Source organism: Paraburkholderia strydomiana (genome assembly GCF_031456815.1).
In the GTDB taxonomy this organism is placed as follows: domain Bacteria; phylum Pseudomonadota; class Gammaproteobacteria; order Burkholderiales; family Burkholderiaceae; genus Paraburkholderia; species Paraburkholderia caledonica.
The window spans coordinates 684,823-740,571 of the sequence record NZ_JAVDVL010000002.1 but is presented as its reverse complement, the minus strand read 5'-3'; the positions used below and the strand labels follow the sequence as shown (position 1 = coordinate 740,571).

Here is a 55,749-nt window from a genome sequence, read left to right as displayed (position 1 = left end):
TAGCAAGGGAATAGCGTAGGCAGGATGAACGAAGGCATCGAGTAGCGCGAGAAACAGCGCGACGTCGAGCCCGGATGCACGATATGCAGGCAACTCGCCTGCGGGTCGTCCGCGGCAATGACTTTGCGGCCTGCTTCGACCACGGGCCGGATAAAACTCTCGTCGTCGCATAGGTCGATATCGTCGAAGGCGGACACCGCAGCCAGCGCCTTTTCGTACACGTATGAGAAGCCATAGAACAGCACGAAGTCCGCGCCTATCTGCATTTTTTCGTGGAACTCCACATGATTGACCGACTGGCCGCTCAGTTCGTAATGCAGGCCAACTTTCGCGTTGAGGTCCATATAGCCGAAGAATCGCGTGTGCGGCGCATACATGAAAAAGCCCGACAGCTTGACGAGATCGGCGCGGTTTTCACGCATCGTCGAGACCATATGGGCGAGGTAATGCGGCGCATAGTGGTCGTCGTCGTCGAAATGGGCGATCACCGTACCGCGCGCTTCGCCGATCAGAAAGTTACGCTTCGAGCCGATCGACATTCGCGCCGGCGAATGAAAATAGCGAACGCGTGCGTCCTGCGAAGCCAGCGCCAGCAGATAGGCGCTCGGCACGGCGCTGTCATCAAGAATCAGCCATTCCCAGTCGACTCGTTGGCGCAACACGCAGCGCGTGATGGCAGGCAGCAGGTGCTCGCGATTGGCGGTCGGCGTGATGATCGAAACGAGTGGCGGCATGGGCGAGGCCGCGTTGCGCGGCAAGGTGAGTAGATGGTCCGACCGATGTGTGCCGGCCGTGTCCGCGGTGGCGGTGTAGCGCGACGAGGGTTGATCGCCCGCGTCGCGCGCCGACGCAAGATAGCGATGCGCGGCGCGCGGGCCTATCGGCAAAATCCGATTTTTTGACGAAGCTGCGATAAAGCCTTCGCCGCCAACGCCGGTGCCGCTGCGACACCCACTAGAATGCTGACTTCTTCTTTCTCGCCGGCAGCAGGCTTCGCATGGAACTGAAATGGCTGGAAGACTTCGTTTCGCTCGCGGAAACGCGTAGTTTCAGCCGCTCGGCTGAGTTGCGTCATGTCACGCAGCCGGCGTTCTCGCGGCGCATTCAGGCGCTCGAGGCGTGGCTCGGCACCGAGCTGATCGACCGCTCGGTTTATCCGACGCGGCTCACGGCGGCGGGGCAGGTCTTCAACGAGCAGGCGCTCGCGATGCTCTCGCAGTTCCACGAAGCCCGGGCGCTCCTGCGCGGCCATACAGCGACGCCGCAAGCGACCATTGAGTTCGCCGTGCCGCACACGCTGTCGCTCACGTACTTCCCGCGCTGGCTGCAACGCATCGAGGCGCAAATGGGCCCGATCCATACGCGGCTGCGCGCGCTCAACGTGCACGACGCGGCGCTGTCGCTGGTGGAAGGCGGTTGCGATCTGATGATGGGTTATCACCATCCCAGTCATCCAGTCGCGCTCGATCCCGGCCGCTACGACATGCTGACGCTAGGCAACGAGCCGATCAGCCCATTCTCCGCGCCGGGGCGCGCAGGCCGGCCGCGTCATACGTTGCCGGGCACGGCCGAAGCGCCCACGCCGTATTTGTCGTACACGCCAAATGCGTATCTTGGACGCATGACCGAGGTGATTCTCGCGAACGCGCACGAACGCCTGTATCTCGACCGGCTCTACGAGACCGACATGGCGGAAGGCCTCAAGGCGATGGCGCTGGCGGGTCACGGCATCGCCTTCCTGCCGCACAGCGCGGTGGAAGACGCGGTCGCGGACGGCAAGCTGATCCGGCTCGACCGCGGTACGCGCGGCACGCCCGAAGGCCAGCTCACGCTGACCATGGAAATTCGTCTGTACCGGGACAAGCTGGCCGCGAAGAGCGACGACGCGCGGCAAATCCTCGTGCGGCAGTTGTGGGACGTGGTGTCGGAAGAACTCGCGCACGGCAGCGCTTGAAGCGACCCGTTACCAACCTGCTTGCCTACGACGCAAATTTGCGGCTTTTCGCGGGTTATGCAAAAAAAACATAATCGGATAAGGAAACGGCATTGGATTTCAAAACGGCGTTTTTCGACAATGCTGCTATTCGAACAACGCCGGAGCGTTCATGTCTTCCCAGCAGCAAGTCGCACAATCTGCCTCAACGTTGCAGTCCGTTCCCTCCTACCTGAATAGCGAAGACCTCGGCCCTTGGGGTAACTACCTGCGCCAGGTCGACCGCGTCGCGCCGTACCTCGGCTCGTTGTCCCGCTGGCTCGAAACCCTGAAGCGCCCCAAGCGCATCCTGATCGTCGACGTGCCTATCGAACTCGATAACGGCACCGTCGCGCACTTCGAGGGCTACCGCGTGCAGCACAACGTGTCGCGCGGTCCGGGCAAGGGCGGTGTGCGTTATCACCAGGACGTGACGCTGTCGGAAGTGATGGCGCTGTCCGCGTGGATGTCGGTGAAGAATGCTGCGGTGAACGTTCCTTACGGCGGCGCGAAGGGCGGCATCCGTGTCGATCCGCGCACTTTGTCGCGTGGCGAACTGGAGCGCATGACGCGTCGCTATACCAGCGAAATCGGCATCATCATCGGACCGAATACCGACATTCCCGCGCCGGACGTGAACACGAACGAGCAGATCATGGCGTGGATGATGGACACGTATTCGATGAACCAGGGCCAAACGGCGACCGGCGTCGTGACCGGCAAGCCCATCACGCTCGGCGGTTCGCTCGGACGCCGTGAAGCGACGGGGCGCGGCGTGTTCGTGGTCGGTTGCGAGGCGGCACGCCGCATCGGCTTCGACATCGAAGGAGCTCGCATTGCCGTGCAAGGTTTCGGCAACGTCGGCGGGATTGCCGCGCGTCTGTTCCAGGAAGCGGGCGCAAAGGTGGTCGCGGTGCAGGATCACACTGGATCGCTCTACAAGTCGACCGGTATCGACGCGGTTGCGTTGCTCGATCACGTCGCGAAGACGGGCGGCGTCGGTGGTTTCCCTGAAGCCGACGCGGTCACGAATGAAGAATTCTGGACCGTCGAATCCGACATCCTGATCCCGGCTGCGCTGGAAAACCAGATTACCGAAAAGAACGCCGGCAAGATCAAGACGAAGATCGTCGTGGAAGGCGCAAACGGCCCGACCACGACGGCGGCCGACGACATCCTGCACGATCGCGGCATCCTCGTCATTCCGGACGTGGTGGCCAACGCAGGTGGCGTTACGGTGTCTTACTTCGAGTGGGTGCAGGACTTCTCGAGCTTTTTCTGGACCGAAGACGAGATTAACCAGCGCCTCGAACGCGTGATGCGCGAAGCATTCGCCGCTGTGTGGCAGGTGTCGAGCGAGCAGAACGTGTCGGTGAGAACGGCGGCGTTCATCGTCGCGTGTAAGCGGATCTTGCAAGCGCGCGAAATGCGCGGCCTGTACCCCTGATCGCGGGTTGTAACTGCAGGAAACGGCGGGTCTGTTACCTTACCGATCCGTCGCGCATTTCACGTGAATGCGCATGCTCGAACGCGATCCACAAGAGCGCGTGTTTTGCCCGGCGGGCGGCATCGTTACGATGCCGCCCGCCTTTGCATATGCCGAAACCCCGGCCTACTGTGCGAAGCGCCGCCAGGCAATAGCGGCGTGCGCGCAACAACAATGGTTTATAGCCATACTTTCAGAATAATTACTTTGCTAAACTGGCGCCGGTTCTTGCCAAGGAGATCAAACATGAAGGTTAAAAAAGCTGCGCTGCTGCTCGCGACTCTCGGACTGTTTACGGTTGGCGCGCACGCGCAAGACGCCGGTACGCTGAAGAAAATCAAGGACACGGGCGTTATTTCGCTGGGTCATCGCGAATCGTCGATTCCGTTTTCGTACTATGACGACAAGCAGAACGTCATTGGCTATTCGCAGGAATTCGCACTGAAGGTGGTTGACGCAGTCAAGCAGAAGCTGAACATGCCGAACCTGAAGGTGAAACTGACGCCGGTCACGTCGCAAAACCGTATTCCGCTGGTGCAGAACGGCACCGTCGACATGGAATGCGGCTCCACCACAAATAATGCAGAGCGCCAGCAACAGGTGGCGTTCTCGAACACGATCTTCGTGATCGGCACGCGTCTGATGACCAAGAAAGATTCGGGCATTAAAGACTGGGCCGACCTGAAGGGCAAGACGGTCGTCACGACCGCCGGCACGACATCCGAGCGCCTGCTTCGCAAGATGAATCAGGACAAGAGCATGGGCATGAACATCATCAGCGCGAAGGACCACGGCGAGTCGTTCCTGACGCTGTCCACCGGTCGCGCTGCTGCCTTCATGATGGACGACGCGCTGCTCGCCGGCGAGCGCGCAAAATCGAACACGCCCAACGATTTCGTGATCGTCGGCGCGCCGCAATCGCATGAAGCTTACGGCTGCATGCTGCGCAAGAACGATCCGGAGTTCAAGAAGGTTGTCGACGACGCAATCGCGAAGGTCGAAACTTCGGGCGAAGCCGATCAGATTTACAAGAAGTGGTTCGAAACGCCGATTCCGCCGAAGGGCCTGAACCTGAACTTCCCGGAAAGCGACGACATCAAGGCGCTCTTCAAGAGCCCGAATGACAAGGCGATCGACTAAACCTTAGCTGTTTTTTTGAAACGCTGAACGAAACGGAAGGGGCCACGCGCTTCTTCCGTTTCTTTTTGCTGGAGTCTTGGTCATGTCATATCACTGGAACTGGGGCATTCTGCTGAGTCCGGTCTCCACCGGCGAGCCGACCACCTATCTGGGCTGGCTGCTGTCGGGCTTTTGGGTGACGATTACCGTGTCGCTGTCGGCATGGGTGATCGCGTTGATCGTCGGTTCGTTGTTCGGCGTGCTGCGCACGGTGCCGAACAAATGGGCGTCGGGCATCGGCACGCTCTACGTCGCTATTTTTCGCAACATCCCGCTGATCGTGCAATTCTTCATCTGGTATCTGGTGATACCCGAATTGCTGCCGGTCTCGATGGGCACCTGGTTCAAGCAACTGCCGCCTGGCGCGCAGTTCTTCTCGTCGTCGATCATCTGTCTCGGGCTCTTTACCGCCGCGCGCGTGTGCGAGCAGGTGCGCTCGGGCATCAACGCATTGCCGCGTGGCCAGCGCGCCGCGGGTCTCGCAATGGGCTTCACGCAATGGCAGACGTACCGCTATGTGCTGCTGCCCGTCGCGTATCGGATCATCGTGCCGCCGCTCACGTCGGAGTTCCTGAATATCTTCAAGAACTCGGCGGTGGCGTCCACAATCGGTCTGCTGGATCTGTCGGCTCAGGCACGCCAACTCGTCGACTACACGTCGCAGACGTATGAGTCGTTTATCGCGGTCACGCTGGCCTACGTGCTGATCAATCTGGTCGTGATGCAACTGATGCGCTGGGTCGAAGCCAAGACCCGGTTGCCCGGCTATATCGGAGGCAAGTGATGCACCACTTCGACTGGAGCGGTATTCCGGGTGCACTGCCCACGCTGTGGACCGGCGCGGTGGTCACGTTCAAGATCACGCTCATCGCGATCGTGATCGGCATTGTCTGGGGCACGGTCCTCGCCATGTTGCGGTTGTCGTCGTTTAAGCCTTTCGAGTGGTTCGCGAAGGGTTACGTGACGATTTTCCGCTCGATCCCGCTGGTGATGGTTCTGCTGTGGTTCTTCCTGATCGTGCCGCAGGTGCTGCAGAACGTGCTGGGCCTGTCGCCGGATATCGACATTCGTCTCGCGTCCGCAATGGTCGCTTTCTCGCTGTTCGAGGCGGCGTACTATTCCGAGATCATCCGCGCGGGTATTCAGTCCGTGCCGCGCGGGCAGGTCAACGCGTCGTTCGCGCTCGGCATGAACTACGCGCAGTCCATGCGTCTCGTGGTGCTGCCGCAGGCGTTCCGTGCAATGGTGCCGCTGCTGCTCACGCAAGGCATCGTGCTCTTTCAGGATACGTCGCTCGTCTACGTGATCAGCCTCGCCGACTTCTTCCGCACCGCCACGAATATTGGCGATCGTGACGGCACGAATGTCGAAATGGTACTGTTCGCGGGCGCGTGTTATTTCGTGATCTGCGTGATCGCGTCGAGCCTCGTCAAAGGTCTTCAGAAAAAGGTCGCAAGATGATCTCTATCAAGAATGTTTCGAAGTGGTACGGCCAGTTTCAGGTGCTGACGGACTGCACGACGGAAGTCAAAAAAGGTGAAGTGGTCGTGGTGTGCGGACCGTCGGGTTCCGGCAAGTCGACGCTGATCAAGACCGTCAATGGTCTCGAGCCGTTTCAGAAGGGCGAGATCGTCATCAACGGCCAATCGCTGACTGACAAGAAAACCAATCTGTCGAAGCTGCGTTCGAAGGTCGGCATGGTGTTCCAGCACTTCGAGCTGTTCCCGCATCTGTCGATCGTGCAAAACCTCACGCTCGCGCAAATCAAGGTGCTCGGCCGCTCGAAAGACGAAGCGTCGGCGAAGGGGCTGAAGCTGCTCGATCGCGTCGGTCTGCGCGCACATGCGGACAAATTTCCGGGCCAGTTGTCGGGCGGTCAGCAGCAGCGTGTGGCGATTGCGCGCGCGTTGTCGATGGATCCGATCGCGATGTTGTTCGACGAACCCACGTCGGCACTCGACCCGGAAATGATCAACGAAGTGCTCGACGTGATGGTCGAACTTGCGCAGGAAGGCATGACCATGATGTGCGTGACGCACGAAATGGGTTTTGCGAAGAAGGTCGCGCATCGCGTGATCTTCATGGACAAGGGCTTGATCGTGGAAGACGACCGCAAGGAAGACTTCTTCGCCAATCCGAAGTCCGATCGCGCAAAGGATTTTCTCGCGAAGATCCTGCACTGAGATTGCGAGTGTCGCGTCGTTTCGCACGCGACCTGCCCGCCAGGGCCGCAACAAAAAAAGCCGCTCGAAAGAGCGGCTTTTTTTATCGCTGAAGCGCGGCGGAAACGCTACTGAAACGCTGCCGATTCGGGTGTGATCAGGACTCGAACGCCGCGGCGTCGTCCGCCGCTTCGAGATCGACTTCGACTTCCACGGCGGGGGCGGCCGGCGCCGACGCCGCAATCGTGCTTGCCGAAGCGGACGCATCCAGCGCGGGATTGCGCAGCTTTTCCAGCACCGAAGCCGGCACAGGCACATTGACGCGGCCAATTACGTCGCCGTGCTGGAACATCAACAGATCGCCGGGTTCGAACGCGCTCCACACTTCGTTGTCGGTCAGCGGCTGCGTCGCGATCACTGCAACGCGGTCTTCGGGCGTGGTGTATTTGGCGAAGTCGATCGAGACGTCGGCGTCGACCAGATGCGCGGTCGAAAAAGGCCAGCGCCGCACGATGTAGTGCAGATGCGTGGAGCAATGCGCGAACAGCGCCTGGCCATTCGACATCAGAAAATTGAACACGCCGAACTGCGTAATCTCGCGCGTAAGTGTTTCGAGCGCGGCGAAGAGTTCATTGAGCGGCGGTTGCTGCGCGCCGGGAAACGCCTTGCGCAAACCTTCGAGCAATGCGCAAAAAGCAAGCTCGCTGTCCGTCGTGCCGACGGGCTGATAGACGCCCGAGAGTACCGGCGAAAAGTCTTTCAAATCACCGTTGTGCGCAAAGATCCAGTGGCGCCCCCACAGTTCGCGCATGAACGGGTGACAGTTTTCAAGCAGGATGTGCCCTTGCGTCGCCTTACGAATATGCGCGATGGTGTTCTTCGACTTGATCGGATAGCGCTTGACCATTTCGGCGATCGGCGAGGTGGCCGACGATTGATGGTCGATGAACAGGCGACATGCTTTGTCTTCGAAGAAGGCGATGCCCCAGCCGTCGGCGTGGTGGTCGGTGACGCCGCCGCGCGCCGCAAAGCCGGTGAACGAGAACGTGACGTCCGTCGGCGCGGCGCAGTTCATTCCGAGAAGTTGGCACATGTTGCGGGTAAGCCTGTGAACGGGGCGAGCCGTTACAATGATGATTGTTCAAGCATATCACCGAGCCAGAAACGCCAAATAGCAAAATAGACGTGTGTTCAGGCCGCAACAAGGCGGTTTGACCTCATTGCTGGCGCATTGCTCGCATTTTCAGCTGCCCCTGTTCCGCTCTCGCTCTCCTCTCGCCATGACCGATTCCAACGCTTCTCCTGATTCCCGCGACTCGATCACGCTCGCACGCCCGGACGACTGGCACTTGCACGTGCGCGACGGCGCAATGCTTGCAGCCGTGCTGCCGGATACAGCCCGCCAGTTCGCTCGCGCGATCATCATGCCGAATCTGAAGCCGCCGGTCACGACCACGGCGATGGCGCAGGCGTACCGCGAGCGCATCGTCGCCGCCATCCCGGCCGGCGCGAAATTCGAGCCGCTAATGACGCTGTATCTGACGGACAACACGCCGCCGGACGAAATCCGCCGCGCGCGCGACAGTGGTTTCGTGCACGGCGTGAAGCTCTACCCGGCGGGCGCTACGACCAACTCGGACGCCGGCGTGACCGACATCATGAAGTGCGCGAAAACGCTTGAAGTGATGCAGGAGACCGGCATGCCGCTGCTCGTGCATGGCGAAGTGACGGACTCGTCGATCGATCTGTTCGACCGCGAAAAGGTGTTCATCGACCGGGTCATGACGCCGTTGCGCCGCGACTTCCCCGCGCTGAAAGTGGTGTTCGAGCACATCACCACCAAAGACGCGGTCGACTACATCCGCGAAGCCGGCGTTGCGCCGAACCTGCTCGGCGCGACGATCACCGCACACCACTTGCTGTACAACCGCAACGCGATTTTCCAGGGCGGCATTCGTCCGCATTATTACTGTCTGCCCGTGCTCAAGCGCGAGACGCATCGCGTCGCGCTGGTCGAAGCGGCAATTTCGGGCAATCCACGTTTTTTCCTGGGTACCGACAGCGCGCCGCATCCGAAGGGTTTGAAGGAGCACGCTTGCGGCTGCGCCGGCTGCTATACGGCCCTGCACGCGCTGGAGCTGTACACCGAAGCCTTCGACCAGGCTGGCGCGCTCGACAGGCTCGAAGGCTTCGCGAGCTTTTTCGGCGCGGACTTTTATGGTCTGCCGCGAAACGAGGAGAAGGTTACGCTGCGTCGGGAAGAGTGGACGTTGCCTGCTGAACTGCCAGTCGGCGATACGCCTGTTGTGCCGCTGCGCGGCGGTGAGTCGATCGGTTGGCGGCTGATTTGAGGCTTTGCTAGATGCAGAGTGAAGCGGGCTCGGGTGTGGTCGACGGCGAAGGCGCTGGAGCACAGGTGGGTGCGGAACCGGTGCCGGCAGCGGGCGCCGGGGCGCGCTTCGCCGCTATCGACTGGTCAAGGCCGTGGTTCGCGCAATTCGCCGGACGCGGCCAGCGCTGGCGGCGGGCCGCGCTCACGAGCTACGCCGCGTTGCTCGCCGAAATGAATGCCGACGCCGCTAACACGTGTCAGACCACGGGCCGCGGCCAACGCCTCGCATTCATCGCGCAGGACGAACTACCGCCCGGCGCCGCCTACGAGGCGCACATCGCGTCGACCGGCCGCGTGCCGACGCGCCACAATTTGCACGACTTCTTCAACGCGTCGATGTGGTTCGCCTTTCCGCGCATCAAGGCCGCGCTCAATACACGGCAGTCGGCGGCGATCGACCTGCTCGGCGTCGGCTCGACGCGCGGCAGCGTGCGCGATGCGCTGACTCTCTTCGACGAAAACGCACTGCTGTTTGCGTGCAGCGATCCAGCGTTGAGCGCCGCGCTGCGCGGCTTCGACTGGCAGACGTTGCTGCTCCAGCGGCGCGACACATGGGGTTCGAGGTGTGAGGTGCGCTGCTTCGGCCATGCGCTGCTGGAAAAACTCATCGCGCCTTTTAAGGGCTGCACGGGGCATGCATGGATCGTCGACGTACCGTCGGCGTACTTCGCATGGGACGCCGCCGCCCGCGACGCGTGGCTGGACGAGGCCGTCAGCGCCGCGTTGCTGACCACCGACGCGCTGACGAGCCGGCTGTTTGCGCCGCTTCCGGTGCTCGGAATTCCGGGCTGGTGGCCCGACAACGAGACACCGGCCTTCTACGACGACAAGTCTGTATTCCGCTCCGGGCGGCGCGCAGATGTTAAAATTGGCGCCAGCAAAGCAGGCCAGGCAGTCGCGGCCTCAGCGGCTTCGGCCAAAGAGGGCGAGGAAAGTCCGGACTCCACAGGGCAGGGTGATGGCTAACGGCCATCCGTGGCGACACGCGGAACAGGGCAACAGAAAGCAAACCGCCGATGGCCCGGCGCAAGTCGGGATCAGGTAAGGGTGAAACGGTGCGGTAAGAGCGCACCGCGGCTGCTGCAAGGCAGACCGGCACGGTAACCTCCACCCGGAGCAATTCCAAGTAGGCAGGCGCGCATCTTCGAGATGCAGGACGGGGCCCCCGTCTCGTCTGCGGGTAGGAAGCTTGAGCGTGTCAGTAATGACTCGCCTAGAGGAATGGCTGCCACGCGCGTCGCGTCTTCGGACGTTGCGCGTGCACAGAATCCGGCTTATCGGCCTGCTTTGCCACCTCATAAAAAATGCCGGCGTCTTTTCAGAACGCCGGCATTTTCGTTTCTCCGTGCGGGGTTTCGGTCAGGACCGCCCGCGCGGCTCGTGCTTTCGCCGTGACACTGCGCTCAGTTCGCCACGATATCGAACGAGTGCGTGAGTTCGGCCGTCTTCGCGATCATGATCGACGCCGAGCAGTATTTGTCGTGCGACAGGTTGATCGCGCGCTCCACGGTAGCCGGGTTCAGATTCTTGCCGGTCACGGTGAAGTGGAAGTGGATCTTCGTGAACACTTTCGGATCTTCGCTGGCGCGCTCGGCCTTTAGCGTCACCGAGCAGCCCGCGATTTCCTGGCGGCTTTTTTTCAGGATCATCACGACGTCGTAGGCGGTGCAACCGCCCGTGCCGAGCAGAACCATTTCCATCGGACGCGGTGCGAGATTGCGGCCACCGCCCTCGGGCGCGCCGTCCATCGCAACCAGGTGGCCGCTGCCCGTCTCAGCAGCAAACGCCATCCCGTCTTGCCCCATCCAGCTCACTTTGCATTCCATGCTGTACTCCACCGCGCATCGCTATATCGAGACGGCATTGTAGCCCGGCGATCCAGCGTCTGCCCGAGGCGACTCGCGAGCCAAATATGCGAATTGACGTCTGACTTGTTGCAGCGCGGCATGTTGGGACGGGGTTAGGCAGATTGCCCCGCGTTTAGGGGATTTACTCTAGTAGCGCTGGCTTGCACCCCTCAACTGCGTATGCCTTGTCGCTGTAGCTACTTGGGCGGACGCTTCTTTCGCCATCCATAACCCGCATTATGAAATGCAATTTCACATTGCAAATGTTCTTGCGTTGCACAAGCTTGCTTCATATAATTGCTCCATCGGTTGCGGCAGTTCGCAACCTCCGCTGTCTCCTCCACCTCCTCCTTTGGTGGATTAAACCCGAACCGCTCGTTCGGGTTTTTTTTCGCCCGCGTTCTCACGCGCTCCAAGGCCCACGAGGCACATTCGGTACCAAGTCCAGCACGTTTTGACTTGACGTCGCAAATTCCTTTATAATTCAGGGCTTTTCCGCATTCGCGCCCGCGGAGGAAGAACAGGGAGAGCCTGCACGCGCCTCGATGCGCACACTACAAGCAGGAAAAAACACATTGGGCGCAGCAATTTTTTTGGATCGATCATGAAGACGTTTTCCGCAAAAGCCCATGAGGTGACGCGCGAATGGTACGTGATTGACGCGACGGATAAGGTTCTCGGGCGTGTCGCCAGCGAAGTGGCACACCGTCTTCGCGGCAAGCACAAGCCTGAATTCACTCCGCACGTCGACACCGGTGATTTCATCATCGTTATCAACGCCGGCAAGCTGAAGGTCACGGGCAACAAGGCTACTGACAAGAAGTACTATCGCCACTCGGGCTACCCGGGCGGTATCTATGAAACGACGTTCGGCAAGATGCAAGAACGCTTCCCGGGCCGTGCGCTCGAGAAAGCGGTCAAAGGCATGCTGCCGAAGGGCCCGCTCGGCTACGCGATGATCAAGAAGCTGAAGGTCTACGCTGAAGCAACGCATCCGCATTCGGCGCAACAGCCGAAAGCGCTCGAGATCTAAGGGGAGCCCACATGATCGGTAACTGGAATTACGGCACGGGCCGCCGCAAGAGCGCCGTCGCACGCGTGTTCATCAAGGCAGGCAAGGGCGAGATCATTGTGAACGGCAAGCCTATCGCCGATTACTTCTCGCGCGAAACGTCGCTGATGATCGTTCGTCAACCGCTGGAACTCACGAACCACGGCGTCACGTTCGACATCAAGGTCAATGTGAACGGTGGCGGTGAAACGGGTCAAGCCGGTGCAGTTCGCCACGGCATCACCCGCGCGCTGATGGACTACGACGCAACGCTGAAGCCGGAACTGTCGAAGGCTGGCTTCGTTACGCGTGACGCTCGTGAAGTCGAACGTAAGAAGGTCGGCTTCCACAAGGCACGTCGCAGGAAGCAATTCTCGAAGCGTTAATCGCTTCGGGTGCGCGCCGGCTCCAGGGCCGGAACGCAGCAAAAGCCGCCAACGCTGTCGCGAAGGCGGCTTTTTTTATGATTAAGGCCTCGCTTGGGGCAACGGCTCGGTCGCCGCTCCGCCCGCATCGGCGCCGATGCAGGCAGACTGCGCGCAACGGCAGTGTCGATCGAAGCGACTGTAAGAACCCATTGATTTTGTGGGCTTCGGCACGATATTGAGATCAGCCCTACAATAGCGGTTAGAAGCTTTTTGGAGAGTTCGAATGAACGCAGTCACCGACACACCCGTGACCGAGATGCCCGCCCCCTTCGTCTTTACCGACGCAGCGGCTGACAAGGTCAAGCAACTGATCGAAGAAGAAGGCAATGCGGACCTGAAACTGCGCGTTTTCGTGCAGGGCGGCGGCTGTTCCGGCTTCCAGTACGGCTTTACGTTCGACGAAGCCGTCAACGAAGACGACACCGTCATGAACAAGAGCGGCGTGCAATTGTTGATCGACTCGATGAGCTACCAGTATCTGGTCGGCGCTGAGATCGACTACAAGGACGACATCAACGGCGCGCAGTTCGTGATCAAGAACCCGAACGCGACCACGACGTGCGGTTGCGGTTCGTCGTTCTCGGTCTGACAACGGAAAGACATAGCGTTGGAAAGCAACGGGGCTTCGCGCCCCGTTTTTTATTGCCTGCGCAAGCCGACGCGACGCGCTCCCGCGCGACCTCTGCAACCGCGCTCGCTCAAAGTCCACCGCGTCAACGCGGGTAAATTGCTCCCAACACGCGTTCCGCGCTCGCGCCGGTAACAGCCGGCAAACTTCCCGGCAGGCGCGCGACACAGCGCATCGCGAGCCACGCAAAGGCCAGCGGCTCGACCTGGCTCGGCGGCACGCCGAGGGCGTCGGTCGTCATTACGGGAACGCCGCTTACGCCGCTGTCTTCCAGTGCCTGCTGCAGCGCCTTCAAAATCTCCGGATTGCGCGCACCGCCGCCGCACACGTAAACCGCTCGCGCGTCCGGCGCGTGCCGCTCGATCTCGCGCGCGACTGTCACAGCGGTCAACGCGACCAGCGTCGCTTGCACGTCGGCCGGCGCGAGTCCGCCAAACGGGCGCAGTTTGGCGTCGAGCCACTCGGCGTTGAACAGGTCGCGACCGGTACTCTTGGGCGGCTGTTGTGCAAAAAACGGCTCGTCGAGCAGCGCGTTCAGCAGTGACCGGTCCACCTGGCCGCTTGCCGCGAACTGACCGTTTTCGTCGAATGGCTTGCCGAGATGGCGCTGCGCCCATTCGTCGAGAAGCGCGTTTGCCGGCCCGCAATCGAAGCCCCGCACGCTGCCGGTCGCATTCAGAATCGTGATGTTGCTGATGCCGCCAAGATTGCACACCACGCGCGTCTCGTCTTTCGCGCCAAAGATGGTCGCATGAAACGCCGGCACGAGCGGCGCGCCCTGGCCGCCAGCGGCCACGTCCCTGCTGCGGAAGTCGGCGACCACGTCGATATGCATCATCTCGGCGAGCAGCGCCGGGTTGTTGATCTGCCGCGTGTAGCCTTTCTCCGGCCTGTGCCGCACCGTCTGCCCATGCACGCCGATCGCGCGCACTTCGGCGGCGGAAACGTGGCAACCGCGCAAGAGTTCGTGACAACACACGGTATAGCGCGTGGCGAGCGCATTGGCGGCCAGCGCTTCCCGTTCGATCTCGTTTTCGCCCGGCTGCTGCAGCGCGAACAACGCGTCGCGCAAGCCAGCCGCAAAGCCGACGAACGCCTCGGCCAGCACCACGGGCGGTTTCCCTTGCGCGAACCGGACAGCCACGCCGTCCACACCGTCCATGCTGGTGCCGGACATCAATCCAAAGTAGACGCCGTCTGCGGGGTCTTGCGCCACGTTGCTGCTCCTGATCATGGTTCGTTGCTCTTTCATTGCCGCTGCTTTGCGAAGGTTTTAGCAGATTATCGATGCAAGCGCGCTCGAATATAAAGCGCGTCCCGGGCGAACGGACCTACTGCGACGTCCAACCCGCACCGCCAGAACGCGCTCTCACCCCTGCCGGTGGGCGCGGCGGCGCGCATCTATGGGACAATCTACCTTTTCCGCGACTTCCCGTTTCCAGCATGAGCACCGAGTCCACCAAGCCTAACGCCGCCCCCGCCTTCCCGATCACCGACGAAGTCCGTCACGCGCTCGCCGTCACTAAGCGAGGCGTCGACGAATTGCTGATCGAAGAAGAATTCGCGCAAAAGCTCGCGAAGAGCGCGGCGACCGGCACGCCGCTGCGTATCAAGCTCGGGCTCGATCCGACCGCGCCGGACATCCATATCGGCCACACGGTCGTCCTGAACAAGATGCGGCAGTTGCAGGATCTCGGTCACACGGTCATTTTCCTAATTGGCGACTTCACGTCGCTCATCGGCGACCCGTCGGGCCGCAATGCCACGCGCCCGCCGCTCACGCGCGAGCAGATCGAATCGAACGCGAAAACCTATTTCGAGCAGGCCGCGCTGGTGCTCGACCGCGAGAAGACCGAGATCCGCTACAACAGCGAGTGGTCGATGCCGCTCGGCGCCGACGGCATGATCAAACTCGCGTCGCGCTACACGGTCGCGCGAATTCTCGAGCGTGAAGATTTCACCAAGCGTTTTCAGAGCGGCGTGCCGATTTCTATCCACGAATTCCTGTATCCGCTGATGCAGGGTTATGACTCGGTCGCGCTGAATGCTGACCTGGAACTCGGCGGCACCGATCAGAAGTTCAACCTGCTGGTCGGTCGCGAACTGCAGAAGCAGTACGGCCAGGAGCAGCAGTGCATTTTGACGATGCCGCTGCTCGAAGGCCTCGACGGTGTCGAGAAGATGTCGAAGTCGAAGAACAATTACATTGGCATCAGCGAAAAGCCGACAGAGATGTTCGGCAAGCTGATGAGCATTTCCGACGTGCTGATGTGGCGTTACTTCGAATTGCTCTCGTTCCGTCCAATGGACGAAATCGCAGGCTTCAAGAAAGAGATCGAGGCCGGCCGCAATCCGCGCGATTTCAAGGTCATGCTGGGCCAGGAAATCGTCGCGCGCTTTCACTCGCAGGCCGATGCCGAACGCGCGCTGGAAGACTTCAACCACCGCGCGAAGGGCGGCGTGCCGGACGATATCCCGGCGGTGACGCTGGCAGGCGCACCGCTAGCCATCGGCCAATTGCTCAAGCAGGCCAACCTCGTGCCGTCGACGAGCGAAGCGTTGCGCAACATCGAGCAGGGCGGTGTGAAGATCGACGGCGCGACTGTGTCGGACAAGGGCTTGAAGGTCGAGTCGGGCGAGTACGTCGTGCAGGTCGGCAAGCGCCGCTTTGCGCGCGTCACGCTGACTGCGTAAATGTGCGCGCAATGAACCGACCTTCGCAGCCGGAGCCGGCCCGATGATCGCGCTGATCCAGCGCGTGCTGCGCGCCGAAGTGCGTGTCGCCGACCGCGTGACGGGCGCGATCGACGCCGGCCTGCTCGCGCTCGTGTGCGCGGAGCGCGGCGACACCGAGGCGGCGGCCGACCGGCTGCTCGCCAAAGTGCTCGGCTACCGCGTGTTTAGCGACGCCGCAGGCAAGATGAACCTTTCTGTGCAGAATCTGGACGGCGCCGGCCGCGCCGGAGGTCTGCTGCTGGTTTCGCAGTTCACGCTGGCCGCGGACACCAACAGCGGCTTGCGTCCGAGCTTCACGCCGGCCGCGCCGCCAGACGAGGGCAAGCGCCTGTTCGACTACTTTGTTGCGGCGGCGCGCGCAAAGCATCCTATCGTCGAGACCGGCGAATTCGGCGCCGAGATGCAGGTGTCGCTCGTCAACGACGGGCCGCTCACGTTCTGGCTGCAGACCAACGCCTGAGTTTCGCGCAGTTCTTGCAACCGCAGCGGTTCGGCACAACCGGCCAACAGCGCCCAACTGGATCCCATGACCACGCAGATTCTGTTTATCCGGCACGGCGAGACCGACTGGAACCGCATCAAACGCATTCAAGGGCACATCGACATTCCGCTCGCGGCGGTAGGACTTGCGCAGGCGCAAAGCCTTGCACGCCGCATCGCCGATGAAGTGAAGCACGGCGCGCGGCTCGATGCGATCTATTCGAGCGACTTGCAGCGCGCGCGGCAAACCGCGCAACCCTTCGCGGACGCGCTAGGTTTGCCGGTGCATTTGCGCGAAGGTTTGCGCGAGCGCTCATACGGCGCGTTCCAGGGTCACGACAGCGATGAAATCGCCGCGCGTTTCCCGGACGAATACGCACACTGGCAGACCCGCGACCCCGGCTTTACGCCACCCGGAGGCGAGTCGCAGCGCGCGTTCTACCACCGCGTGTTGCACGCGATCGAACCGCTCGTCGCCGCGCATCCGGGTGGGCGAATTGCTTGCGTCGCGCACGGTGGCGTGCTCGATTGTGTGCGTCGCTTCGCATGCGGTTTACCGCTCGATGCGCCGCGTGACTACGCGCTGCTGAACACTAGTGTGAATGTGGTGGACTTCGACAACGGCCGTGCGACGGTGGTGTCGTGGGGCGACATCTCGCATCTCGACGCGCCTGGCGCCGACGATAGCTTGAAGAAGGGTCCGGAACCGGGGCATTGATCGCTCGCGCCGCGTCGCGTCAACTCGTGTCATGCCGTTGAGCGAATATCCGAGGCCGCGCGCCGCAGTAGCCCGCCGACGCGCGCGCTCAAACACGCCGTTCATTCCGTTAATCTGATTACTTGCCGCGACGACCCGCACGCGCGCCAGGTTGCTCAACCGGCCCAGGAATAGCCGCTCGCGCCAAGATCCGGCTTCAGGTCGCAGCCGAGTCCCACAGCCCAGGCAACGTGCTGGACGCGTCCGGCGCAGCGAGCCCGAAGTGCCGGTAAGTCAGCAGCGTGGCCACACGGCCGCGCGGCGTGCGTTGCAGGAAGCCTTGCTGGATCAGATACGGCTCGAGCACGTCTTCAATAGTGTCGCGTTCTTCGCCAATCGCCGCTGCAAGGTTGTCGACGCCGACCGGTCCGCCGTCGAACTTGTGCAAAATCGCTTCCAGCAGCTTGCGGTCCATCAGGTCGAAGCCGACCGCGTCGACGTCGAGCATTCTGAGCGCCGCGTCGGCGACTTGAGCGGTGATGTTTCCGTCGGCTTTAACCTCGGCGAAATCGCGCACGCGGCGCAGCAGCCGGTTGGCGATACGCGGCGTGCCGCGCGCGCGTTTGGCGATTTCGAACGCGCCGTCAGGATGAATCTGCGCATTCAGCAGCGAAGCCGAACGCGTAACGATGCGCGCGAGTTCCTCGGCGTTATAAAACTCCAGCCGTGCAACGATGCCGAAGCGATCGCGCAACGGATTGGTCAACATGCCCGCGCGGGTGGTCGCACCGACCAGCGTGAACGGCTGCAAGTCCAGCTTGACGCTGCGCGCGGCCGGCCCTTCGCCGATCATGATGTCGATCTGGTAATCCTCCAACGCGGGGTACAGAATTTCCTCGACGACCGGCGAAAGCCGGTGAATTTCGTCGATGAACAACACGTCGTTGGCTTCGAGGTTGGTCAGCAGCGCGGCCAGGTCGCCGGCACGCTCCAGCACCGGCCCGGAGGTTTGCCGCAGATTCACGCCCATTTCCCGCGCGATGATGTGCGCGAGCGTGGTTTTGCCCAAGCCCGGCGGCCCAAACAGCAACACGTGGTCGAGCGATTCGGAGCGGCGCTTGGCTGCCTCAATGAAGATTTCCAGCTGACCGCGCACTTTTTCCTGCCCGACATATTCTTCGAGCTGGCGCGGTCGCAACGCTCGTTCGAACGCTTCTTCGTTCGGCGAGACGGGCGTGGCCGCGATGATGCGCTCGGCGGCGAGTTTGTCGGTTTCGATCATGTGGTCATTGTACCGCGCGAGGACGGTCGGGAAACCCGGCCGAATGGCCGATGCGCGTCGACCCGACAGACGACCTCACATCACGCGGGCGTCATTGCCCGAGCACGGCGAGGCCGCCGCCAGGGCGTCAGCTTCAGGCCTTGGACAATGCCTTGAGCGCGAGCTTGATCCCTTCCGAAACGCCGGTGCCGGCCGGCACGTTCTTGATTGCCGCCAACGCTTCTTTCTCCGAGTAGCCCAATGCGAGCAGCGCGTTGAGAATGTCGGACGCGTGATCCGATGCCGACGCCGCGCCGGCCATCGCGCCGAGGTCCGCGCCAAGCTTGCCCTTCAGTTCGAGCAGCAGTCGCTCTGCCGTTTTCTTGCCGATGCCCGGTACGCGCGTGAGGCGCGCGGCGTCCTGCAGCGTGACGGTTTGCGAAAGCTCGTGCACGCTCATGCCGGACAGCACGGCTAGCGCCATGCGCGCGCCGATGCCCGAGATTTTCAACAACTCGCGGAAAGTGGAGCGTTCCTCCGTCGTGCCGAAGCCGTAGAGCAGATGCGCGTCTTCTCGCACGATCATTTGCGTGAGCAGCACCACGCGTTCGCCGGTGGACGGCAAGTTGTAGAACGTGCTCATGGGCACATCGACTTCGTAACCGACACCGTTGCAGTCGACGAGCAGATGCGGCGGGTTTTTTTCCAGCAGAACGCCGGCAATGCGACCGATCATGGCGAATTCAGAATCGAGAGAAAGGGCGAGTGTAGCGCAGGGCGTGTGCGGCGCTTAAGGCCAGTCATTGCATCAAGCGAAAAAATGACGGGCGCCGCGGCAACATCAGCCAACCAGACGCCCACGCCGCACGCGCAGTCCTTTCTTTGCAAGCGATGGCGCGATGCCACCGAGCGTGCTCAATGTCGTGCCGCCGTGCGCATGACAAATGGCCATGCCGAGCGCGTCGGCGGCGTCGGTGCTCGGCACGCCCGAAAGATTGAGCAGGCGCACGACCATCTGCTGCATCTGCTCCTTGGTCGCGCGGCCGTAACCGACTACCGCCTGCTTCAACTGCAGGGCAGTGTATTCGGCGACCGGCACGCCGCCCGCCACGAGTCCGCAGATGGCCGCGCCGCGCGCCTGGCCCAGCAGCAACGTAGATTGCGGATTGACGTTGACGAACACCTTTTCGATCGCCGATTGATCCGGCGAGTGCTGGCGAATCAGCGTCGAGATACCCTCGAAGATGGTGCCGAGCCGCGACGGCAAGTCGGCGTCCGCGGTCTTGATGATGCCGCTCGCGACATAGCTCAGTGTGTGACCGCTTTGATCGATCACGCCGAAGCCGGTCACGCGCAAGCCGGGGTCGATGCCGAGAATTCTCATGAAGTGCCGCAGATGCGGTTAAAACCAGGTGCCTGCGATACTACAACACACACGCCGCGCGGCGGTCCGCATGTGGCGGGGCAGGCGGAATAAAAACTGCTGCCGTGGACACAGGGAGGCGATCGCACATGCAGCGCTATGGGAACAGGAGCGGAAAATCGGGCGTCGTGGCTTACGAAATCGGCGATAACTTCGTTGCCGCTCGCTTCAACTCGGGCACGACCTACTGGTATTCGAAACAGAGCGTCGGCGCGAAACATGTTGCTGCGCTCAAGCGCCTCGCGAAGCAAGGCGAGGGCCTTGGCACCTACATCAGCCAGCACCCGGACGTGAGGGACGGCTACGAGCGCAAGGATCCCCCGGACTAACGACTCAGTCGGCGTTGCGCGGGCGTCCAAAACAAAACGGCCCGGCGGAAAATTCCACCGGGCCGTTCTATCGTCGCCTACTGCGGATGTTGCAATGACACGCCGCTCGTCAGACCTGAATCAATGCCGGAAATGACGCACGCCGGTCAACACCATTGCGATGTTGTGCTCGTCAGCGGCGCTCACCACCTCGTCGTCGCGCATCGAGCCGCCCGGCTGGATCACGCAGGTCGCGCCCGCTGCCACGACCACGTCGAGGCCGTCGCGGAACGGGAAGAACGCGTCCGACGCGACCGCCGAGCCGCTCAGCTTCAAACCGGCGTTCTGCGCCTTGATGCTCGCGATGCGCGCCGAGTCCACGCGGCTCATCTGGCCGGCGCCGACGCCGAGCGTCATGCCGTTGCCGCAGAACACGATTGCGTTCGACTTCACGTACTTCGCCACGCGCCATGCGAACAGCAGGTCGTCCATTTCCTTCGGCGTCGGATGACGCTTCGTGACCACGCGCAACTCGCGCGGCTGCACGTTCTTCGAATCGAGTGATTGAACCAGCAGGCCGCCGCCCACGCGCTTCAGATCGAACGCGTTATGGCCTTCGCCCAGTGCGATTTCAAGCAAGCGCACATTCTGCTTCGCCGCGAAAACCTGGCGCGCTTCGGCACTGAACGACGGCGCGATCAGCACTTCGACGAACTGCTTGGCCACCGCTTGCGCCGCCGCTTCATCCACTTCGCGATTGAACGCGATGATGCCGCCGAACGCCGACGTCGGATCGGTCTGGAATGCCTTCGAATAGGCTTCGTTCGCGTCCGCGCCGACCGCCACGCCGCACGGGTTCGCGTGCTTGACGATCACGCAGGCCGGCACGTCGAAGGTCTTCACGCATTCCCACGCCGCGTCGGAGTCGGCGATGTTGTTGTACGAGAGTTCCTTGCCTTGCAACTGGTTGTAGTTCGCGAGCGCGCCGGCCGGCACCGACAGATCGCGATAGAACGCGGCGCTCTGATGCGGGTTTTCGCCGTAGCGCAAATCCTGCACCTTGTCGAAGGCGAGGTTGAAGGTCGCCGGATAAGCGTTGCGAGACGCGTGCTGCAGTTCGTCGGTGAGACTCGTCAGATAGTTCGTGATCGCGCCGTCGTACTGCGCGGTGTGTGCGAACACCTTGGTCGCGAGACGGAAGTTCGTCTTGTACGACACCGCGTTGCTGTTCGTGCGCATTTCCTCGAGCACGACCGCGTAATCAGCCGGATCGACCACCACGGTCACGTCACGATGATTCTTCGCAGCGGAGCGCAGCATGGTCGGGCCGCCGATGTCGATGTTCTCGATCGCGTCTTCCAGCGAGCACTCTTCTTTCGACACCGTCTGCACGAACGGGTACAGGTTCACAACCAGCAGGTCGATGGTCGGAATGTCGTGCTTCTCGAGCGCTGCCATGTGTTCCGGCAGGTCGCGGCGCGCGAGAATGCCGCCGTGCACCTTCGGATGCAGCGTCTTCACGCGCCCGTCGAGCATTTCCGGGAAGCCCGTGTAGTCGGCGACTTCAGTGACGGAGAGGCCGGCGTCCGCGAGCAGTTTCGCGGTGCCGCCGGTCGACAGGATCTTGACACCGAGGTCCGACAGCGACTTGGCGAAGTCGACGATGCCGGACTTGTCGGAAACGGAGATGAGCGCTTGCTTGATCATGATGAAGACGAAAAGCCGAAGGGAAACGTGGCAGGGCGCGAGAAAACTACTTCGAGCTACAACAAACCGTGCTGTTGCAGCTTCTTGCGCAGCGTATTGCGGTTGATGCCGAGATACTCGGCGGCCAGCGACTGATTGCCGCCGGCCTGCTCGAGCACCACTTCGAGCAGGGGTTTTTCAACGCACGAAATCACCATGTCGTACACGTCGTGCGGATTCGAGCCGTCGAGATCCTGGAAGTACACGCCCAGGCTGTCGCGGACAGATTGTTCGATATTATTCTTGCTCATGCTGCTAGTCGGTCTGTGTGGTCCTCGCCCTTGTTGTCGGGCCCGGAGTTGCCGACGGTTTCGTCGACGTAGACGAGGCGGTCGGAGATCGCCTTCTGTGCGTCGAAAAACTCGTTGACGGCGAGGAGTTGTTCGCGCGTGGTGTCCAGCGTATTCATGCGATGCCGGAACACGTTGGCGCCGGAAAGGCCGCGAGTGTACCAGCCGATGTGCTTGCGCGCAGTGCGAACGCCGGTAAATTCCCCGTAGAACTCGTAGTGATCTTCCAGGTGTTCGTTCATGACCTGCTGGATTTCGTCGATGCGCGGCGGCGGCAACAACGCGCCCGTCTGCAGGAAATGTTCGATCTCGCGGAACAGCCACGGGCGCCCCTGCGCCGCGCGGCCGATCATGATGGCGTCCGCTCCCGTGACGGCAAGCACGTGGCGCGCTTTTTCCGGCGACGTTATGTCGCCGTTGGCGACCACCGGAATGCGCACCGCCGCTTTGACTGCGGCGATGGTCTCGTATTCGGCGTCGCCGTGATACAGGTCGGCGCGGGTGCGGCCGTGCACAGTCAGCATCGAAATGCCGGCGTTTTCCGCAAGGCGCGCGACGTTCAGTGCATTCCTGTTCTCGCGATCCCAGCCGGTGCGGATTTTCAGCGTGACCGGTACCGCGTCGGGACCGACGCCCACTGCGCTCACCACCGCCTCGACAATGCGCTGCACGAGCGGCTCGTTCTGCAACAGGGCCGAACCGGCCGCCACATTGCAAACCTTTTTGGCCGGACAGCCCATATTGATGTCGATGATCTGCGCGCCGTTCGCCACGTTGTAGCGGGCCGCTTCGGCCATCATGGCGGGATCGGCACCGGCGATCTGTACGGCGATCGGCTCGACCTCGCCCGCGTGATTCGCGCGGCGCATGGTCTTCTCGCTTTTCCACAACTGCGCGTTCGACGCGACCATTTCGGACACGGCATAGCCCGCGCCCAGCCGTTTGCACAACTGCCGGAACGGACGGTCGGTCACGCCGGCCATGGGCGCGACGAACAGGTTATTGCGTAAATTGTGCGAGCCGAGAGTGGGCATGACATGGACGCGCCAGCGACCGATTGCACGGTGTTGTCAATCGGAGCGTTCGCGAAATGCGAGGGAAAACCGCTATTTTAGCGTTAACGGATAGCCCGCACCGGACCTGCGAGTGCTGTAACCCATTAAATCTTCTATGAAAGTCGTCGGCGTCATAGAGTTCTGACTGCTCGCTGAACCTGGTTCGGGCGGCGCAGACGCGACGAAAGCGGAGCCGCGCGAGCCGCGCATAAACCGGCACGCGCGCCTATGCTCAGCGGCGCTGCCCGAACATCATCTGACGCGCGAGCGCGGTTTTCACGGGAGGCACGAATTCGAGCGCGGTCAGCGCGAGGCCGCGCATGATCGCGAGCGGCGCGAAGTCGACGGTGAAAAGACGCGCGAGCGTGTCGGTCGCACCAATCGTCATACGGCGGTCGAGCGCGCGGCGCTGCGCGAACGTCGCGAGCGCGAGCGGCGTGGGACCTTCCGCCGACAACGCGTCGGCGAGCGCATGCGCGTCGCGCAAGCCGAGATTGAGCCCTTGACCCGCTACCGGATGCAGCGTTTGCGCTGCGTTGCCGATTGCGACAGCACGACCCTTGACGAGCGTATCGACGGCATTCAGGCCGAGCGGGAACGACGCGCGCCCCTTGATGTGCGTGAAGCGTCCCATGCGACCGCCGAACGCGTTGCCGAGTTCGTGCAGGAAATCGTCGTCGGAGAGTTGCGCGCGACGCGCGGCTTCGTCCGGCGAGCAGCACCACACGAGCGCGTAGTCCGCGCCACGCACGCCGCCCATCGGCAGCAACGCGATCGGACCTTCCGGCGTGAAGCGTTCCCACGCGACATGCGGCTGCGGCGCCGACACGGTCACCGTGCCGACCAGCGCTGTTTGCCCGTAGTCGCGCGTGCTCTGCGTGCCCTGTTTGTCCGAGCGTTTGCCGGCATGCTCGCCCGCGTCGTTCGGCGCCGATGTGCGCGTGTGCGCTTTTGGGTCGCGCCCGTCGTCTGCTTCGGTGTCATTCTCGGTGCTTGCGCCGACCGCCGCGGCTGCGCGCCTCTTCGCGCCGCCGTGCCCGCTTTTCTGGTCGCCGAACAGGCCGCCTTCCGCATTCACAAGAATCCGTGTGCGCAGGCGGCGCGTGACGCCGGCGGTTTCGATCGGCAGCGTGACGCCGTCGTCTTCCTGAATGGGCGCGGCGGCGGAGGTCGAGCGGAACCAGTGCACGGGCGTCGCGTGCACGGCTTCGGCGAGGCCATGCACGATCGAGCCATAGCGCAGCACGTAACCGAGCGCCGGCAGGCCGTGCTCAGCGTGGTCGATCAGCGTGCGCCCGAAACGACCGCGCTGCGATACGTGGATGCGTTGGATCGCGGTGGCGTCGGCGGGCCAGCGCAACGGCTCCAGGATCATGCGGCTGCCGTGCGAGACGGCGATCGCGCGCGGATCGGCAATCGAATCTTCGGGCTCGCGGGCGTCCACGAGGCCGACTTTGAGCGCGCGCGTCGCGCTGCGGCGGGCTAGCCAACCGGCCAGCGCGAGCCCCACCGGCCCGGCGCCCACGATCGTCACGTCGAAATCGAATGCCTGATCGAGTGCGGCGGGCCTCAGGATCACCGTGGACGGAGAGACATCGTTCATTGCGGGTTACTTCCTTGTTTCAAGAGCCGCGGGCGTCGCGCATCAGCGCTTCGATCTCGTCGGCGGCGACCGGCACGTCGCGCGTCATCAGTTCGCAGCCTGCGGGCGTGACGATCGCATCGTCCTCTATGCGAATGCCGATGTTCCAGTAGCGCTCGGGCACGCCTTCAGCCGGGCGGATATACAAGCCGGGCTCGATGGTCAGCGTCATGGAAGCCTGCAACGTGCGCCAGGGCAACGCGCCGGTTTCGTCGCGCGGCGCGCCGCGCTCACGGTAGTCGCCGACATCGTGCACGTCCATGCCGAGCCAGTGGCCGGTACGGTGCATATAGAACGGCGCGTAGGCGCGTTCGGCGATCAGGTCGTCGACAGAAGCGAACTTGTTGCGCTCGACAATGCCCGTGTCCAGCAAGCCTTGCGACAGCACGCGCACGGCGGCCTGATGCGGATCGTCGAAGCTGGCGCCGACGCGCGTCGCGTCGACAGCCGCCTGCTGCGCGGCGAGCACGATGTCGTAAAGCTCGCGCTGCGCCGGCGTGAAGCGGCCGCTTGCCGGGAACGTTCGCGTGATGTCGGATGCGTAGCCGTCCAGTTCGCAGGCCGCGTCGATCAGGATGAGGTCTCCATCCTGCGCAATCGCGCTGCCGGCCGGATAGTGCAGCACGCAAGCATTGGCGCCGGCCGCGACGATCGACGTATAGGCGGGCGCCTGCGCACCGAATTTGCGAAACGTGTAGAGCAGCTCCGCCTCGAGTTCGTACTCGCGCACGCCGGGGCGGCACGCCGCCATCGCCCGGCGGTGCGCCTGCGCGGAGATCTGTCCGGCGCGGCGCATGATCGCCAGTTCGTGGTCGTCCTTGATGAGCCGCATATCGTCGAGCAGCGGCACGAGATCGCGCGCGGCCATGGGCGCCGCGACGCCGCTGCGGCCTTGAGCGCGCACGGCCTCGAGCCAGCTGCGCACCTGGCCGTCGAGTTTCTCCGACGTGCCCAGCGCGTAGTGCAGCGACGGCTTGTCCGCGAGCAGCCTCGGCATGTGCGCGTCGATTTCGCCGAACGGAAACGCGGCGTCGAATCCGAAGGCTACCCGCGCGCCGTCGGGCCCGAAACGGAAGCCTTCCCACGTTTCGCGCTCGATATTTTTCTCGCGGCAGAACAGGATGGACGCGGGCTCGCCGGTTGCGGCGCTTGCGTCGAGCACGAGCAGCGCTTCGGGCTCGGTGAAGCCGGTCAGATAGTAGAAGTAGCTGTCGTGCCGGTACGGATAATCCGCATCGCGGTTACGCAGCGCTTCGGGCGCGGTCGGCACGATGGCGACGCCGCCGCCCGCCGCGCGCAGCGCGGCGAGTACGCGCTCGCGGCGTGTACGGTAGACGTCGATGGCAATGGTGGGTTCGGTCGGCTGGTTCATCGTGCGATTGTAGCGCCCAATGCACGGAGTGATTTCGTGCCGATGCCGACGCCGAACGACCGGCGCGTTGGCCGTTCGGCCGGCTAGACGGCGCCCGGGCGGCGCGGCAATGTTGCAATCCATCCACAGCGAACGTGCATGCGGCTCGCAGAGAGCGCACGGGCCGCTCGCGCAACGCGCCAAGCACTTATACTTTCGCCGGATTCAGAAAAAGGCAGATGGCAATGATGAAACTCATCGGTTCGCTCGCCAGCCCGTTCGTGCGCAAAGCGCGCATCGTGCTGGCCGACAAGAAGATCGACTACGAGCTGGTGCCCGAGAACGTCTGGGCGCCGGATACCCGCATCCACACCTTCAATCCGCTCGGCAAAGTCCCGTGCCTCGTGATGGAAGACGGCGAAGCAGTGTTCGACTCACGCGTGATCTGCGAGTACGTGGACACGCTGTCGCCGGTCGGCAAGCTGATTCCGCAAGCGGGGCGCGAGCGCATCGAGGTGCGTTGCTGGGAAGCGCTCGCCGACGGCCTGCTCGACGCCGCCGTGCTGATCCGCCTTGAAAGCACGCAGCGCACGCCGGAGCAGCGGGTCGACGCGTGGGTGGCGCGGCAGCAACGCAAGATCGACGAATCGCTCGTCGCCATGTCTCAGGGCCTGGGCAGCAAGCCGTGGTGTGCGGGCAATCACTACACGCTCGCCGATATCGCCGTGGGTTGCGCGTTGGGCTATCTCGACTTCCGCATGCCGGAGCTGAACTGGCGCGAGTCGCACCCGAATCTCGACAAGCATTTTCAGAAGCTTTCGTTGCGTCCGTCGTTTATTGATACTGTGCCGGTTAACTGACTGATCCGATAAAGCACGGTGCCCGCGATTACAGCAAGTTTGCAAAATTGCGTTAATCAGTCTTTCAAAGTCATGAATTAATGCTTTCGTTTGTGGTAAAAAAGCGCCTCCCGTCAGGCGCTTTTTTTCGTCTGCCGCGTGGGGCAATGGTTCTGCGGTTATTTATTCGGCATGTTTCAGCGTCGAAAGCGGCCATTGCGAATGGGCGACGCGTTATGTGCGTCGTCAAAACGAATACACCACAAAGAGACTTTCATGATGAAATCGTATCGCTTCGTTATTGCCGCTTCTGCCTGCTCGCTGTTTGCCGCGTGCTCCAATGTGAGCAGCCTCGATCCGTCGGCGCTGGTTCAATCCGGTCAGCTGGTCACGCAAGCGGCTACGCTTTCCGACGCCGACGTGCGCACGCTGACCGACAAATCGTGCGCGCAACTCGACAGCGAAAACACGATCGCGCCCGCTAATAGCAAATACCAGAAACGTCTAAACAAGATTGCCGCGCAATTGGGCGACAACATCAACGGCACGCCGGTGAATTACAAGGTGTACATGACGAAGGACGTCAACGCGTGGGCAATGGCTAACGGTTGCGTACGGGTGTACAGCGGTCTGATGGACATGATGAACGACAACGAGGTGCGCGGCGTGGTCGGCCATGAAATGGGCCACGTGGCGCTCGGCCATACGAAGAAGGCAATGCAGGTTGCGTATGCGACATCCGCGGCGCGTTCGGTTGCTTCTTCGGCGGGTGGCGTTGCGGGTGCGCTATCCGGTTCGCAACTGGGCGATTTCTCGGAGAAGCTGATTAACGCGCAATTCTCGCAAACTCAGGAAAGTGCCGCCGACGACTATTCGTTCGATTTGCAGAAAAAGAAAAATCTCGATCCGTCGGGCCTTGTCACGGCGTTCAACAAACTCGCGCAAATAGACGGTGGAAAATCGAGTATGTTGAGTTCGCACCCGGCGTCGCCTGCACGCGCGCAGCATATCCAGCAGCGTATTGCTTCGAATCAGTAACGCTTGCGTGGTTCACCAAACGCGCGCTTGCGGCCATGCCGCAGCGCGCGTTTTTTTTATTGCTTACGCCTCACCGTTCCCGGATTTACCGTTTTTCCGGAAAGTCCTGCCCGGTCCGAAAGCAAAGCCGAATGCGAGCAGGAATAACGAAACGGCGAGTACCGTGTTATTGCCGCTCGTCACATAGGGCGTACGGCCGGCCGTGCCTTGCACGGTGACGTCGAGAGAACCGATCGTGTAGGGCGTGAGCCGTCCGAGCACTTTACCGTTGGCGTCGATCGCGGCCGTCATGCCCGTGTTGGTCGCACGCAGCATCGGGCGGCCGGTTTCGAGCGAGCGCATGCGCGCTATCTGCAAGTGCTGGTCGAGCGCGATGGTGTCGCCGAACCACGCGAGATTGGTCGAGTTGACCAGCACGCCTGCCGGCGTATCGCTTTCGCGGATGGTTCGCGCAATTTCTTCGCCGAAAATGTCTTCGTAGCAAATGTCGACTGCGACCGGCTGGTTGTGCACGATGAACGGCTTTTGCACCGGACCGCCGCGCGCGAAGTCGCCAAGCGGAATGCTCATCAGGTTGACGAACCAGCGAAAGCCCCACGGCACGAACTCGCCGAACGGTACCAGGTGATGCTTGTCGTAGCGGTAAATGTCACGTGTGCCGGGCGTCACACCAAACAGGCTGTTCGTGTAGTCGACCACGCGGCCTTCGGGCGTGACGGAGCCGCCGATTGCGCCAAACAGGATCGCGCTGCCGGTGGAGTCCGAAAAGCTGCGCACCGCCGACGCGAACGGCGGCGGCAACTGCTGCGCCAGCACGGGAATGGCCGTCTCCGGCGTGACGATCAGATCGGCGGGCTTGGAGGTGATCATCTGCTGATACTGGTCGATGGCGGCGCGCATGCCCGCTTCCTCGAACTTCATTTCCTGTTTGACGTCGCCTTGCAGGAGGCGCACGGTCAACGGCGCGTTGGCGGGAACAGTCCACTTGGCGAGCGGCAGCAGCAGGCCTGCCGCGATCAGCGCCAGCGCGACGCCGGCCGGCGCGGCGATCCGCGCGTTGCCGCCGCGGGTATCCTCGCCGCCGGACGCAGCCTCGCGAGCCTCGCGGCGACGGCGCAGCAGAGCAACGACCGCCTGCACGATCAACGCCGCTGCAAGCGCGAGCACCCAACCGACGCCATACACGCCCGCGAGCGGCGCAAATCCAGCGAACGGGCCGTCGACTTGCGCGTAGCCGCTAGCGAGCCACGGAAAACCGGTGAACACCGTGCCACGCAACCATTCGCCGATCGCCCATGCGCTGGCGAACGCGAGCGCTCCATGCCATGTCGGCGAGAACGGCGTATCGGTACTCGACGAGCCGTTGCGGGCATGACCGGCGCAGAACGACCAGATGCCCGCGGCCAAAGCAGGATACAGCGCGAGATAAAGCGAAAACAGCACGAGCGCCGTGCCGGCAAGCGGCGCTGGCATGCCGCCGAAAAAATGCATGCTGACGTATAACCACCAGACGCCGCTCACAAAGTTGCCGAAGCCAAACGCGCCGCCTGTCAGGGCCGCACTTTTCCAGCCCGTGGTACGCGTCAGCCAGCCGAAGAAAAACACGAAGATGAGAAGTTCGAGCCAGCCGCCATGCGGCGTGGGTGCGAACGACAGCGTGTTCGCCGCGCCGGCCGCCAGCGCGACGAGATAATGCCAGCGAGGAAGCGTGCGCGCTCGCGTGGGTCTGGCGGCAGAAGCGCTCGTGCCGTGACGGGAGCGGGAAGTAATCGGGTCGGCCATTGTTGCGCGGTCGGCGTGAGGAGTGGCAAATTGAAAAGTCAGGCCGCGGAGCCGGCGGGTGGGCATCGGCGGCTGGGCATCGCGGCTTGAAGCGGGAGCAGCCGGGCCGCTCAGGTCTGCACGTGCTGCGCTTCGCGCTCGCGCTGACCGGCAAGCGGGTCGCGCCGCACGAGCAGCATGTGAACCTGGCGGGCGTCGCCGCGCAGAATCTCGAAAATGAGATCGTCGATGCGAACCTTCTCGCCGCGATGCGGGACGCGCCCGAAGTGATGCGTGACGAGTCCGCCGATCGTATCGACTTCTTCGTCCGAGTAGTGTGTGCCGAATGCCTCGTTGAACTGCTCGATTTCGGTCAGTGCCCGCACACGGAAGCGTCCGTCCGGCGAGGCGATGATGTTGCCGCTTTCTTCGTCGAAATCGTATTCGTCTTCAATATCGCCGACGATCTGTTCCAGCACGTCCTCGATGGTGATGAGACCGGCTACGCCGCCGTATTCGTCGACCACTACCGCGAGGTGATTGCGATTCACCCGGAAATCGTGCAGCAACACATTCAGCCGCTTCGATTCGGGGATAAAGACGGCGGGGCGCAACATGCCGCGCACATCGAACTCTTCTTCCGCGTAGTAACGCAGCAGGTCTTTTGCCAGCAGCACGCCGATGATGTTGTCGCGATTGCCCTCATAGACCGGATAGCGCGAATGCGCTTTTTCCAGCACGTAAGGGATGAATTCGGCGGGATTGTCCGCGATGTTGATCGCGTCCATTTGCGCGCGCGGCACCATGATGTCGCGTGCACTGAGTTCGGTGACCTGGAATACGCCTTCGATCATCGACAGCGAGTCGGCGTCGATCAGGTTGCGCTCGTGCGCATCCTGCAGAATTTCCAGAAGTTCGGCGCGCGAGTCGGGCTCGGGCGAGATGAAATCGGTAAGACGCTCGAGCAGCGAGCGTTTTTCCTGCGGTTTGTCGGTGTGGCGTCGACTGGGATACGTGTCGTTCATGGTAGTGCGCCCGGCAAGACTGGGCGCGCTGTTGCAGAGCATTAAGGATACACCAGGCACATGGCAGGACCGTGTCCCGCCGCACCTGGCGATGAATGAAACCGGGCTGACACCGTTGCGCCGCAAGGCGCGGGCCATGGGTCAATCCTAACTGATTACCGGATGGAAAGCGTTTCGAAACAAAAAACGGCGCGGCGCCCAACTAGCGCTTTCTGACGCTTTGTCGAGCCTCACTTACCCGCTTGCGGCTGCCTGCGCACCTCAGCGCCTGCGGAAGCGGGCTCGTCATTGCCGGCCTGACAACGCTGGAGTAGCGCTTCCAGCGCCCGGTCCGGCATGCCGCTTTCGCGCAGCGCGTGAACCGTGCGGCTCACGTAGTCGAGTGTCGTGCCGTAGCGGCCGCGTGCGCAGCCGAACACGGTTTTGACAATTTCGTCGCCCAGCTTGCCCGTGTAACTCGGCACGTCGCGGCGCATCACGAACGCAAGTGCGTCGACGCGCCGGCCGTCGGCGAGCACGCACGGCAGCCATGCCGGCCGGTACGAGCCCATCGCCATCTCGCGGCGCCAGAGCGCTTCCAAATGCGGCATGGCGCCTTGCGCCGCGAGACGAAACGCAATGCCCGTGCAGGAGCCGCCGCGATCGAGCGCGAGCACGAGGCCCGGCTGTTCCGGCGTGCCACGATTCACGCGCGACCAGAGATACAGGCCCCGGTGATAACCGCGCACCTTCGAGCGCGTGGCTTCGACGGTGGGCAGACCGGGATTCCAGATCAGCGAGCCATAGCCGAAAAGCCATAAGTCGCTCTGTCGGTCCCAATCGCGCAGCGTGCATTCGAGCGACGCGCGCAGCTCCTCGTCCGTCAGCAGCCGCGACTCGCCGAGCGCGGGAGGATAGTCCGGGCAGGGCGTTCGGGCGTCGGCGTCAGGGGAGAGTGAGCTCACGGTTCGGTCCGGGCGACGGTTAGCGATAAGGGTCGGGAAAGCCGAGCTTGCCGAGAATCTCGGTTTCGATCGCTTCCATTTCCTCGGCTTCTTCCTCGACTTCGTGGTCGTAGCCTTGAGCGTGAAGCGTGCCGTGCACGAGCAGATGCGCGTAGTGCGCAAGGAGCGGTTTGCCCTGCTCGGCGGCTTCTTTCTCGACGACGGGGCAGCAGAGGATCAGATCGCCCGTCACCGGATCGTCTGCCGACTCCGCGTACGCGAAAGTCAGCACGTTGGTCGAATAATCCTTGCCGCGATACGTGCGGTTCAACGTCCGGCCTTCTTCCGCGTCGACGAAACGCACGGTCAACTCGCCGTCCGCGAAAAGCGCGGCCTTGACCCAGCTGGCCACGGTGGCGCGAGGCAGCAGCGCCTTGTGCTCGGGCCACGCCTTGGCCGCGGGGAATTGCAGGTTGAGCATCAGTTTAGGGGCGCGGCTCATGCTGGTTGGAAGTGATGCGTGAAGCGAGGCGCGGAACACAGCCGGTCCGCGAGCCGCGCATTCAGCGGATTATCGGTTGCGTCGAGCCGCATTAACGCGAATCCGCCGGGTTGGCAGTCTTCTGCGAATGCGCGTCGTACGCCTCGACAATTCGTGCGACGAGCGGATGCCGCACCACGTCCGCACTGGTGAAGCGCGTGAGCGCAATGCCGCGTACGTCGGACAGAACCTGCTGCGCTTCGATGAGCCCGCTCTTGTGTCCGCGCGGCAAGTCGACCTGAGTCGTGTCGCCGGTCACCACGGCCTTCGAGCCGAAGCCGATCCGCGTGAGAAACATCTTCATCTGCTCGGGCGTGGTGTTCTGCGCTTCGTCGAGAATGATGAACGCGTGATTCAGCGTGCGGCCGCGCATGTACGCGAGCGGCGCGATTTCGATCATTTGCCGCTCGAACATCTTGGCGGTTTTGTCAAAGCCCAGCAGATCGTAGAGCGCGTCGTACAGCGGACGCAGATACGGATCGACCTTCTGCGCGAGATCGCCCGGCAGGAAGCCGAGACGCTCGCCCGCTTCGACGGCCGGGCGCGTGAGGACGATGCGCTTGACCTGATCGCGCTCGAGCGCGTCAACCGCGCAGGCGACCGCGAGATAGGTCTTGCCCGTGCCGGCCGGACCGACGCCGAACGTGACGTCGTGAGAAATGATCTGCTTCAGATACTCGCGCTGCGCCGGCGTGCGGCCGCGCAGATCGGCGCGCCGTGTGTACAGTTTCGGGCCGAGTTCTTCGAGGTCGTCTTCGTCGCTGTCGGCGGGTTGGTCGAACGGATGGTCGGGATTGCCGGGAAAGCCCGGCTCGCCCGCTTCGTCGCCGTTCCCATTGCCATTGCCATTGCCGTTGGTGCGATGCCGCGCCGGGTGGCGCACTTCGACGAGCGCAAGCTGAATGTCGTCGACCGACAGCGGTTCGCGCGCGTTGTTGTAGAAGTTTTCGAGAGCGGTAAGCGCAAGCTTGGCGCCGCGCCCGCGAATCGTGATGCGATGTCCGCGGCGTTGCAGCGTCACGTCGAGCGCCTGCTCGATTTGCCGCAGATTTTCGTCGAGCGGTCCGCAGAGGTTGGCGAGCCGCGCATTGTCGTCGCGCGGAGCGGTGAATTCCAGATGCGGCTGAGTGGTTTTCAAGGCGGTGATTCGATCCTGTCGGTTTCAGTACTCGGGTGCGTCGGGCGGTGCGTGGCGCGGCCCGGCCGCGCCGCTCTGTCAGTTGTCAGTCGGTCAATGCGTGACAGCGCTTGCGTTGTCCGCTGCATTGTCGTGCACCAGCACGAGCTCCCCACGCAGTGAATGTGGGTACGCTTTGACGATTTTCACGTCGACCATTTGACCGGTCAGCCGCGCATGCGAAGCCAACGGCGCCGGGAAATTCACTACGCGGTTGTTCTCGGTGCGGCCCGCAAGTTCGTTCGGATCCTTACGCGCCGGGCGTTCGACCAGAATGCGCTCCACCTTGCCGACCATCGAATCGCTGATTCGCTGCACGTTTTCTTCGATCGTGGCTTGCAGATGTTGCAGGCGACGCAGCTTCACTTCGCGCGGCGTGTCGTCGTGCAGATTTGCAGCCGGCGTGCCCGGGCGCGGACTGTAGATGAACGAGAAGCTCGTGTCGTACTTCATCTCGTGCACGAGCGCCATCATCTTGTCGAAATCTTCTTCCGTCTCGCCGGGGAAGCCGACGATCATGTCCGTGGAAAGCGACAGGTCCGGGCGGATAGCGCGCAATTTGCGAATCACGGACTTGTATTCGAGCACGGTGTAGCCGCGCTTCATCGCCATAAGGATCCGGTCGGAGCCGTGCTGCACCGGCAGATGCAGGTGACTCACGAGCTTGGGCACCTTCGCGTAGGTGTCGATCAGGCGCTGCGTGAATTCCTTCGGATGCGACGTGGTATAGCGAATCCGCTCGATTCCCGGGATATCCGCAACGTATTCGATCAGCGTCGCAAAGTCGGCGATCTCCGACGAACCCAGCGTGAGCGCGCCACGATACGCGTTCACGTTCTGACCGAGCAGCGTGACTTCGCGCACGCCCTGGTCGGCGAGGCCCGCAATTTCGGTGAGCACGTCGTCGAGCGGACGCGATACTTCTTCGCCGCGCGTGTAGGGCACGACGCAATAGCTGCAGTACTTGCTGCAGCCTTCCATGATCGACACGAACGCGCTCGGACCGTCGACGCGAGCCGGCGGCAAATGGTCGAACTTTTCGATTTCCGGGAAAGTAATGTCGACCTGCGCGCGGCCGCTTTCGCGGCGCTTGTCGATCATTTGCGGCAGACGGTGCAGCGTTTGCGGCCCGAACACCAGATCGACGTACGGCGCGCGCGCTACGATCGACGCGCCTTCCTGACTCGCCACGCAGCCGCCCACGCCGATAATCAGGTTCGGGTTCGCTTCTTTCAGTTCGCGGACGCGGCCGAGGTCGGAGAAGACTTTTTCCTGAGCTTTCTCGCGTACCGAGCAGGTGTTGAACAGAATGACGTCCGCGTCTTCCGGCGTGTCCGTCTTGATGAGCCCTTCAGCCGCGCCCAGTACGTCGACCATCTTGTCGGAGTCGTACTCGTTCATCTGGCAGCCAAAGGTCTTTACATAAACTTTCTTGGTCATCGAATTTCGCCGGTCGCAGTGGTTAATCTGGGGGCGTCGTATTAGGGGTCAAGGAGATGCGAAAACATGCGCGAGGCCTCGAAACGGCCGGCACTTTCAGCGCACTTGGGCGGGCAGGGACCGTAATCCCAGTCATGTCTAGCCGCTTGCCGCGCACGCTCGCAGCGTAACGCAACATTATAGCCCTTCGCCGGATACGGTTTGTCCGCCCGTTCCGACCCGCGGCACGGGTTGGGGCGCGTCTGGCGGCAAGCCCAGCAGGCTTTCCAGTTCATCGGACACTTGCGCGAATCGCTCGCTCAGGAAGTCCAGCAGAACGCGCACGCGCGGTGCCATGAAACGGTTGCGGTGGTAGAGCGCGTGCAGCGGCGCGTCGGGATAGCGCCACTCCGGCAGCAAAATTTTCAGGCCGTCGGCGCGCAGATCCGCTTGCACGTCCCACATCGACTTGATTGCGATGCCGTAGCCGCGCAGCGCCCATTCGCGGGCGACGGCGCCGTCGTTGGTCTCGCGCGCGGTTTCGAACGGCACGGTGTACTGCTGCACTTCGTCGCCGCGCGTGAAGCGCCACTCGTTCACGGGACCTGAGCCGGTGCTGAGCACGATGCAATCGAAATTGGCGAGATCGTATGGGTCTTTGGGCTCGCCCTTGCGTGCGATGTATTCCGGTGATGCGCACAGCACGCGCCGGTTGGGCGCCAGCTTGCGCGCGACCAGCGAGCTGTCTTGCGGCACGCCGAAACGGATCGCGAGATCGATGTCCTCCTGCACCAGGTTCGACAGCGAGTCCGACAGCGTCAGGGCGAACGTCACCTCCGGGTAGAGCGCGTTGAACTCGTCGAGCCAGTGCATCAACAGATTGCGGCCGAAGTCCGACGTCGCCGAGACACGCACCTTGCCGCGCACCACCCCTTGCCCCGCTTGCAGCGCGGCTTTTGCGTCGTCTAGCGATTGCAGCGCCTGGCGGCAGCAGTTCAGGTAGAGACGTCCTTCGTCGGTGAGTCGCAGCTGGCGGGTGGTGCGCTCGAACAGGCGCGCTTTCAGGCCGGCTTCGAGTTTCGCGAGGCGCGCGCTCGCAGCGGCCGGTGTCAGCCCCATTTTGCGGCCCGCCGCGGACAGACTGCCGTGCTGTGCGGCCTCTACGAAGAGACGAATGTCGCCAAGGTTATCCATTGCATTCTTCAAATCGCATTTGAAAATGCTTCAAATGCTACGCCAATTATCAAATTGACGCGTCGCGCTCACAATTCAAGCCTCGAAAACCGATGCGGCGCAGTTAGCCGGCCGAAGCCATGCAACTCGATCACGCGACTATCGTCACAGCCGATCTAGACACGGCCCGGCGTTTCTTCGTCGATGTAGTCGGGTTGACGCAAGGCGCCCGTCCGGCGTTTTCCGTCGGCGGCTACTGGCTGTATGCCAACGGCAGCCCGGTGATCCATCTGGTCGAGAGCACGATGCCGGACACTTCGATGAGAGCCGCGCCGCGCATCGATCACATTGCATTCCGTCTGGAAAGCGCCGCCGAGTGGCAGGCGCTGCTCGCGCGCCTGCGAGCAACAGGCGTCGACTATCGGACGGCGCAAGTGCCGCCGATGGGCCCGCAAGAAGCCGCCATGCAGATTTTTGTGGCGCTCGCGCCCAGTGTCGTCGTCGAGTTCGTGACGGCGCTGCATTACGCTCAACCGTAGAACCTGGAGAACAACAGTGCCAATTCCATTACTCGCGCTCGCGATCAGCGCCTTCGCTATCGGGACGACCGAGTTCGTCATCATGGGCTTGCTGCCCGAGGTCGCGCGCGATCTCTCGGTGTCGATTCCGTCGGCGGGATTGCTGGTGAGCGGGTATGCGCTCGGCGTCGCGGTCGGCGCGCCGCTGCTTGCCGTCGTCACGAGCCGGATGCCCCGCAAGCTCGCGTTGCAGTTGCTGATGGGCGTTTTCATCGTCGGCAATACGTTGTGTGCGATTGCGTCGGACTATTCCGTGCTGATGATCGCGCGCGTGGTGACGTCGTTCGCGCACGGCTCGTTTTTCGGCATTGGCGCCGTGGTGGCCGCGTCGCTCGTGCCGCTCGAGAAGCGAGCGAGCGCAATTGCGCTGATGTTCACCGGCCTCACGCTTGCCAACGTGCTCGGCGTGCCGTTCGGTACTTTCGTGGGCCAGGAGTTCGGCTGGCGTGCGGCCTTCTGGATTGTCAGCGGGTTCGGCGTGCTATCGCTCGCAGGCGTGACGGCACTCGTGCCGAATCGCCACGATTCGGGTCCTGCCAGTCTCGGTCATGAAGTGCGCGTGCTGAAGGACCCGCAAGTCTGGACCGCGCTTGCAATGACGGTGCTCGGCTTCGGCGGCGTGTTCGTCGTGTTCACGTATATCGCGCCGATTCTGGAGCAGGTGAGCGGCTTCTCGCCGCGTGCCGTCACGCTGATCCTGGTGCTGTTCGGCGTGGGGCTGACGATCGGCAACACGGTCGGCGGCAAACTCGCGGACCGTGCGCTGATGCCCTCGTTGATGGGCATTCTCGTGGCGCTGGCGGTCGTGATGGCGATTTTCGCGCGTACCAGTCATTCGCAGGTGGCCGCGGCGATCACGGTGTTCGTGTGGGGCATTGCCGCCTTCGCGACCGTGCCGCCGTTGCAGATGCGCGTGGTCGAGAAGGCCGCCAAGGCGCCGAATCTCGCGTCGACGTTGAACATCGGCGCGTTCAATGTCGGCAATGCGGGCGGCGCGTGGCTGGGAGGTCTCGTGATCGATCACGGCCATTCGCTCGATACGTTGCCATGGGTTGCCGCGGCCGTGAGCGTCGTGGCTCTGTTGCTGACCTGGTTGGCATCGCGCATGGATCGGCCGGTGTCGCAGCCGGTCAATCGACGCGACATGGAAGTGCGCGAGCGGGCTTGAGTGCTCCGGGTACGCAAACCCCGCTGCCTGAGATGTATGGGCGCGCTCTGACGAAAAGCGAAGCCGCGCCCATATGAAAAATCCGCACAAGCTTTGCGAGAAACGTCCTCCGCAATGCTGATAACAGTGTGAAGATAACTTCGTTGGGCACGGTGGGGCGCGATGCTATCTTGCTTCCACTAACTGCTTGCCCGCCGTCCGGCGGCGCTTCTGGAGGCAATCATGCATTCCCCGCTTGCTCTGGTTCGCGATCCCACCGCTGATACCGATGCGCCGCCGCGTGCCGCTGAACCCTTCGATGCACTCGAACATCTGGTCGGCGTGAATCTTGCGCGCTTGCGTGCCGAGCGCCAGTTGTCGCTCGATGCTCTTGCACGCGCATCCGGCGTGTCGCGCGCCATGCTCGCGCAGATCGAGTCAGCGCGCAGCGTGCCGTCGATCAAGGTGCTCTGCAAAGTGGCTGCCGCGTTGAAAGTGTCGGTCGCGGCATTCCTGCGACGTCACGCGACCAACGGCTTTGAACACTTGCCGGCGGAGCGCTCGTCGCGCGTGGTCAGTTCCAACGGACGCTTTTCGGCTCGTCCGCTCTATCCCGATGCCGAACCGACCGCCGCCGAATTCCACGAGTTGCGCATCGCGCCGTTGCACACGGAACCCGGCACACGTCGCGCGCCGGGCACGACGGTGAACCTCGTCGTCAGTGAGGGCACGCTCGAGGTGAGCGTGCACGATCAACGTCAGTTGCTGGCCACAGGCGACGCGATCGTGTTCGACGCCGATCAGCCGCATAGCCTGCGCAATCCCGGCGACACCGAGGCGCGCGCGTTTCGCGTCACGTTGAAGGCCGAGACGCCGCCGCGTTGGGACGTGCCCTCGCAGCCGGACACGGCGCGCGAAGCCGCGCCGGTTTAATCGAATGCGCGGACGTCGCGTCGGCTCGCTGGTCAGCGTCTCGAAGTCAGAAATATGGGTGAGCACGGCGCTCACCGCGAATCCCGTTGCGCAGTAGGGTTGCACGGCAGTTCGCGCGCGACTGTTGTATGCTTGGCCCGCCGGTTATCCGGCAATCAGTGCGTCTTCAGGGCGGGGTGAAATTCCCCACCGGCGGTATGCCGGCAACGCGAGAGCGTGAGCCGGCGAGCCCGCGAGCGCCCGCAGTAGTCTGGCTTTCAGCGAACCGGAAGCCGCCGCGGGGTCAGCAGATCTGGTGAGAAGCCAGAGCCGACGGTCACAGTCCGGATGGAAGAAGATGTGCAGATAGTCATGTTCGTCTCCGTGGCGCCGCTCGCAGGTTCGGGCGGTGCATGAACGCCGCCTCGACTATGCAGAGGCGGTTCGCGGCGCGTCTTTGTCTGTTTGCAATGCCCTGAAACGTTTTTCGCCCCACTTTTGCGATGAGCGTTTCAACATGTCCTTTGCTACTTTTCCTGCCCCGTCGACGATTGCGGACGATGCATTCGCCGATCTCCCGCTGCTGGACACCGAATCCGTTCCGCCGCGTATCGCCGCCGCGCTGCAAGCAATGCGCGATGGCCGTGCCGTCGTGCTGCAAGACGACGACGACCGCGAGAACGAGGCCGATCTGATCGTATCCGCCGAGCGTCTTTCCGTCGAAACAATGGCGCTGCTGATTCGCGAATGCAGCGGGATCGTCTGCCTGTGCCTGCCCGACGAGAAGATTCGCGCGCTCGAACTTCCGCCGATGGTCGCCAACAACGAGAGCCGTCATGGCACGGCGTTCACGGTTTCGATCGAAGCACGCGAAGGTGTGACGACCGGCGTGTCCGCACTCGACCGCGTGACGACCATTCGCGCCGCCATTGCCGATACGGCGAAGCCCGGCGACATCGTGAGCCCCGGCCACGTGTTTCCGTTGCGTGCGATGCCTGGCGGCGTGCTTGCGCGGCGCGGACATACGGAGGGCACGGTGGATCTCGCGATTCTCGCGGGCCTGAAGCCGGCCGGCGTACTGTGCGAATTGATGAACGCCGACGGCACGATGACGCGCGGCGCGGACGTCGAACGCTTTGCCGCACAACACAATCTGCCGATGCTGACGATTGCCGAGTTGGCCGAGTTCCGTCGCGCGTTGGCTGAGGCGCGTGAATGCGTCGAGCAGGAAGCGTGAACGCAGCGACGTAGTTCGGGCGGCGCGTTGAATCAACGCGCTCATCGACGTTGCTCTCTGACGGGCTCTTTCCGCTCTGTTGCAGCACGTTGTACTCAAAGCACGAGGCCGACCGCATACGGTCGGCCGGTCTTTTTGAACGCTACCTTTGGCGCAGGCGGCTGCTACGACTGCACGTCGCCGAACTCTCCCCGCACGCCCGCTTCGAGCAACGCGGGCAATTCGTCCATGTGTTTCATGATGCGCGTCATGCCCATCTTGCGCAGCGCGTCCGCGTAGCCGTCGGGAATATGGCTCGCGCCGACGAAAGCGATCGTCTTCATGCCCGCCGCGCGCGCCGCGTTCAGACCCGCCACGCTGTCTTCCACGACGATGCATCGCGATGGCTCGACGCCGAGCGTCTGCGCAGCAAATAGGTACACATCGGGAAAAGGTTTGGGACGTGCGACCTGTTCGGCGCTGAAAATGCGGTCGCCGAAAATCTGCTGCAGGCCGGCGCGCTGCACCGACGCCGTCACGCGTGCCATGCGGCTGTTCGACACGACCGCGGCCGGCAGCGTCACGCGTTGCAGCGCAGCTCGAACACCGTTGATCGGACTGAGCGACGCGGCCAGCGCGAGCTCGACATTGTGTTCAATCGTGTTCAGGAAATTGGGCGGCAGAGCGATGTCGAACGCTTTCTCGATGCCTTCGAGGAAGCGCGACGTTTGCTGGCCAAAGGCCGTCTTGACGATGGGTTCGAAGTCGAGGCCGGGGAAAGTCGCCGATAGCGTCTCGAACATGACGCGGTCAGCAATGACTTCGCTGTCGACGAGTACGCCGTCGCAGTCGCAAATGAGATGGTCGATCATGCCTGAAGGAACGGAAAGCGGGGGCGCGTGGGCCGGAATGGCCAGCCCATGCGCGCCGGGTGAAAGCGCCATGATACGTGCTTTGACGCGGCGCGCGTCGCGCAGCCGCTTTCCGCTGCATTCCACCGATTCCGTCAACCGCGACTCTCGCGCGCGTCGGCTGTTCATCAACGCGCGGCGAGATCAGCGCGTATGCAGATACAGATAAAGAGCCGCCGCCACCGCACCGCCGACGAGCGGCCCGCACACCGGAATCCATGCATAGCGCCAGTCGCTGTCACGCTTACCGGGAATCGGCAGCAGCGCATGCATCAGACGCGGCGACAGATCGCGCGCAGGGCTCATCGCGTAACCGGTCGGGCCACCGAGCGAGATGCCGATGCCGAGCACGAGCAGGCCGACCGGCAGCGCGTCGAGCGCACCGAGACCGACTTGCGGCGAAGCCAGATACAGCACGCCGAGAATCAGCACGAAGGTTGCGATCATCTCGGTCAGCAGGTTGTGAGGCACGCTGCGAATCGCCGGCGCGGTGCAGAACACGCCGAGCTTGACGTCGGCGTCGCCTTCTTTCGCGAAGTGCTGGCGATACGCGACCCACACGAGCAGCGCACCGGCCATGCCGCCGAGCATTTGCGCCGCGATGTAGCCGGGGACCTTGGCCCACGCGAACTTGCCGGCGAGCGCAAGGCTGACCGTCACGACCGGATTCAGGTGTGCGCCGCTGTACGATGCAGTGACGTAGACCGCGATGAAAACGGCCATTGCCCAGCCCATCACGATCACGATCAGATCCGCGCCCTTGCCTTTGGTGCGCGCGAGCAGCACGTTGGCGACAGCACCGTCGCCGAGCAGCACGACGAGCGCCGTGCCAATGAATTCCGCAATGTATGGTGACATTGTTGGGTATCCGAAATATTGTTGTTAGGAAAACCGCGGGACGGGCGGCCTTGTCGCGTTTCGTGGCCTGGTGCTTGCCGCCTCGTCGTTGGCTTTTTGTTAATGCGTCGCGATCGGGTCGCGCTTTCGTCGCGCTGCGGTCGCGGCCGCGTTCATCCTGGTTGGACCTGCCTCATGGCGAACGCTTAGCCGCGTCCATCGCGAACACCGCTCTCAAGGTGTGTCGGCCCACGCTTTGGCGGCGCGAATCGCGCGCTTCCAGCCGTCGAGACATTCCTCGACATCCGCCTGTTCGAGCGCGGGCGTGAAGCGGCGGTCGAGCTTCCACTGGCTTTGCAGTTCGTCCACATCTTTCCAGTAGCCGACCGCGAGGCCCGCCAGATACGCCGCGCCCAACGCAGTGGTTTCCGACACTTTGGGGCGAACCGCGTCCACACCGAGGATGTCGGCCTGGAACTGCATCAGCAGGTTGTTCGCGCAGGCGCCGCCGTCCACACGCAATTCGCCGATGCGAATGCCGGAGTCGGCTTCCATGGCCTTCAGAACGTCGAGCGACTGATACGCGATCGAATCGAGCGCGGCGCGAGCGATATGCGCCGACGTCGTGCCGCGCGTCACGCCGAACAGCGTGCCGCGGGCACGCGCATTCCAGTGCGGCGCGCCGAGCCCGGCGAACGCGGGCACCAGATAGACGCCGTCGCAATGCGGCACGCCGCGCGCCAACGTTTCGATCTCAGCCGCGTTTTTGATGATGCCCAGACCGTCGCGCAGCCATTGCACGACCGCGCCGCCGATGAAGATGCTGCCTTCGAGCGCGTAGTTGATCTGATCGCCGATCTGCCATGCAATCGTGGTGACGAGATTGTTCTTCGATTCAATTGGCTTGTCGCCGGTGTTCATCACCAGGAAGCAGCCGGTGCCGTAGGTGTTCTTCACCATGCCGGATTCGGTGCACATCTGGCCGAAGAGCGCGGCGTGCTGATCGCCGGCAATGCCCGCGAGCGGAATCTTCGAGGCGAATACGGTGGTCTTGGTAGGCCCATACACTTCGGACGAAGGACGCACTTCGGGCAGCATGCTGCGCGGAATGTCGAGTGCGTCGAGCAGTTCGTCGTCCCACTTCAGTGTGTGGATGTTGAAGAGCATGGTGCGCGACGCGTTGGTCACGTCGGTGACATGCAGCCCGCCCTTGGTGAAATTCCACACGAGCCAACTGTCGACGGTGCCGAACGCGAGGCGGCCTTGCTTCGCTTTTTCGCGTGCACCTTCCACGTTATCGAGGATCCAGCGGATTTTGGTCGCCGAGAAATACGAGTCGATCGGCAAGCCGGTTTTCGCGCGAACTTTGGCTTCGAGGCCTTGTTCCTTGAGCTGGTCGCAGAAGTCGGCGGTGCGGCGGTCCTGCCACACAATCGCGTTGTAGATCGGATGGCCGGTCTCGCGGTCCCAGACAATCGTGGTTTCGCGCTGATTCGTAATGCCGATGGCGGCGATCGACGTGCCGTTCATCCCGGCGCGCGTCACGGCTTCGGCAGCGACGCCCGCCTGCGTCGACCAGATTTCCTGCGGGTTGTGCTCGACCCAGCCCGGACGGGGGTAGATCTGCTCAAACTCCTTTTGTGCCGTCGACACGACGTTGCCGAGGCGGTCGAACAGCATCGCGCGTGAACTGGTGGTGCCCTGGTCAAGCGCGAGGATGTACTGATCCTGCATTGTCTCTTCTCCATGCGTTTTATGAATCGCCGTAACAGCTTACCGGCGACGGGAACGGCTTGTCGTTCCAAGCGGCCGCGACCGCTCGGGTCGGTGCAGCCGGCTCGATGCAGCCGCGGGGTGAAACGGTTTTTTTACGCTGCGAGCGCGCGGACTTCCATCAGGTCAGGCGCTCTGTCGCTCGGGTTGGCGAGCGAACCATGCGTCGATGTCGCGTGTAATCGAGTCGAGCGTGCCCGGCTCGACGTGAAGACCGAGCTTCGAGCGGCGCCATAGCACGTCGTGCGCGCTGCGTGCCCATTCGGTGTCGCGCAGATACGTCAGCTCGGCCTCGTAGAGACCCGGCGCGAATGCCTGGCCGAGACCGGCGAGCGAGCGCGCGTCGCCGATCACGTTCTTCACGCGCGTGCCGTAAGCACGGGCGAGACGATGCGCGAGGTCCGCCGGCAACCACGCGTGCTGCTGCTTCAGTCCAGCGAGAAAGCGCTCGAAGTTTGCCTGCGGGATATCGCCGCCGGGCAACGGCGCGCCGGCCGTCCACGACGGCGCGTCGCTGCCGAGAGCAGGCGCGAGCTTGTCGACGGCTTCTTCGGCGAGCTTGCGAAAGGTCGTGATCTTGCCGCCGAACACGGACAGCAGCGGCGCTTCGCCCGCTGGCGCATCCAGTTCGAGCGAATAGTCGCGCGTCACCGCCGACGGATTGTCCGCGCCTTCTTCCTCGAGCAGCGGCCGCACGCCCGAGTAGGTCCAGCGCACGTCGTCCGGGGAGATCTTCTGCTTGAAGTAGCGATTGATCGAGTCGCACAGGTACTGCGTTTCGTCGGCGCTGATTGCCACTTTCGCGGGGTCGCCGCGATATTCGAGATCGGTTGTGCCGATCAGCGTGTAGTCGTGCTCGTACGGAATCGCGAAGATGATCCGCTTGTCCGGATTCTGGAAGATGTACGCGTGGTCGTGTTCGAACAGGCGCCGGGTGACGATGTGGCTGCCCTTGACGAGCCGCACGCTGTGCGACGCCGCGCGGCCGAGCGCGCCCTGGAGCAGTTCGCCGACCCACGGACCGGCGGCGTTCGCGATCGACGCTGCTCGCACGTCGACGGTCGTGCCGTCCGCGCGCCTGAGTTGCGCCCGCCATTCGCCGCCTGCGCGCACGGCGCTCAGCAGCCTGGTGCGCGTGAGAATCTTCGCGCCGTGCTCGGCGGCGTCGAGCGCATTCAACACGACTAGGCGAGCGTCGTTGACCCAGCCGTCGGAGTACACAAAGCCGCGCTTGATCGATTCGACGAGCGGCGCGCCGGCCGGATGATCGCGCATCACGATGCCGCGCGAGCCGGGCAGCAGTTCGCGCCGGGCGAGATGATCGTAAAGGAAAAGACCGGCGCGAATCAGCCAGGCGGGACGCAGATCTGGCATGTGCGGCATCACGAAGCGCAGCGGCCACATGATGTGCGGCGCGGCGCGCAGCAACGTCTCACGCTCCTGCAACGCTTTGCGCACCAGTCCGAACTCGCGGTATTCCAGATAGCGCAAGCCGCCGTGGATCAGTTTGGTACTCGCCGAGGACGTATGCGCTGCCAAGTCGTCCTGCTCGCACAGCAGCACGGACAGGCCTCGGCCCGCCGCGTCGCGTGCGATGCCCGCGCCGTTGATCCCGCCGCCCACGACGAGCAAATCGTATCTCGTGCCTTGCGTCACCTGCTGCGTCTCCTGACTCGTCCGAAAGTTATGTCCGAAACCTATCGAACCGATAGTGTTCGTTTTCGAACTTTAATGAACATATTCGAAAAAGTAAAGTTCGCGCATCTGGCGTGCGCCTCTATCGAAAGGCCAAGGCAGTAGCGCAACACACGGCCACGGACGATACTCTTGCCAGTAGCCATTTCAGGGTGATTTCATGCGTGTACTTTTCATGGTGGGCGCGGCAGCGCTTCTCGCAGGGTGCGTCGCCTCGCCGAGCTTGAGCGGAACGATGGGCGCGCCGTCGTTCGCGTCGTTGCAGCAGATGTGCAGCGCCCAGACGGTCGATTACGGCAACGACGCTCAAGGCGTGTATGCGACGTTGTTCGACGCTTATGTGGCGAACCGGCGCGGGCGGTTGTCGAAGGAAGATTACTGCGCGTTCCAGACGGAAATCGCGCAGCGCTACACGAGCCAGGGGGCGAGCACCGACCCGCAGATTCGCAACCAGTGGGTTGCGTTCTTTACGGAGCAACGCGCACGAGCAATAAGCTGGCGCGCCGCAGTCGATCCGACGTTGCGCAGCGGTTGAGGTTTGTTCTTTAGACGGCGGCGCTGCGGTTTATTGGTCGGGAGGACGCGGCAGTAATGAAAGTGGGCGCCGCTGCGGGCGCCCACGTTGACAGAAACAGAACGGACCTGGCCGGCTCGAGGGCTGGCCGTGTACGTGCGGCTGAGCTAGCAGCCGCACCGGCCGTGAACCGGCATCAGCCCGACGATGCGCGGGTTGTTATCAGGAAAGGCGTTTGATTGCTCGGAGTGCGCTATCGCCGGATTCCGTTACACGCCATTGTTCATTGCCCGAGGCGAGCCGCTCCAGTTGCACGAGCTGGCGTTCGAGGAGGGCGTCGAGTTCTTCTCGCTCCATGTCCACCTGATTGGGAGCGTCCTTGACGAGCAACAACGTGGCGAATTCGTGCGGACTCAGCATCGTTTCTCTCCATGTCAAGCAAACGCGGACAGCCTCGACGGCGACTGGCATGCATGGCGACAGCCATGGCCGGGTGGTCCGCAAAAAGATGGGGCGGGAGGTGCAGCTACGACAGGTTTACTTAGCACCGGCGGCATGCGGGCACGCAATGAACGCCGGGGAACTGGAGTGTAGTCAAGCAAACGTTAAACACCAAACTGGCCCCTGCAAATTTTCCCTTTGACAACCGCACCCCACAGAGGCGGTTATTCGCCGCGGCCAAATCCTTGATTTCACTTGAAGTTTTGCGTGCGCTGCAACATGTCCGCAACTACTTGGTCAATTGGCCACGTACACCTGGCAATTGGCGGCGGTGAGCGTCTCCGCCATGTCAGGCGGCGGGGCGGCATCGGTGAAGAGCGCGTCGATCTGCTCGAGATGTCCCTGACGAACCAGCGCAGGGCGGCCGAATTTCGAACTGTCGGCGGCGAGAAAAACGGTGCGCGCGTGGTGAATGATGGCTTCCGCCACGCGCACTTCGCGCGTATCGAAATCGCGCAGGGTTCCGTCGGGCTCGATGCTCGAGGTGCCGATGATCGCGAAATCCACCTTGAACTGGCGGATGAAATCGATCGCCAGTTCGCCCACGATGCCCTTGTCCCACGGTCGCACGATGCCGCCCGTCACCAGCACTTCGCAGTCGGGATAGCCGCTCATCATGCTCGCGACGTTCAGATTGTTGGTAATCACGCGCAATCCGCGATGCCGGTTGAGCGCGCGCGCGACTTCCTCGGTGGTGGTCCCGAGATTGATGAAGAGCGACGCCTGGTCGGGAATGTGAGTGGCCACTAGCGCCGCGATGCGCCTTTTTTCGTCGTGGAACATGCGCTGCCGCGCGGTGTACGAGACGTTCTCGGAACTGGTCGGCAGGCTCGCGCCGCCGTGATAACGACGCAGCAGATTCATGTCGGCGAGCCAGTTGACGTCGCGGCGGATCGTCTGCGGTGTCACGTCGAAGTGTGCTGCGAGGTCGTCCACGGTCACGAAGCCGTCGCGTTGCACCCACTCCAGCAGTTCCTGTTGCCGGGCATTGAGAGTGAGGCGGGGGTCTCGGGTCATGGGTCTCGGTGATGAGTTGTTATCGGCCTGCCGCAGTCGGCGTGGGCGGGATGCGTATGCGAGTGTGCGTGTATTGTAAGACCATCGCGCGGGTCGTCTGCCAGGTCGTGCGACATGCATAAGCCTGCGCGCGCCGCACATCGACGCATCCAGCGCGGTAGCGCGTTTATCCATGCGATAAATGGATTTGTGTTTTGCCGCCGCTCGCGCTGCAATCGAAGATTTTCTGTTCCGTCCGCGTTTCACCTTTCCTATTGTGTCCGGCGGCTGGCGTCGCCTCACCGTGCTTTCGAGAGCGTTCGACATGATCACAAGCGCGCCACGCAATTCGATTTCGGCATGCCGAAGGCGGGCGGCACCATCTACATGTCGGTGGCGGACGAGCGCGGCATGATGGTCAGCTTCATTCAGTCGAACTACATGGGCTTCGGATCGGGGATCGTGGTGCCGGATACTGGTATCTCCATGCAGAACCGCGGCTGCGGTTTCTCGATGGATCCGAAGTCGCCCAACGTGGTGGAAGGCGGCAAGCGGCCGTTCCACACGATCATCCCGGCGTTCCTCACGCAGCAGGTGAACGGACAGCAGGAAGCGGTCATGAGCTTTGGCGTGATGGGCGGGGACATGCAGCCGCAGGCGCATTTGCAATCTGTCGTGCGCATGCTCGACTACGGTCAGCAGCCGCAGGCCGCGTGCGACGCACCGCGCTGGAAGGTGAACCGCGACTTCACGATCGACATTGAATCGACGCTCGACGCAAAGACGGCAGAAGGATTGCAGAAGCTCGGCCACACGATCAAATCCGTCGACGATCCTTACATGGATTTCGGTTCCGGCCAGTACATCTGGAAGCTCGATCGCAATGATCCGGAGCGTGGTTACGTGGGCGCCAGCGACAGCCGCCGCGACGGGTTGGCTGCCGGCTTCTGATGCCCGTCGGCGCCTTTTCGGCGGGGTGCGAGAGGTAGCTGGACAGGTGGCTCGAAGAATCCGTGCGTCGTAGTTTTCGAATCACGGTTTGTCGCGTTTTGCGAAGCAAAGCCAGCTCGTTGAACTGGCTTTTTCGTGCGCCGTGCAATCGTGCTTGCCTCACCGAAACTTTCGTCTATCGTGAAATTGGAACCCTGGCCGATCGGTACGGTCAGTGCTGGGTTGTCTGCAGAGTTGCGAAACAGCGGCTAAGATGCAGACACAAGGGGTTAACTCTAATTCACGGCGCTGTATCCGACACGGCGAACCGCAACGCGAGGTAGCGCGATAGCAGCGGTTCCAAGCATGCTCCACGAGTCGATACAGCTTTCGGAGCAAGACACGATGCACACAGAGCTGAACCATGTCATGCCCTGGCGGATCGAGGACATAGACCTCACGCGCATTGATCGCCAGAAAGCGGTCGCGAACGAAGACCTGTTATTGCTGCTGTGTGCCGCTTCATTTATTGAAAGCGGCACCGATCTTTACACCAGTAATCTGAGCAAGTTTTTCGACGGCGATCCGGAAGTTTCCGCGTGGCTCAACAACGAGTGGGAGCCCGAGGAAATGCAACACGGCCGCGCACTCAAAACGTATATCGCTTACGTGTGGCCAGAATACGATTGGGACACGGCGTTCCGTAATTTCATGGACGAATATTCGCTAACGTGTTCAGTGGAAGATTTCGAAAAAACCCGCGCGCTTGAAATGGTGGCGCGGTGCGTCGTCGAAACAGGTACGGCCACGTTGTATCGCGCGATTGGCGAGTGTTCGGACGAGCCGGTGCTCAAGGAGATTACCGACAACATTCGTACCGACGAGGTCCGTCATTACAAACACTTTTTCAAGTACTTCAAGAAGTACAACAAGATCGAGGGCAATGGCCGGCTCGCGGTTCTGGGCGCGTTAATGCGTCGTGTAATGGAGATCAAGAACGAAGACTCGGAAATCGCGTTGCGTCATGTGTTCGCGATTCGTTATCCGGAGCGGGTGCGCGACCAGGCTTACAACCGCGAGCGGGCCGCGCGGATTAATGCGCTCGTGCGGCGTAATCTTTCCGCCGACATGTGCGTGAAAATGCTGCTCAAACCGCTCGATTTGCCGGCGAAAATTCAGCCTGGGGTGCATTACCCGCTCGCCAAGATCACGCAGCATGTGTTTTTCCGTTAACCGGTAGTGCGAACCCCGGCAATTCGCCGGCGTAGAAGATGGCCCGCCTATGCGGGCCATTTGTGTTTCAGGGCATCATGGAGGCTTGCCTCTTAACCGGACCCATGCGATGAGCGATTCCTCCTTGCCCCAGCGCCCGCTCGAACAGACTGCATTCGACGAATGGCCCGACGCGGTTCGCGCGCTATTCGACGGCTCGTCGCTCGCGAGCAAGACCGGTTTCACGGCCTCGCTGCTGACCGTCGACGCGAATCAGCATATCCGCACATCGCTGCTCGGCGCAGGCGAGTTGTATGCGCCCGATTCGCGCACCCTGTGTATCGCGCTGTGGCCGCAAGCCCGGGCGGCGCGCGCAATCGCGCAAAGCGGGCGGGCGGCATTGAGCTTCGTCCTGGAAGAGGCGTTTTATCAGGTGCAGTTGCTCGTCGCGCCGCTGCCGCCCGCCGATGGCGACGACCGCGGTCTCGTCTATATGAGCTGCACGATCGATTCAGGCGAAACGCAAAGCGTGCGCTACGCGCGCCTGACAAGCGGCATTACGTTTGAACTGGAAGAAGGGGCGGAGAAGGTGCTCGACCGATGGGAGCGGCAGATCGAGCAGCTGAAACGGGCTGCGGCGGTGGGGAGCTGAGGTGAGGCCCCGCGCCGGTGCTGCGGCTGTGTTTGCTGCGTGGTGACGAGGAGGGCTCTGGGGCCCTCTGGCCCGTATAGTGCGCTTTGCGCGTGGCGGCTGATGGTGAGGCTAGATGGCATCTGAGCTGGCTGCCGGCCTTGACGGCGGTAGTCGGCGGCCTAGCTGAGAGCCGGCAACCTTCACCCGGCAACCTCAGCCGGCCGAAGTCTCGGCTGCCCGGAGCCTCAACCGCCCGAAGCCGCAACCGCCCGAAGCCGCAACCGCCCGAAGCCTCAACCGCCCAAAGCCTCAACCGCCCGCCGCCTCAACCTCCAACCTCAACGACCACGCTGGCCGCTGCGCGCCGGGTTGCCCCCGCGCGGCGAGTCGTTGCGCGACTTTGCGCCGCCGAGCAATGCACCCGGATTGCCGCTTTGCGGTTTGCGCGGCGCGTGCTGCGCGCCGCTACCTTCATGAGCAATAGCGCGCGGACGGTCGTCCTGACGCTGACCGTCGCGGCGCGGCTGGCCACCGTTGCCGGCCGGCTTCGCGGCTTGTGGCTTCGGCTGCTGCTGGCCGTTCGCCGGGCGTTGCCCCGAGCGCTGCGCTGGCTTCGCGGCGCCGCCGTTGCCAGCCTTCGCAGCGCCTTGACCTTGACGCGGCGAACGACCGCCGCCGCCACCGCCCTGGCCCCGGCGCAAAATCGGTTCCGGCTTCGCGGTCGGGTCCGGTTCGAACCCGGCGATCACTTCCTGCGGCACCGGACGCTTGATCAGCTTCTCAATGTCCTTCAGCAATTGCAGTTCGTCGACGCACACCAGCGAAATTGCCTCGCCCGTCGCACCCGCGCGACCGGTGCGGCCGATCCGGTGGACGTAATCTTCCGGCACGTTGGGCAGATCGAAATTGACGACGTGCGGCAACTGATCGATGTCGATGCCGCGCGCGGCGATGTCGGTGGCGACCAGCACCTGCAGCGTGCCGTCCTTGAACTCGGCAAGCGCGCGCGTACGAGCCGACTGGCTCTTGTTGCCGTGAATCGCCAGCGCGCTGATGCCGTCTTTGGTCAACTGTTCAGCAAGGCGATTGGCGCCGTGCTTGGTGCGCGTGAATACCAGCACTTGAAACCAGTTGTGCTGCTTGATCAGGTGCGTGAGCAACTCGCGCTTCTTGTCGCGATCCACCGGGTGAATTTTCTGCGCGACTGTTTCCGCGGTCGTGTTGCGGCGCGCGACTTCGATCAGCGCCGGCGAGTCGAGCAGATTGTCGGCGAGCGTTTTGATCTCGTCGGAGAAAGTAGCCGAGAAGAGCAGGTTCTGGCGCTTCGGCGGCAGCTTGGCCAGCACGCGTTTGATGTCGTGAATGAAGCCCATATCGAGCATACGGTCCGCCTCGTCGAGCACGAGAATCTCGAGATGCGACAGGTCGATGGTCTTCTGCTGCATATGGTCGAGCAATCGGCCAGGCGTCGCGACGACGATGTCCACGCCGCTTCTGAGCGCACCGATCTGCGGATTGATGCCGACGCCGCCAAACATCACCGTCGACTTCAGCTTCAAGTACTTGCCGTAAGCGCGCACGCTTTCTTCGACCTGCGCGGCCAGTTCCCGCGTAGGCGTGAGGATCAGCGCGCGGACCGCGCGCTTGCCGGACGCGGATGAGTGCGGCGGCATGGAATTGAGACGTTGCAGGATCGGCAGCGTGAAACCGGCCGTCTTGCCGGTGCCGGTTTGCGCGCCAGCGAGCAGATCGCCGCCGTTCAGCACAGCGGGAATCGCTTGCGTCTGGATGGGAGTCGGAGTGGTGTAGCCGAGTTCGTGTACAGCGCGGACCAGGGGTTCGGACAAGCCGAGGGAATCAAAAGACATAGAAACTCTTTGCAATGCAGTTTCGCGAGCGGCACACGTGGGCCCCCAGCGGGCACAAATGCGGCATGAACACGCCGCATGGCGTGATCGAGATCAAGGCCGAAGCCCAGTTCCGTTCGCAGAGAAATCGGCGGCACGCTCGGATGCGTGCCGAATGCTTCAACGCGCTATGCAGACACGTTGACTGGCCTTAAGTTGCATTTCGCCGCCGTGGACGTTACGCGACATAGCGCGCAACGCTGACGAATTGACACAGACTGCCCGCCAGTACGAACAGGTGCCAGATACCATGTCCGTGCCGGATGCGCTCGTCGTTGATGAAGAAGTAGATGCCGGCGCTGTAGATGACTCCGCCGGCCACGAGCCAGGCAGTGCCCGCAGCCGGTAATGCTTGAACCAGCGGGCGGACGGCAACGAGCGCGAGCCATCCCATCAGGACATACAGCACCATCGAAACGCTGCGGGTGCGTCGCCCGAGCGTCAGTTCCTGCACGATGCCGAGAGCAGCAAGCCCCCAGCTTACGCCGAATAGCGACCATCCCCACGGCCCGCGCAACGTGACAAGCGTGAACGGAGTGTAGCTTCCGGCGATCAGCAGATAGATCGCCGAATGGTCGCATTTCTGCAGCACTGCCTTGATACGGGGACTGCGCACGCTGTGGTAAAGCGTCGAGATAGCATACAGCACGAACAGCATCGCACCGTACACGCTGAAGCTGACCACCTTGTATGCGTCGCCCTCTACCGCACCCATCGTCACGAGCGTAGCCAGCCCCGCCACCGACAGCACGGCGCCGACGAGGTGGGTAATGCTGTTGAAACGCTCACCGACATGCACGGGTCTTTCCTCCTGCACGGTTTCATTGAGGCATGTGTTGCCGAAGCCTCATGATACCGGTCCTCAAAAAACGAAGGGCGCGGCCGCGAATTTCGCAGGCCGCGCCCCTGGTGCATCGAACGCTGCTTAGTCGAGCGGCGCCGAACGCAGATCCGACACTTGCTGCGGCGACACGGCCGTGCCGTGGTTGCCCCACGACATACGGATATACGTGACGACAGCGGCTACTTCCTGATTCGACAGCGATTGCGCGAACGGCGGCATGCCGTACGGATGCGGATTCGCGTCGGTGCTCGGAGGATAACCGCCGTTCAGCACCATGCGGATCGGGTTGACCGCCGACGGCATCTGGATCGACTGGTTGTTCGCGAGCGGCGGGAAGGCCGGCGGCTGGCCGAGGCCGTTGTCCGCGTGGCACTTCGCGCAGTTGTCAGCGTAGATCTTCTGACCTTGCTTCAACAGTTCGCCGCCGAACTTTTCGGACGTTTCCAGTTGGAGCGGCTCCGGTGCTTCGCTCTTCTGCGGAATCGTCTTCAGGTACGTGGCCATTGCGTTGATGTCCGCATCGGTCATGTACTGCAGGCTGTTGTGAACCACTTCGGCCATCGGGCCGAAAACCGCACCGCGGTTCGACACACCCGTTTTCAGCAGATCGGCAATGTCTTTCGTTTCCCAGTCGCCGAGGCCTGCTTCCTTGTTCGACGTGAGCGACGGTGCGTACCAGTTCTGCAGCGGGATCAGGCCGCCTGCAAAAGCCGCCGAGCTGACCGGGCCGCCCATTGCGTTGATCGACGTGTGGCACATGCCGCAATGGCCGAGGCCTTCGATCAGGTACGCGCCGCGGTTCCACTCGACCGACTTGGTCGGATCCGCCTTGTACTCGCCTTCACGGAAGAACAGCGTGCGCCAGCCGATCAGCATGTTGCGCTGGTTGAACGGGAACTTCAGTTCGTGCGGGCGGCTCGGGACGTTGACCGGCGTGACCGAGCGCAGGTACGCATAGATCGCGTCCGAGTCGGCGCGCGTGACCTTCGTGTAGCTCGTGAACGGGAAGCCCGGATAGAGCAGGCTGCCGTCTTTCGAGCGGCCGGTGTGCATGGCGCGGTAGAAGTCGTCCTGCGTCCACTTGCCGATACCGTACTGATCGTCAGGCGTGATGTTCGGCGTGAACATCGTGCCGAACGGCGTGGCCATGGGCAGGCCGCCGGCGAACTGCTTGCCGCCGCGGACCGTGTGGCAGGCGATACAGTCGCCGGCGCGGGCGAGGTATTCGCCCTTCTTCACGAGCGCAGCCTGGTCGGCGGGCGTTGCCGCCACGGCCGAGCCGTTATGCAGATTGTCGCCGCCCGACCACAGGACGGGAACGAGTGCAGCAGCCGCAACAACGACAACTGCCGAGAGGGCGAACAAAGACTTGCGTTTCATTTGAGTGTCTCTCCCGGTGCCTTATTGCGGTTCGCTGCCGCAGGCAAGCGGAGTCTTCATCGAGCGGGCCGGAGCCGGCACGGGGTTTTGTGGGGCCTGTTGCGTGGAAAGCCAGGCAGCGACCGCGTTCACGTCTTCGTCTGTGAGACGCGTGGCGATGGTGTGCATGCAATCTGGTGCGATTGCGTGGCGCGTGCCCGAACGCCATGCGCCGAGCTGCGCGCTGATGTAGTCGGAGTGCAGACCGACGAGACCCGGGATTGCCGGCTCCATACCGGTCAGACCCTTGCCGTGGCAGGCGGCGCAAGCCGGAATCTGCTTCGACGCGTCGCCGTTCAGCACAATCTGCTGGCCGCGAGCGAGCGTGGTCGACGACACCGTCGGCTTGGCCGGCTGCGGATAGGGCGGACGTTGCTTCGAGAAGTACGTGGCGATCTGATGCAGATAGTCGTCGGAAAGATACGTGACGAGGTAATTCATGGGCGGGTACTTGCGGCGCCCTTCGCGGAAATTCTGCAACTGGTTGTACAGATAGTCGGCCGGCTTGCCCGCGAGACGCGGGAAGTAGTCGTTGTCAGTACCTTGACCGTGCGTGCCGTGGCAGGCCGTGCAACCTTGCACGCGCGCTTCCATAGTATCGGGGGCCTTCGGTTGAGTCTGCGCTTTCGCAGCGCTATAGACACCCGCGGAGCCGATCAGCAGAAGGGCAAGCAACGGGCGGAAAATGCGTCTTGAAGACACGCGTAACTCCATCAAAATCGGGGACCTGACCGAACTTCGAGCGGCTCGGTGTGAAGGGCAGCCGGCGCTGCGGCGACGCAGCATTCTATCATCGAAGGGTGATGATGACTATTTGCCACATTCGACAAGCTTACGGCCGTCACGGGCGTGCGACAGTTTGACGCGCATCGCCGCACGGAACCGCCGCGACTTTCAGACTTCGCTGCGTGGTCCACCGCTGCAATCGCTGTACCCGGCAAACTTTTGTCCGCTCGATGTTGAACCGACCCGCGCGCGTGCCATCGAAGCGTACACTTCCGGGCGCCGAACCGCGGACGAGATCTGTCCGCGGCCAGGGACCCGGTTCAACCGGTCCGGCAGGCGCCCGCCGTTTTCCCGTTCATCCGCTATCGGCCTTACATGAAGCTAATCAATCTTTTCAGTCCGGCGTGGTTTTCGTCCGCGCTCGGCGCCGCGGCGCTCGTTATGACGTCCTCGGCATTCGCACATGCGCATCTCGTTTCGAGCGAACCTGCAGCCAACGCCGAAGTCGCGGCACCCGCAGAGGTCACCCTTCACTTCAGCGAGCCGCTCGAGCCGGCCTTCAGCAAAATCGCGCTGAACGACGCGAACGGCAAGGCAACTGCGCCCGCTGCGTCGGAAGTCGACAAGCACGACGCGCGTGTCATGCATCTGCCGCTGCCGCAGTTGGGCGCGGGACGCTACGCGGTGCACTGGACCGCCGTGGCCACCGACGGTCATCGCACGCAAGGCGACTTTGCGTTCATCGTCAAATGAGCATCGACGGATTGTGGATCGGGCAGGTCGCCATGGCCGCGCTCATGAATGTCGCGTTTGCGTTTGCCGTCGGTTCGGCATTGCTCGGCGCGTGGCTCGCGAACGACGCCAAGGCGAAGGTCGCGCCCGGGCGTGCCGCCTGGTTGCGCGCGCAACGTTCAATGCTGACGGCGAGCGTCGTCCTGGTGCTCGCAGACCTCGGCTGGCTGTTGTA

Annotated in this window: 55 protein-coding genes, 1 other RNA gene, 2 pseudogenes and 1 riboswitch (2 of these 59 cut by a window edge); of the genes and pseudogenes, 29 read left to right on the top strand and 29 right to left on the bottom strand. The window is 62.7% G+C overall.

Annotation, left to right across the window (positions count from 1 at the left end; all coding sequences use genetic code 11):
* Positions 1-887 carry the 5' portion of a glycosyltransferase family 2 protein gene (locus J2W46_RS08995; RefSeq protein WP_310352916.1) on the bottom strand. 19 nt of this gene lie to the left of the window's left edge, so the window shows 887 of its 906 coding nt (coding positions 1-887); its start codon is at positions 885-887; its stop codon lies beyond the left edge, outside the window.
* A gap of 110 nt (positions 888-997) precedes the next feature.
* Between J2W46_RS08995 and J2W46_RS08990 the strand changes: the two genes are divergently transcribed.
* The 7 genes from J2W46_RS08990 to J2W46_RS08960 all read left to right on the top strand — a co-directional run bounded on the left by J2W46_RS08990 (position 998) and on the right by J2W46_RS08960 (position 6,820).
* On the top strand, positions 998-1,954 hold the full coding sequence (locus J2W46_RS08990; protein ID WP_020069314.1) for a LysR family transcriptional regulator: 957 nt from the start codon (positions 998-1,000) through the stop codon (positions 1,952-1,954).
* Between the two features lie 151 nt (positions 1,955-2,105).
* A complete protein-coding gene (locus J2W46_RS08985; protein WP_020069313.1) occupies positions 2,106-3,419 on the top strand; it encodes a Glu/Leu/Phe/Val family dehydrogenase in 1,314 nt (437 codons plus the stop codon).
* A 73-nt stretch (positions 3,420-3,492) separates the two neighbouring features.
* A complete protein-coding gene (locus J2W46_RS08980) occupies positions 3,493-3,660 on the top strand; it encodes a hypothetical protein (RefSeq protein ID WP_288825146.1) in 168 nt (55 codons plus the stop codon).
* Positions 3,661-3,704: 44 nt separating this feature from the next.
* On the top strand, positions 3,705-4,598 hold the full coding sequence (locus J2W46_RS08975; protein ID WP_020069312.1) for a glutamate/aspartate ABC transporter substrate-binding protein: 894 nt from the start codon (positions 3,705-3,707) through the stop codon (positions 4,596-4,598).
* 82 nt (positions 4,599-4,680) lie between these two features.
* Complete coding sequence (locus J2W46_RS08970; RefSeq protein ID WP_020069311.1) at positions 4,681-5,421, top strand: amino acid ABC transporter permease; 741 nt, start codon at positions 4,681-4,683, stop codon at positions 5,419-5,421.
* Positions 5,421-6,098: a glutamate/aspartate ABC transporter permease GltK gene (gltK, locus tag J2W46_RS08965; RefSeq protein ID WP_020069310.1), complete on the top strand. Its 678-nt coding sequence runs from the start codon at positions 5,421-5,423 to the stop codon at positions 6,096-6,098. Before J2W46_RS08970 ends, gltK begins: the two co-directional genes overlap by 1 nt.
* Positions 6,095-6,820 carry an amino acid ABC transporter ATP-binding protein gene (locus J2W46_RS08960; RefSeq protein ID WP_020069309.1) on the top strand — a complete coding sequence of 242 codons (726 nt, stop codon included), beginning with the start codon at positions 6,095-6,097 and terminating at the stop codon, positions 6,818-6,820. Before gltK ends, J2W46_RS08960 begins: the two co-directional genes overlap by 4 nt.
* Before the next feature lie 136 nt (positions 6,821-6,956).
* On the opposite strand, the gene J2W46_RS08955 is transcribed toward J2W46_RS08960, so the two are convergent.
* Entirely contained in the window at positions 6,957-7,892 is a 936-nt protein-coding gene (locus J2W46_RS08955; RefSeq protein ID WP_027804837.1) for a class II glutamine amidotransferase, read from the bottom strand.
* Positions 7,893-8,079: 187 nt separating this feature from the next.
* Here J2W46_RS08955 and pyrC point away from each other — a divergent pair, with 187 nt between their 5' ends.
* The 3 genes and pseudogenes from pyrC to rnpB all read left to right on the top strand — a co-directional run bounded on the left by pyrC (position 8,080) and on the right by rnpB (position 10,484).
* Positions 8,080-9,150, top strand: coding sequence for a dihydroorotase (pyrC, locus tag J2W46_RS08950; protein WP_131320436.1), 1,071 nt, complete (start codon positions 8,080-8,082; stop codon positions 9,148-9,150).
* Between the two features lie 11 nt (positions 9,151-9,161).
* A pseudogene (locus J2W46_RS08945) lies at positions 9,162-9,983 on the top strand (DUF3025 domain-containing protein); the annotation flags it as partial.
* A gap of 87 nt (positions 9,984-10,070) precedes the next feature.
* An RNA gene (gene rnpB / locus J2W46_RS08940) (RNase P RNA component class A) lies at positions 10,071-10,484 on the top strand.
* 110 nt (positions 10,485-10,594) lie between these two features.
* Here rnpB and J2W46_RS08935 read toward each other — a convergent pair.
* A complete protein-coding gene (locus J2W46_RS08935) occupies positions 10,595-11,017 on the bottom strand; it encodes an OsmC family protein (protein ID WP_025602559.1) in 423 nt (140 codons plus the stop codon).
* A 625-nt stretch (positions 11,018-11,642) separates the two neighbouring features.
* Between J2W46_RS08935 and rplM the strand changes: the two genes are divergently transcribed.
* The 3 genes from rplM (at position 11,643) to erpA (ending at position 13,106) form a co-directional block, all read left to right on the top strand.
* Positions 11,643-12,071 carry a 50S ribosomal protein L13 gene (gene rplM, locus J2W46_RS08930; protein WP_020069304.1) on the top strand — a complete coding sequence of 143 codons (429 nt, stop codon included), beginning with the start codon at positions 11,643-11,645 and terminating at the stop codon, positions 12,069-12,071.
* A gap of 11 nt (positions 12,072-12,082) precedes the next feature.
* Positions 12,083-12,475 (top strand): 30S ribosomal protein S9, encoded by a 393-nt coding sequence (rpsI, locus tag J2W46_RS08925; RefSeq protein ID WP_007180423.1) that lies wholly within the window; start codon positions 12,083-12,085, stop codon positions 12,473-12,475.
* Between the two features lie 265 nt (positions 12,476-12,740).
* On the top strand, positions 12,741-13,106 hold the full coding sequence (gene erpA / locus J2W46_RS08920; RefSeq protein ID WP_007180424.1) for an iron-sulfur cluster insertion protein ErpA: 366 nt from the start codon (positions 12,741-12,743) through the stop codon (positions 13,104-13,106).
* A 124-nt stretch (positions 13,107-13,230) separates the two neighbouring features.
* On the opposite strand, the gene J2W46_RS08915 is transcribed toward erpA, so the two are convergent.
* Complete coding sequence (locus tag J2W46_RS08915; RefSeq protein WP_310353105.1) at positions 13,231-14,361, bottom strand: anhydro-N-acetylmuramic acid kinase; 1,131 nt, start codon at positions 14,359-14,361, stop codon at positions 13,231-13,233.
* A gap of 227 nt (positions 14,362-14,588) precedes the next feature.
* On the opposite strand from J2W46_RS08915, the gene tyrS reads away from it, so the two are divergent.
* The 3 genes from tyrS to J2W46_RS08900 all read left to right on the top strand — a co-directional run bounded on the left by tyrS (position 14,589) and on the right by J2W46_RS08900 (position 17,079).
* Positions 14,589-15,839, top strand: coding sequence for a tyrosine--tRNA ligase (gene tyrS / locus J2W46_RS08910; RefSeq protein WP_087752490.1), 1,251 nt, complete (start codon positions 14,589-14,591; stop codon positions 15,837-15,839).
* Positions 15,840-15,882: 43 nt separating this feature from the next.
* Positions 15,883-16,341: a D-aminoacyl-tRNA deacylase gene (dtd, locus tag J2W46_RS08905; RefSeq protein ID WP_310352903.1), complete on the top strand. Its 459-nt coding sequence runs from the start codon at positions 15,883-15,885 to the stop codon at positions 16,339-16,341.
* A 66-nt stretch (positions 16,342-16,407) separates the two neighbouring features.
* The gene (locus tag J2W46_RS08900) at positions 16,408-17,079 is read left to right on the top strand and encodes a histidine phosphatase family protein (RefSeq protein WP_310352900.1); all 672 of its coding nucleotides are present in this window, start codon (positions 16,408-16,410) and stop codon (positions 17,077-17,079) included.
* A 196-nt stretch (positions 17,080-17,275) separates the two neighbouring features.
* Here the strand turns inward: J2W46_RS08900 and ruvB are convergent, their stop codons facing one another.
* From ruvB to ruvC, 3 genes are all read right to left on the bottom strand, one after another.
* Positions 17,276-18,340, bottom strand: a complete 1,065-nt coding sequence (ruvB, locus tag J2W46_RS08895) for a Holliday junction branch migration DNA helicase RuvB (RefSeq protein WP_020069299.1) — start codon at positions 18,338-18,340, stop codon at positions 17,276-17,278.
* A 133-nt stretch (positions 18,341-18,473) separates the two neighbouring features.
* On the bottom strand, positions 18,474-19,055 hold the full coding sequence (ruvA, locus tag J2W46_RS08890; RefSeq protein WP_020069298.1) for a Holliday junction branch migration protein RuvA: 582 nt from the start codon (positions 19,053-19,055) through the stop codon (positions 18,474-18,476).
* Positions 19,056-19,160: 105 nt separating this feature from the next.
* Positions 19,161-19,703, bottom strand: a complete 543-nt coding sequence (ruvC, locus tag J2W46_RS08885; RefSeq protein ID WP_020069297.1) for a crossover junction endodeoxyribonuclease RuvC — start codon at positions 19,701-19,703, stop codon at positions 19,161-19,163.
* Between the two features lie 128 nt (positions 19,704-19,831).
* Between ruvC and J2W46_RS08880 the strand changes: the two genes are divergently transcribed.
* On the top strand, positions 19,832-20,071 hold the full coding sequence (locus J2W46_RS08880; protein ID WP_087752493.1) for a hypothetical protein: 240 nt from the start codon (positions 19,832-19,834) through the stop codon (positions 20,069-20,071).
* Between the two features lie 120 nt (positions 20,072-20,191).
* Here J2W46_RS08880 and purH read toward each other — a convergent pair whose 3' ends face one another.
* The 5 genes from purH to J2W46_RS08855 all read right to left on the bottom strand — a co-directional run bounded on the left by purH (position 20,192) and on the right by J2W46_RS08855 (position 26,155).
* Positions 20,192-21,757: a bifunctional phosphoribosylaminoimidazolecarboxamide formyltransferase/IMP cyclohydrolase gene (purH, locus tag J2W46_RS08875; protein WP_204522425.1), complete on the bottom strand. Its 1,566-nt coding sequence runs from the start codon at positions 21,755-21,757 to the stop codon at positions 20,192-20,194.
* Positions 21,758-21,813: 56 nt separating this feature from the next.
* The gene (locus J2W46_RS08870) at positions 21,814-22,047 is read right to left on the bottom strand and encodes a Fis family transcriptional regulator (RefSeq protein WP_020069294.1); all 234 of its coding nucleotides are present in this window, start codon (positions 22,045-22,047) and stop codon (positions 21,814-21,816) included.
* Positions 22,044-23,120: a tRNA dihydrouridine synthase DusB gene (dusB, locus tag J2W46_RS08865; protein ID WP_020069293.1), complete on the bottom strand. Its 1,077-nt coding sequence runs from the start codon at positions 23,118-23,120 to the stop codon at positions 22,044-22,046. The genes J2W46_RS08870 and dusB overlap by 4 nt, the downstream gene beginning before the upstream one ends.
* 253 nt (positions 23,121-23,373) lie before the next feature.
* Positions 23,374-24,744 (bottom strand): UbiH/UbiF/VisC/COQ6 family ubiquinone biosynthesis hydroxylase, encoded by a 1,371-nt coding sequence (locus J2W46_RS08860; RefSeq protein WP_310352896.1) that lies wholly within the window; start codon positions 24,742-24,744, stop codon positions 23,374-23,376.
* Between the two features lie 19 nt (positions 24,745-24,763).
* Positions 24,764-26,155 (bottom strand): aminopeptidase P N-terminal domain-containing protein, encoded by a 1,392-nt coding sequence (locus J2W46_RS08855; RefSeq protein WP_027804836.1) that lies wholly within the window; start codon positions 26,153-26,155, stop codon positions 24,764-24,766.
* Positions 26,156-26,373: 218 nt separating this feature from the next.
* Here J2W46_RS08855 and J2W46_RS08850 point away from each other — a divergent pair, with 218 nt between their 5' ends.
* Together J2W46_RS08850 and loiP are read left to right on the top strand one after the other, a co-directional pair.
* Positions 26,374-26,994, top strand: coding sequence for a glutathione S-transferase C-terminal domain-containing protein (locus J2W46_RS08850; protein ID WP_087752497.1), 621 nt, complete (start codon positions 26,374-26,376; stop codon positions 26,992-26,994).
* Positions 26,995-27,252: 258 nt separating this feature from the next.
* Positions 27,253-28,011, top strand: coding sequence for a metalloprotease LoiP (gene loiP, locus J2W46_RS08845; RefSeq protein WP_310353103.1), 759 nt, complete (start codon positions 27,253-27,255; stop codon positions 28,009-28,011).
* A gap of 63 nt (positions 28,012-28,074) precedes the next feature.
* Here the strand turns inward: loiP and lnt are convergent, their stop codons facing one another.
* The 7 genes from lnt to J2W46_RS08810 all read right to left on the bottom strand — a co-directional run bounded on the left by lnt (position 28,075) and on the right by J2W46_RS08810 (position 36,051).
* Positions 28,075-29,793: an apolipoprotein N-acyltransferase gene (lnt, locus tag J2W46_RS08840; RefSeq protein ID WP_310352892.1), complete on the bottom strand. Its 1,719-nt coding sequence runs from the start codon at positions 29,791-29,793 to the stop codon at positions 28,075-28,077.
* Positions 29,794-29,903: 110 nt separating this feature from the next.
* A complete protein-coding gene (locus J2W46_RS08835; protein WP_020069287.1) occupies positions 29,904-30,797 on the bottom strand; it encodes an HlyC/CorC family transporter in 894 nt (297 codons plus the stop codon).
* Between the two features lie 230 nt (positions 30,798-31,027).
* Positions 31,028-31,741 carry a gamma-glutamylcyclotransferase gene (locus tag J2W46_RS08830; protein ID WP_310352890.1) on the bottom strand — a complete coding sequence of 238 codons (714 nt, stop codon included), beginning with the start codon at positions 31,739-31,741 and terminating at the stop codon, positions 31,028-31,030.
* Between the two features lie 19 nt (positions 31,742-31,760).
* A complete protein-coding gene (gene ybeY, locus J2W46_RS08825; protein WP_310352887.1) occupies positions 31,761-32,222 on the bottom strand; it encodes an rRNA maturation RNase YbeY in 462 nt (153 codons plus the stop codon).
* Between the two features lie 91 nt (positions 32,223-32,313).
* The gene (locus tag J2W46_RS08820) at positions 32,314-33,399 is read right to left on the bottom strand and encodes a PhoH family protein (protein WP_204522421.1); all 1,086 of its coding nucleotides are present in this window, start codon (positions 33,397-33,399) and stop codon (positions 32,314-32,316) included.
* Positions 33,400-33,492: 93 nt separating this feature from the next.
* Positions 33,493-34,878 (bottom strand): tRNA (N6-isopentenyl adenosine(37)-C2)-methylthiotransferase MiaB, encoded by a 1,386-nt coding sequence (gene miaB / locus J2W46_RS08815; RefSeq protein ID WP_020069282.1) that lies wholly within the window; start codon positions 34,876-34,878, stop codon positions 33,493-33,495.
* A gap of 177 nt (positions 34,879-35,055) precedes the next feature.
* Positions 35,056-36,051 carry a LysR family transcriptional regulator gene (locus J2W46_RS08810; RefSeq protein ID WP_310352882.1) on the bottom strand — a complete coding sequence of 332 codons (996 nt, stop codon included), beginning with the start codon at positions 36,049-36,051 and terminating at the stop codon, positions 35,056-35,058.
* Positions 36,052-36,170: 119 nt separating this feature from the next.
* Here J2W46_RS08810 and J2W46_RS08805 point away from each other — a divergent pair, with 119 nt between their 5' ends.
* From J2W46_RS08805 to ribB, 4 genes are all read left to right on the top strand, one after another.
* Positions 36,171-36,569 carry a VOC family protein gene (locus tag J2W46_RS08805; RefSeq protein ID WP_310352880.1) on the top strand — a complete coding sequence of 133 codons (399 nt, stop codon included), beginning with the start codon at positions 36,171-36,173 and terminating at the stop codon, positions 36,567-36,569.
* 16 nt (positions 36,570-36,585) lie between these two features.
* Positions 36,586-37,776, top strand: coding sequence for an MFS transporter (locus J2W46_RS08800; protein WP_310352876.1), 1,191 nt, complete (start codon positions 36,586-36,588; stop codon positions 37,774-37,776).
* Positions 37,777-37,998: 222 nt separating this feature from the next.
* Positions 37,999-38,688, top strand: a complete 690-nt coding sequence (locus J2W46_RS08795) for a helix-turn-helix domain-containing protein (protein ID WP_087752504.1) — start codon at positions 37,999-38,001, stop codon at positions 38,686-38,688.
* Positions 38,689-38,846: 158 nt separating this feature from the next.
* A riboswitch (FMN riboswitch) is annotated at positions 38,847-39,031 on the top strand.
* 153 nt (positions 39,032-39,184) lie between these two features.
* Complete coding sequence (gene ribB, locus J2W46_RS08790) at positions 39,185-39,904, top strand: 3,4-dihydroxy-2-butanone-4-phosphate synthase (protein WP_131321507.1); 720 nt, start codon at positions 39,185-39,187, stop codon at positions 39,902-39,904.
* Between the two features lie 164 nt (positions 39,905-40,068).
* Here ribB and J2W46_RS08785 read toward each other — a convergent pair whose 3' ends face one another.
* From J2W46_RS08785 to glpD, 4 genes are all read right to left on the bottom strand, one after another.
* The gene (locus J2W46_RS08785; protein WP_310353101.1) at positions 40,069-40,755 is read right to left on the bottom strand and encodes an HAD family hydrolase; all 687 of its coding nucleotides are present in this window, start codon (positions 40,753-40,755) and stop codon (positions 40,069-40,071) included.
* 183 nt (positions 40,756-40,938) lie between these two features.
* Positions 40,939-41,652, bottom strand: coding sequence for an MIP/aquaporin family protein (locus J2W46_RS08780; RefSeq protein WP_027778847.1), 714 nt, complete (start codon positions 41,650-41,652; stop codon positions 40,939-40,941).
* A gap of 213 nt (positions 41,653-41,865) precedes the next feature.
* Positions 41,866-43,365, bottom strand: coding sequence for a glycerol kinase GlpK (gene glpK, locus J2W46_RS08775; RefSeq protein WP_027778848.1), 1,500 nt, complete (start codon positions 43,363-43,365; stop codon positions 41,866-41,868).
* 165 nt (positions 43,366-43,530) lie between these two features.
* The gene (gene glpD / locus J2W46_RS08770; protein WP_310352871.1) at positions 43,531-45,060 is read right to left on the bottom strand and encodes a glycerol-3-phosphate dehydrogenase; all 1,530 of its coding nucleotides are present in this window, start codon (positions 45,058-45,060) and stop codon (positions 43,531-43,533) included.
* A 199-nt stretch (positions 45,061-45,259) separates the two neighbouring features.
* On the opposite strand from glpD, the gene J2W46_RS08765 reads away from it, so the two are divergent.
* Positions 45,260-45,634: a hypothetical protein gene (locus J2W46_RS08765; protein ID WP_027778850.1), complete on the top strand. Its 375-nt coding sequence runs from the start codon at positions 45,260-45,262 to the stop codon at positions 45,632-45,634.
* Between the two features lie 201 nt (positions 45,635-45,835).
* Here the strand turns inward: J2W46_RS08765 and J2W46_RS08760 are convergent, their stop codons facing one another.
* Entirely contained in the window at positions 45,836-46,033 is a 198-nt protein-coding gene (locus J2W46_RS08760; RefSeq protein WP_006049938.1) for a hypothetical protein, read from the bottom strand.
* 318 nt (positions 46,034-46,351) lie between these two features.
* A complete protein-coding gene (locus J2W46_RS08755) occupies positions 46,352-47,131 on the bottom strand; it encodes a DeoR/GlpR family DNA-binding transcription regulator (RefSeq protein ID WP_310352869.1) in 780 nt (259 codons plus the stop codon).
* Between the two features lie 306 nt (positions 47,132-47,437).
* On the opposite strand from J2W46_RS08755, the pseudogene J2W46_RS08750 reads away from it, so the two are divergent.
* The 3 genes and pseudogenes from J2W46_RS08750 to J2W46_RS08740 all read left to right on the top strand — a co-directional run.
* Positions 47,438-48,061 (top strand): annotated as a pseudogene (locus J2W46_RS08750) (gamma-glutamyltransferase); the annotation flags it as partial.
* A 384-nt stretch (positions 48,062-48,445) separates the two neighbouring features.
* On the top strand, positions 48,446-49,273 hold the full coding sequence (locus J2W46_RS08745; RefSeq protein WP_027804831.1) for a ferritin-like domain-containing protein: 828 nt from the start codon (positions 48,446-48,448) through the stop codon (positions 49,271-49,273).
* A gap of 109 nt (positions 49,274-49,382) precedes the next feature.
* The gene (locus J2W46_RS08740; protein WP_310352866.1) at positions 49,383-49,904 is read left to right on the top strand and encodes a hypothetical protein; all 522 of its coding nucleotides are present in this window, start codon (positions 49,383-49,385) and stop codon (positions 49,902-49,904) included.
* Between the two features lie 320 nt (positions 49,905-50,224).
* On the opposite strand, the gene J2W46_RS08735 is transcribed toward J2W46_RS08740, so the two are convergent.
* The 4 genes from J2W46_RS08735 to J2W46_RS08720 form a co-directional block, all read right to left on the bottom strand.
* Positions 50,225-51,754, bottom strand: coding sequence for a DEAD/DEAH box helicase (locus tag J2W46_RS08735; protein WP_310352863.1), 1,530 nt, complete (start codon positions 51,752-51,754; stop codon positions 50,225-50,227).
* 217 nt (positions 51,755-51,971) lie between these two features.
* Positions 51,972-52,592, bottom strand: a complete 621-nt coding sequence (gene trhA / locus J2W46_RS08730) for a PAQR family membrane homeostasis protein TrhA (protein WP_020069265.1) — start codon at positions 52,590-52,592, stop codon at positions 51,972-51,974.
* A gap of 126 nt (positions 52,593-52,718) precedes the next feature.
* On the bottom strand, positions 52,719-54,017 hold the full coding sequence (locus J2W46_RS08725; protein WP_131320061.1) for a c-type cytochrome: 1,299 nt from the start codon (positions 54,015-54,017) through the stop codon (positions 52,719-52,721).
* A 21-nt stretch (positions 54,018-54,038) separates the two neighbouring features.
* Positions 54,039-54,770 carry a c-type cytochrome gene (locus J2W46_RS08720; RefSeq protein WP_033379637.1) on the bottom strand — a complete coding sequence of 244 codons (732 nt, stop codon included), beginning with the start codon at positions 54,768-54,770 and terminating at the stop codon, positions 54,039-54,041.
* Between the two features lie 387 nt (positions 54,771-55,157).
* Between J2W46_RS08720 and copC the strand changes: the two genes are divergently transcribed.
* Entirely contained in the window at positions 55,158-55,535 is a 378-nt protein-coding gene (gene copC, locus J2W46_RS08715; RefSeq protein WP_310352860.1) for a copper homeostasis periplasmic binding protein CopC, read from the top strand.
* Positions 55,532-55,749, top strand: partial view of a CopD family protein gene (locus tag J2W46_RS08710; protein ID WP_020069261.1) — the beginning only. It continues 712 nt past the right edge of the window; only the first 218 of its 930 coding nucleotides appear in the window; it begins with the start codon at positions 55,532-55,534; its stop codon lies off the right edge, out of view. The genes copC and J2W46_RS08710 overlap by 4 nt, the downstream gene beginning before the upstream one ends.

Bases quoted from the DNA above. Each gene is read 5' to 3' on its own strand.
- J2W46_RS08990 (WP_020069314.1), top strand. From the start codon at position 998: ATGGAACTGAAATGGCTGGAAGACTTCGTTTCGCTCGCGGAAACGCGT.
- J2W46_RS08985 (WP_020069313.1), top strand. From the start codon at position 2,106: ATGTCTTCCCAGCAGCAAGTCGCACAATCTGCCTCAACGTTGCAGTCC.
- J2W46_RS08980 (WP_288825146.1), top strand. From the start codon at position 3,493: ATGCTCGAACGCGATCCACAAGAGCGCGTGTTTTGCCCGGCGGGCGGC.
- J2W46_RS08975 (WP_020069312.1), top strand. From the start codon at position 3,705: ATGAAGGTTAAAAAAGCTGCGCTGCTGCTCGCGACTCTCGGACTGTTT.
- J2W46_RS08970 (WP_020069311.1), top strand. From the start codon at position 4,681: ATGTCATATCACTGGAACTGGGGCATTCTGCTGAGTCCGGTCTCCACC.
- gltK (WP_020069310.1), top strand. From the start codon at position 5,421: ATGCACCACTTCGACTGGAGCGGTATTCCGGGTGCACTGCCCACGCTG.
- J2W46_RS08960 (WP_020069309.1), top strand. From the start codon at position 6,095: ATGATCTCTATCAAGAATGTTTCGAAGTGGTACGGCCAGTTTCAGGTG.
- J2W46_RS08955 (WP_027804837.1), bottom strand. From the start codon at position 7,892: ATGTGCCAACTTCTCGGAATGAACTGCGCCGCGCCGACGGACGTCACG.
- pyrC (WP_131320436.1), top strand. From the start codon at position 8,080: ATGACCGATTCCAACGCTTCTCCTGATTCCCGCGACTCGATCACGCTC.
- J2W46_RS08935 (WP_025602559.1), bottom strand. From the start codon at position 11,017: ATGGAATGCAAAGTGAGCTGGATGGGGCAAGACGGGATGGCGTTTGCT.
- rplM (WP_020069304.1), top strand. From the start codon at position 11,643: ATGAAGACGTTTTCCGCAAAAGCCCATGAGGTGACGCGCGAATGGTAC.
- rpsI (WP_007180423.1), top strand. From the start codon at position 12,083: ATGATCGGTAACTGGAATTACGGCACGGGCCGCCGCAAGAGCGCCGTC.
- erpA (WP_007180424.1), top strand. From the start codon at position 12,741: ATGAACGCAGTCACCGACACACCCGTGACCGAGATGCCCGCCCCCTTC.
- tyrS (WP_087752490.1), top strand. From the start codon at position 14,589: ATGAGCACCGAGTCCACCAAGCCTAACGCCGCCCCCGCCTTCCCGATC.
- dtd (WP_310352903.1), top strand. From the start codon at position 15,883: ATGATCGCGCTGATCCAGCGCGTGCTGCGCGCCGAAGTGCGTGTCGCC.
- J2W46_RS08900 (WP_310352900.1), top strand. From the start codon at position 16,408: ATGACCACGCAGATTCTGTTTATCCGGCACGGCGAGACCGACTGGAAC.
- ruvB (WP_020069299.1), bottom strand. From the start codon at position 18,340: ATGATCGAAACCGACAAACTCGCCGCCGAGCGCATCATCGCGGCCACG.
- ruvA (WP_020069298.1), bottom strand. From the start codon at position 19,055: ATGATCGGTCGCATTGCCGGCGTTCTGCTGGAAAAAAACCCGCCGCAT.
- ruvC (WP_020069297.1), bottom strand. From the start codon at position 19,703: ATGAGAATTCTCGGCATCGACCCCGGCTTGCGCGTGACCGGCTTCGGC.
- J2W46_RS08880 (WP_087752493.1), top strand. From the start codon at position 19,832: ATGCAGCGCTATGGGAACAGGAGCGGAAAATCGGGCGTCGTGGCTTAC.
- purH (WP_204522425.1), bottom strand. From the start codon at position 21,757: ATGATCAAGCAAGCGCTCATCTCCGTTTCCGACAAGTCCGGCATCGTC.
- J2W46_RS08870 (WP_020069294.1), bottom strand. From the start codon at position 22,047: ATGAGCAAGAATAATATCGAACAATCTGTCCGCGACAGCCTGGGCGTG.
- dusB (WP_020069293.1), bottom strand. From the start codon at position 23,120: ATGCCCACTCTCGGCTCGCACAATTTACGCAATAACCTGTTCGTCGCG.
- J2W46_RS08860 (WP_310352896.1), bottom strand. From the start codon at position 24,744: ATGAACGATGTCTCTCCGTCCACGGTGATCCTGAGGCCCGCCGCACTC.
- J2W46_RS08855 (WP_027804836.1), bottom strand. From the start codon at position 26,155: ATGAACCAGCCGACCGAACCCACCATTGCCATCGACGTCTACCGTACA.
- J2W46_RS08850 (WP_087752497.1), top strand. From the start codon at position 26,374: ATGGCAATGATGAAACTCATCGGTTCGCTCGCCAGCCCGTTCGTGCGC.
- loiP (WP_310353103.1), top strand. From the start codon at position 27,253: ATGAAATCGTATCGCTTCGTTATTGCCGCTTCTGCCTGCTCGCTGTTT.
- lnt (WP_310352892.1), bottom strand. From the start codon at position 29,793: ATGGCCGACCCGATTACTTCCCGCTCCCGTCACGGCACGAGCGCTTCT.
- J2W46_RS08835 (WP_020069287.1), bottom strand. From the start codon at position 30,797: ATGAACGACACGTATCCCAGTCGACGCCACACCGACAAACCGCAGGAA.
- ybeY (WP_310352887.1), bottom strand. From the start codon at position 32,222: ATGAGCCGCGCCCCTAAACTGATGCTCAACCTGCAATTCCCCGCGGCC.
- miaB (WP_020069282.1), bottom strand. From the start codon at position 34,878: ATGACCAAGAAAGTTTATGTAAAGACCTTTGGCTGCCAGATGAACGAG.
- J2W46_RS08810 (WP_310352882.1), bottom strand. From the start codon at position 36,051: ATGGATAACCTTGGCGACATTCGTCTCTTCGTAGAGGCCGCACAGCAC.
- J2W46_RS08805 (WP_310352880.1), top strand. From the start codon at position 36,171: ATGCAACTCGATCACGCGACTATCGTCACAGCCGATCTAGACACGGCC.
- J2W46_RS08795 (WP_087752504.1), top strand. From the start codon at position 37,999: ATGCATTCCCCGCTTGCTCTGGTTCGCGATCCCACCGCTGATACCGAT.
- ribB (WP_131321507.1), top strand. From the start codon at position 39,185: ATGTCCTTTGCTACTTTTCCTGCCCCGTCGACGATTGCGGACGATGCA.
- J2W46_RS08785 (WP_310353101.1), bottom strand. From the start codon at position 40,755: ATGATCGACCATCTCATTTGCGACTGCGACGGCGTACTCGTCGACAGC.
- J2W46_RS08780 (WP_027778847.1), bottom strand. From the start codon at position 41,652: ATGTCACCATACATTGCGGAATTCATTGGCACGGCGCTCGTCGTGCTG.
- glpK (WP_027778848.1), bottom strand. From the start codon at position 43,365: ATGCAGGATCAGTACATCCTCGCGCTTGACCAGGGCACCACCAGTTCA.
- J2W46_RS08765 (WP_027778850.1), top strand. From the start codon at position 45,260: ATGCGTGTACTTTTCATGGTGGGCGCGGCAGCGCTTCTCGCAGGGTGC.
- J2W46_RS08760 (WP_006049938.1), bottom strand. From the start codon at position 46,033: ATGCTGAGTCCGCACGAATTCGCCACGTTGTTGCTCGTCAAGGACGCT.
- J2W46_RS08755 (WP_310352869.1), bottom strand. From the start codon at position 47,131: ATGACCCGAGACCCCCGCCTCACTCTCAATGCCCGGCAACAGGAACTG.
- J2W46_RS08745 (WP_027804831.1), top strand. From the start codon at position 48,446: ATGCACACAGAGCTGAACCATGTCATGCCCTGGCGGATCGAGGACATA.
- J2W46_RS08740 (WP_310352866.1), top strand. From the start codon at position 49,383: ATGAGCGATTCCTCCTTGCCCCAGCGCCCGCTCGAACAGACTGCATTC.
- J2W46_RS08735 (WP_310352863.1), bottom strand. From the start codon at position 51,754: ATGTCTTTTGATTCCCTCGGCTTGTCCGAACCCCTGGTCCGCGCTGTA.
- J2W46_RS08725 (WP_131320061.1), bottom strand. From the start codon at position 54,017: ATGAAACGCAAGTCTTTGTTCGCCCTCTCGGCAGTTGTCGTTGTTGCG.
- J2W46_RS08720 (WP_033379637.1), bottom strand. From the start codon at position 54,770: ATGGAGTTACGCGTGTCTTCAAGACGCATTTTCCGCCCGTTGCTTGCC.
- copC (WP_310352860.1), top strand. From the start codon at position 55,158: ATGAAGCTAATCAATCTTTTCAGTCCGGCGTGGTTTTCGTCCGCGCTC.